Source organism: Paenibacillus sp. Soil787 (assembly GCF_001429545.1).
In the GTDB taxonomy this organism is placed as follows: Bacteria; Bacillota; Bacilli; order Paenibacillales; family NBRC-103111; genus Paenibacillus_E.
Window position 1 is genome coordinate 115343 of the sequence record NZ_LMSP01000034.1, and the last position, 57671, is coordinate 173013.

Consider the following 57671-nt stretch of genomic DNA (forward strand, 5'->3'; position numbering starts at 1 on the left):
GATGATAATAAAGGGCTCCGCAAGGAGGTGTCGAGCTTCGCTCTCGTTATGCCAAATGGTGAAGCGTTTTGGAGCGAGGCAAGATATGACAACTACATTTACGATCGCATGAAAGAAGAGTGGTATCAAAATTTTCTCATTTCTGGCAAGTTAAGCGGCTTTACCGAGCCCCATCAAATTTTCTTTAATGCTGTGACTCAGAGTAATACAATTAGCTACATCATCAACGTAAAGGATATCCAGCAATCCGGAAGCAGTATCGGGCAATTGATTCTGAATTTGGATTATAGCAGTTTTGAGTCTCTGTTGACGTTCGGAAGCACTGATTTCGATGGTTTTTTATGGGCAAATGACAGCAATCATATCATTTATGAGAAAAAACAGCAGCAAACTGATCCCGCTGCGAACGATACGCTTAAAAATGAGGTTTTATTGCAAAAAGAAGAAGGGATTCGAAAAATCAAAGGCGGTTACCTACTGGTCAACCGATTTGCAGGAAATAACTGGAGGCTAATCTCCTATACTTCACAACATACGTTAATCGAACGCGGGAAGATCGTCATTTATTTACTTGCCATCTTTTCACTTGCCAGTACCATATTGATCCTTGTCCTGATCATGCCAGCAATTTTTCGCATTACAAGACCCATCATGCGACTTTACCACGCGATGAATGCTGTTTCTAGCGGAAATTTGCAAACATCGGTTTCCATCCAAACCGGAGATGAGCTGGAAAAGCTCGGACAAGGGTTTAACCGGATGATCGACCAACTACGCGTTGATATGGAAGAATCGATCCGTTACGAGCAGGAGAAACGGGAGCTGGAACTGGAGCTTCTCCTCTCCCAGTTGAATCCGCACTTTGTATACAACACCTTGAACGCCGTCATTTACATGGCACAAAAACAAGGGAACGAAGACATCGTCCGTATGGTCGCTTCCTTTATCAGGATCCTGCAGGATGCGGTAAGAATGGGTGACGGTCAATCACTTATACCGCTTCGCGAAGAAATAAGCATATTACGTGATTACATTGCAATCCAAGCCTACCGCTACATCGACATATTTGACGTGATATGGGAGATTGACGATCATACGCAGGATAGTTTGATTCCACGAAATCTTATCCAGCCCTTTGTCGAAAACGCCATCTTCCATGGGATTTGCCCCAAAGACGAAAAGGGGACGATACGCATATCCGCAGCAGCCCGGAATGGTATACTTACGCTCATTATTGAAGACGATGGCGTCGGAATCGAAGCGGAACAGCTTACTGCCATATGGGACAAAGGAATCAACAAGGAAGGCCCGGGCATACGGCATATCGGGTTATCCAATACGAAAAAGAGATTAGAACACCTATTCGGCATACAATCCGTCTTGCAGATCGACAGCATTCCAGAAAAAGGGACAACCGTAAAAATAAGCATCCCAGAGCGGTACGGGTAACCGGTTTTTAGGTTATTAAAGCAAGTAAGCCCATTCAGACGGCTGAAGCCATGAATCCACCTTTAAAGAGTTTGGGTTCATATGAAATCACAAATGCATCCGGAGCCATTAGCGGTCCCTTTAAGGTACATAATACAAACATCAGTTTGGGTTACGAGTCCGATTTTTCGATTCTATTTTCCATAAATTAGGACTTTCGATTCCACGCCGGACTAACGCTATATTGGTGCTCATATCCTCGGTAAACCCATCTTTTGGACCGCGAATAACAGATTGGAACGAAGGCTCCTCTACGCCTCTTTGCATCCATTTGGAAGAACTTACGGAAATCCCTTGTTCCCAGCCTTCAGCAAGAATAACGGTATCTCCGCTGAACAAAGCCGACATAAATTCATCGATTTTACTTATCGTATTTGTGGCGCTAACGGTTAAAATCTTGTCTTTCATGTCCGTAAAAAAATCGGATAAAGTTCTTTGTTGAGCTTTGTTTACTTCTGCATCGGACATGATCGGACTCATGATGTTATCGTTAATCACTTCGGTATCGGTTAGACCATTTATATAAACAATAGTCATGGGCAAACCATTGGCTCCTTGAAACTTACGAATGTTAATATCCGAGCTGTTCCCCGTTAATGCTAGGACTTTATTGATATTTTGTTGAAGGTCGCCTGAAAGCGTTTCGGCCTGTTCGGTGTTTGCTTGAACGTCTTGTTGCGGGTCCTCCTTATTTTTTCGTATAACTAGTAAAATGTAATAACTACCATTATCGTCTTGCTTTTCAAGGTTATACATGTTGTGGATATCCATAATTCCTTTGACTCTGAGCTTTAAGTTGATATCCCTAAGATGCTAACGTGGGAATCGAAGTCATGCACATGATAAGGAAAGGACAGGTCGAATGTAATCATTCGTCTGTCCTTTCTGCAGTTGAATTAATCAATATCGGCCAGAATGATCGACGGATTTCCTGCCAACGTTCGGGCAATAGCAACACGCTGCTGCTGTCCGCCGGATAATTCCGAGGGAAAATGTTTCTTCCGATCCAGTAAATCCACCGATTCTAATGCCTGCAAAACGTATGGCTCTCTTTCCTTTTTGCTCAGTCCCCGATAAATCAAAGACAACTCCATATTCTCATAGGCACTTAATCTCGGCAGCAAGTTAAAGCTTTGAAAAACATTGCTTGACCATCCAGGTCATAGATACCTTTATCTACAACATCCAAACACCCGATGATGTTCATCAATGTGGATTTACCGGAACCAGATGGACCCATGATAGCAACGAACTCTCCATGATCAATATCTAAAGAGACGTCGTCTAATGCTTTTATCGTCTCCTCGCCCATCGTATAATACTTACTGGCATTTTCGATATGAATTAACGTCAAAACCTTCACCTCCATTACTTGCACTAAGTCCAAATAAATGAAGTATCCGATTCATACTTTACCGCTTTGCCTTATAAAACTCATGATAAAGCTTCATCAGCGCCCGCTTCTCGATCCTCGACACATAAGAGCGGCTGATGCCGAGTTCCTTCGCAATCTCCCGCTGCGTCCGCTCTTCCCCGCCAAGCTCCAGCCCGAACCGGCCAACGACGACTTCCTTCTCGCGATCGTCCAATATCTCCAGATTGCGATATATTTTGCTCTTCTCTATCTTGAGCTGAACTTTATCCACGACATCATCCGCTTCCGTCCCGAGGATGTCGATCAACGTAATTTCGTTCCCCTCTTTGTCCGTTCCGATGGGATCATGCAAGGACACATCCTTACGCGTTTTCTTCAACGAACGCAGATGCATCAGAATCTCGTTCTCAATACAGCGAGCCGCAAACGTCGCGAGCTTGGTCCCTTTATTCGGCGAGAACGACTCGATCGCCTTTATCAGGCCGATGGTCCCGATTGAGATCAAATCCTCGAGATCTTCCCCTGTATTGTCGAATTTTTTTACTATATGGGCAACTAACCTTAGATTATGCTCAATCAGTTTATTTCTGGAATGATCATTTCCTTCAGCCATGAGCCTAAGATGTTTTTCTTCTTCTTCCTCGGTAAGAGGTTGTGGAAACGCATTGTTTTTGACATAGGATACAAGCAAAGTTAACTGTTTGATTAATAAAGCAATTGCACTAAAAAATCCAGGCATTCCAGCCACCCCCTTCAGTGTAGCGGATCATAGCTGTTATGGAAGCCTCCGCTTATAGATTAGTATTAGTGTATGTGGGTGTGAGCCTAGAAGTGCCTGTACGCAAAAGTTTACCACTGCTTGCTCATTTGAATTCACTAACAAACTTAACTTAACTTAACTTAATCATTTATGAAACGGAAATCGAAGCTGGTTATCGCCAAGCCTCTAATATCATTTCGCTTGCCTTGCTGCAATATTCTTACCCTCACGGTATTCGGTAGGGGTTCGATTCGTAAGCGTTTTAAACACGCGATTGAAATGACGAATATTCGTAAAACCCGTAGAATCCGAGATCACTTGAATTTTCTCATCCGAGTAACGCAGCATCGTTTTCGCTTTTTCAATTCGCTTCTCCGTAAGAAAATCGATAAAAGACTGACCTTGCTTGCTTTTAAACAAGCTGCTTAAATAAGACGGACTTAGATAAACGATTTCCGCCATCATGTTTAGGGTGATCGATTCGGCATAGTGCTCTTCAACATATCGCACAACCAATTCAACTGGACTGGTTACAAACTTTTTCTTGCGATTCGCCATGCAAACACTTAAATCACCTAACAGCTTCTGGCAGCGTTCGATCAATTCTTTACTGGACGAAATGGAGTAAATATCCATCAACACCTGCTTCACGTCTGTTGCCTGCAGCCACTGTTTAACCACAGCCAAATTGACAGCCTGTTCGTAGAAATGCAGCAGCATTTTGCATATTTGCTGTTGAATGATTTCTGGGTCATGCCATTGCCCACAAAGCCTAGTTACGAATTGACTTGCTTGGTATTGTACATTAGCCAAATCGCCTTCTTGAACAAACTGATTAAGTAGGTTCCAATCGGAGGAATGCCATTCGAGCTTCTCCATTTTCATCTCAGCGATGGTCTCGCTAGAAAACAAGCGATCTCCGCCAATAACCAATCGGTACAATAAAGCTAATCCCGCTTCCTTGTAAGATTTGGAGATCGATTCCAAATCCTTGGCAGGACTGCCTAGTCCGAAGGTGATCGTAAAATTGGACTGCCCGCGAATTTCCTTGCGGATCCGATTCGTTAAATTCTCTATTTCAGAATACGAGGATTCCCCTTCCTTATGATTGATTAAAGCGACAACCTCATTATCATGTAAGATAAAGACATGCCCCAGTAAGGATTTGTCTATGCTCTCCTGAATAAATTGCTGTATATAGACAGTAAACAAAGTTGGGTTAAATCGGTAATATCTTTCATCCGTAACCGAATCTCGGTCAAGCTTTGCAACCAAACAGCTTGTATTGGGATGCGGAAATAGAATGCCTACATTCTCAAGCACTTCTGTCTCCGCATGATGAATGCTCCCTGTTAGTAGGCCAGCTAGAATATGGTGACGCATTTGATTCTGTACTTGTCTATCTTTTACATTTACTTTATTTTGCTGCTTTTCTAGCGCCCACTCTTCCTGCAGCTTGCTAAGCAAATCATATAACTCTTCTCTTTCGAACGGTTTCATTAAATAGTCTTTTGCCCCTAATCTTAGGGATTCACGAGCGTATTGGAAATCGTTATACCCGCTCATCACCACACAAGAAATGTGCGGATATCGTTCCTTCACAATATATTGCAGCTGGATACCGTCCATCCGTGGCATTTTAATATCTGTAATAATCAAATCAGGCTGCAGTTCCTCTATTTTTTCTAAGGCTTCCACGCCATCCATGGCTTCCTCAATAACGATCCATTCCGACTGCATCTCTGCGATCATGAGCCGAATGCCTTTACGAAAAATCGTTTCGTCATCTACGATTAGTATACTAGGCATCCCTTTTACCCCCTTCAGGATTATCTTCTATGAGCGGTAAAGTTAAAAATATGGTTGTTCCTTGTTTAAAGCTGCTCTCTATCTTAATGCCATAGTGATGGCCATAGCGCAAAGCAATTCTTCGATCTACATTCATTAAACCATGACCGCCAGTGCCCTCCTCAGATGAAGCAAAATCGAATTTTTTATCAAGCAAATTTTGCAATTGAACCGCGCTCATGCCTGCTCCATCGTCTTGAATGGTGATCAACATATTCGTATCCTGTTTCTTTCCTGTAAGGATAATGTTGCCATACCCATTCCCCTTATCAATGCCGTGCACAATACTATTCTCAACGATAGGCTGTAAAATAAAACGAATAACGCAGTAGGAGAGCAGCTCAGGATCAATATTTACGTGGAACTGAATTTTATCCTCAAATCGGATTTGCTGTATAGCCATATAGCCTTTCACATGCTCCAGCTCCAAACTAAGGGGCACTTGGCTTTTGTGACTATTGATGCTATAACGCAGCAGCTTGCTTAAGTTATTGGTCATTTTAACCACTTCTCGGTTACCTTGAATCTCTGCGTACATGCTAATCGAACCTAACGTATTATAAAGAAAATGCGGGTTAATTTGGCTCTGCAAAGCAGATATTTGCGCATTCTTCTCTCTAATTTCCGATTCATAAAGACGATATCCCAGGTCACTAAGCTTTGACACCATGATATTAAACGATTGGCTAAGCTGCCCAATCTCATCACGGCTGCTGATGGGAATCGATACATGCAAGTTTCCGACAACAACCTTTTTCATGAGATTGCGCAGTTCACTAATCGGATTCGTAATGCGCAGAGCCAAAATAGTGAAAATGATAACCGCAAGGAGCAAACAAACAGCTCCGATCAGAATGATATAGTTTCGAACATAAACGGTATCCTGAAGGAGTGTGGCAAGCGGCACCATTTCGATCATCGTCCAGCCCGTAAAAGGTGAAGTATAATAGGATAAAAGTTCCGTATCCTTGTTTTGCTTATAAACAACAGTTCCCGCACCTTTATACGGCAGCAGTTTATCGGAATCAATCCAGTATTCCATACTTTTATAGATCATTGAACCTTCGTTATCGACGATCATAATGTTCTTCTTATCGTTGGAGATCGCTTCAATTTTGTTACGAATCATATTCTTATCCACATCCAACACCAAATAGCCTAAAACCTTTCCCGTGTCTACGCTGCGGATTTTTCTGGCAAAGGAATACACCTGATTATTTGTATCTAAAGCATTTTTGTTGAAGGTACCGATATAAACGACTTTTCCTGTCTTGGATACTTTTTCATACCACGGTTCATCTTCTACATTTTTTAGTGAATAATTAGCTTGTTCCTCCAACATGGCTGTGTAAGTACCGCCAGAAACTCTATAAAGACTTACCCCAGATATATCCACTCTTCCATTAGCAAATACACGTTTCGTAAAATCCTCAATCGTCACCCTTTCATTAAACGAAAGATTCGCATCCGATCGACTGCCGGCTTCCAAATATTTCAATATTGGCTGCGATTGGTAAGGCAACAAAGTTAACAAATTGAGTTCATTCATATAGGTGTCAATATTAGCTGTTAATTCCTTCACGACGTCCATTTGATATTTGCCGGTGTTTTTTTGAATAGATGCTGAATAGCTCGTATAAGTCAAATAACTGGCAATCCCAAGCGGAACGGCAATAAGAATAAAGCTAATAACAATGAGCTTTGCGGCAATAGGCAAGTCTTTGATCCACTGCAGCCTATTGCGGAGCTGTATTCTGCTGAATCTGAAGATTGGTATTGATGATCTTTTGCGCATTATGCAGCACCTCTTGTGGTGTTGTCTGACCCACCATCATCTTTTCAAACTCACGCACAAGTTCATCATTAATCGTTCCCTGTCGCGGTTGATTCGGAAAATATTTCACATCATCCGCCGAGCTGGCATAATCCGGACGATATTTAAGTTGCTGAAACTCTTTCGATTCTACAGCTTTCTTAACAGCCGGGATATGACCGGCTTTCGCCCAGCTTGCCCCGTGGGCCGCTACCCAATTGGCAAATTTAATGGCTGCGATTTGCTTTTGCTTATCCGGCTTCTCATGATAGGGAAGAGAAAACGTATGGGAGTCTCCCCAAACCGCTGGATGATCGTAGATTTGAGGTATTTTGGTAACACCAAAATTCAAATCCGCCGCTTTTTCAAAAGTACCCGTTGCCCAAACACCCGTAATTAAAATGGCTGCATTTCCTTTAGCAAAGTTTTGAACCGTATCGTTAATATTAGGATGGATGAGCTTACTTGTGTATAGGGAATTTACAAATTTCAAGGATTGAAGCGCAGAAGGATTATCAATGGCTGCAGCTTTTCCATCGTCGGTATAGAATCGACCACCATCTAAGTTCATCTGATTGTAGAAAGAATACCATAACCAGAAGGAATCAATTCGCACATTGGGCTCAGCCAGAGGAGATACATGTTCCGGTACACACGCACGGATTTTTTCTAGAAATTGAATGAACCCCTCTTCGCCATTGGATAAGATCGGCTTTTCTTTGTCATCTAGAAGACCAGCTTGCTTTAGCCAGGTTTTGTTATAGTACATGACTTCTAGATGCGTATCTAGCGGAATTCCCAGATGCTTATCTTCATCAACCGTGCTTTTCAAAATCGTCGGATTAAAATCGTTCCAATCAACACCAGCCTCTAAAGCCAGATCATTCAAATCTGTCAGGAAGCCCGCTGGCGCATATTGCGAATATTTGGCTGAGTGTACAATCGCGATATCAGGCGCTTCTTCTGTCACTATGGCCGTGGAGAGCTTGGGATAATAATCACCGGAATTATTGTTAATCTGTTCTATTTTAACGTGATCTTTATTTTCATTATTATATTGTTGGATTAATTCGGCCATAAATTGTCCATCGCCACCGCTAAATGGAGACCAAAAGGTGATTCTCAGCTTACTAGAGTTGGCTTCTTCTGTATGGGTGTTCAGCTGCTGTGGACTGCAGCTTATAGTGAAAGAACTCATAAGGATAAGGATTAATGTAGTGCTTAATCTTGATCGTTGCTTACCGCTCACTTGAATCCCCCGATCAAAAATATAGTATCTCTTAATTATACAAAGTAGGGCGTGTGAATCCAATGACCTTTTTACTCCTGTAATCAAATTCTATTCACCGCTAGGCACTGCTATTGGAATCCCTTCCGCAATCGGAGTCCCAAAATTCGGCGATCCGTCTTGATTCCACTTAAATGGCTGCATACGTACGTTGCGATTCCAACCAGAGCCCTGCGATTTCGCGCCATGATACAGAATCCAATCCTCTTTACCATCTGGTGATTTCGCAAAAGAATTATGACCAGGTCCGTATACCTGATCTGTTTTCGAAAATACGGCTTTATCATGCTTTTTCCATGAGGCAGGATTCAACAAGTCACTATTCATCTGTGTGCTCAGCATCCCTAGACAATAGTCATCCGTCCAGCTTCCGCTTGCCGAATAAATAACAAATATTTGCTCCTGATGCATCAATACCTGCGGACCTTCATTAATGGTTGGCATCCCGACCAATTCCCAATCATAGGTGGGTCTTGAGATTTCTACGGGTTTTCCGCTAATCGTGTACGGACTACTCATCGGTGCAATGTACAAATGTTGGCTCACGTTCACCGTACCTTCCCAGCCCGACCAAATGAAATATAACGACCCATCCTCTTTTTGCAGCGTTGTTCCATCAATAGCCCATCTGCCAGAAGTGTCCATCATTCCCCTGTCTACATATTTCCTTAGAGGATCATCCGTCTCCGATTCCAGCACGAACATCCGATGGTTCTCATTCTGACCGTCATCTGCCGCATAGTAGATATACCATTTCCCCTTGAGAAAATGCAACTCAGGAGCCCAAATGTTTGACGTATTAGGTCCTGAAACAGGTGGAAACCAGACGTCTTTATATTCGGCATTTGAAAGCCCTGTTAATGTTTGCGACTTCCAAATTCGAATCGAATTTCCCGTTGTATGTGTATAATAATAGGTTCCATCCTTCGAAGTGACCCATGGATCGGCTCCGTTATCGAGGATAGGGTTCGTAAATGTTTTCGCTTCTTTTGATGGCGATACCGTGCTTTTGGTTTCCTTCACAGCTTCCTCTACAACCCCTTTCGAACATCCCGCCAATAGCAGAATACAACCTAATAATGTCATCAACATACGCATTTGAATAACCACCTTTGACAGCGTTCCTTTTTACTGTTTAACCCCTGTGGCAGTAATGGATTGAATGAATTGCTTTTGTCCAATTATAAATATAAGCAAAGTAGGGATCGTTGATAAGGTGGCTAAAGCCATTAATTTCCCATAGGACTGAACAAAACTTCCTGTTGCCATGACCGCAATACCCGCTGTGAGCGTTCGCATCTCCAAGTCTGTCACTGTAAAAAACGGCCATACATAGTCATTGAATACAGCCATAAATGTGAAAATAGCGAGCGTCGTAACAATCGAAACCGATGACGGAAGCATGACGGAGCAGAACACATGCCATTTATTTGCCCCATCTATTCTTGCGGCTTCAATAATTTCATTCGGGAAGGATTGGAAAAATTGAATCAGCAGAAACACACCAAGTGCCCCTCCAGAGTATGGCAAAATAAGTACATAATACGTATTGATCAAATTGTAATTACTGAAATTCAAATATTGAGGAAGGAATGAAATAATCCCCGGAACCATTAATGAGCCTACAAACAAAGTAAACAATGTTTTTTTGAACGGAATGTCCAACTTTGTTAACGCATACGCAGCTAAGGTATCTAGCAAGATAACTAGGATTGTCGCGGCAAAGCCTACAAAAAAAGAGTTGAAAATCCACCGAAAAATGGGAACCTCAACATCACCCCCCACAAAAATCGTATGGAAGTTATCCCATGTAAACTCTTGAGGCAATAAATGAAACACAGGTGACATGACTTCGATGTCTGTTTTAAAAGAATTCGAAAACATCCATAGCATCGGTAGTACAAAGATGACGCCAAGTAGAGAAGCCGATAACACATAAAATAATTTCAACGGTTTCAACGTCCTCTACTCCTTTCTATTCGTGACTTTAAATTGAATAATGGAAACAATCATGATGGTTAAGCCCATTAAGATGGCCATGGCAGAAGCAGAACCGATTTCTCTAGCCGTGTAGGCCGTTTGCAAAATACCCATCAATAAAACTTTCGTCTCATCCCCCGCATTGCTCATTAAATTAGGCTGAGCAAAGACATTATAGGAAGCAATGGTCGATGTAATCAATACGAAAATGATAACGGGTCTGATGGATGGAAGTGTGATGCTCTTCAGTCTGTCCCAGCCATTCGCTCCGTCTATTTTTGCTGCTTCATAAAGATCCTCCGGCACCCCATTTAGCGCATTTACAAAGATAATCATGTTGAACCCAATGGTCCACCAAAGCGTAGCTACAACCAAAGCGAACCATACAAAGGGTTTATCCAGCAGCCATGGAATCGGGTCAAACTCATGAATCCCAAGCTTGGCTAAAAGTAAATTGATAAATCCACCGGTAACATCAAACATTCTCTTCCAAATCACGGCCATAACAGTGGCCGATACGGCATAGGGAATAAAATAAATCGACCGAAACAGGGACCGAAGTTTTGCGGGAAGTGCATTTAGCAGCAAGGCAAAGCCTAAGCCCACGATTACTAAAAATGGAACCGAAAAGACAACAAACTTCAATGTCGCTTTCATTCCGATGAAGAAGAGGTCATTTTCCTGGGTACCATTGGTAAATATGCTTTTATAATTGTCGAATCCAACAAACGGATGCACAGGGTCAAGTAAGTTATATTGCTTCAAACTAATGATAAAGCCATAAATGATGGGTATAAGCGTAAAGGCTAAAAAAGCTAAAAAATACGGTAATATGAATAAGCTTGAAGTCAGCTTTGATTTCCAATTGGATGTTGTAGGCAACTGTTTCCCTCCTAATCTTTAAAATTGAAGACGGGTAAACGATACCCGCCTTCATTTATTTCATATGAATTACTTCTTCATCGCTTGTGTAGATTTGGCTGCTGCATCATCAAGGGCAGCTTTAGGATCCTTTTTACCTTGCAAAGCATTAGCTAACTCACTCCAAATACTGTCGGAAATTGGACCCCAATTTAATACTTTAGGAGCAAATTGAACATAATCAAATTCCTTAGCAACTTCAGTTTGTTGCTGCGTCATAGCTTTGAACGCGGCGCTGTCACGTACGACTTTGGAAGCAACCGCTTGACCGGACTCTGCCCAATCAATCGAATTGGCATTTACGAATTTCAAGAAATCACCGGCACCTGCAAGAACATTGGCATCTGTCGTTGATTTAGGAATGACGAAGTTGTGTGATCCGCCGAAAACAGCTTGTTTGACGGTTCCTAGTTGTGGAACGGGTGCAACACCATAGTTAATCTTGGCTTTATCGAAAGCATCCTTGGACCACGGACCATTGAAGTGCATGGCGCTCTTTCCTTGTTGGAACAAGTTAAAGTCGCCATCTTGCGCAACCGTAGGAGGCGATACTTTCATCGTCGTCAAGCTTCTCATAAACGTAACAGCTTCTACACCTGCTGGTGAGTTGTAAGCAATATTCCCTTTATCATCTAAAAAGCTTCCGCCATTTTGGAATAGGATCGTTGGGAACAAGAAATTTTGAATCCAGAAAGTCGGCATTGCCGCTCCCCATATACCCTTGGAAGGATCGGTTAACTTTTTAGCAGCATCCACGAATTCTTGACGATTGGTTGGAGGCGCTGTAATGCCGGCTGCTGCAAACAAATCTTTATTGTAATACATAATTAATGGATGAATGTCCAAAGGAATGCTGTACCATTTGCCATCTTTTGTTGAGTAATCTACGGTTGCTGGAGGGAAGTTACTTTTTTCTACACCAACGGATTTTGCGACTTCATCCAATGGCTGCAACAAATCTTTAGCTATATATGTAGGCGTTTGGTCAAGATGCATGATCGCTACATCCGGAACTCCTTTTTTCGTTGCAATTGCAGTATCAAGCAGCTTGTAGTAATCTCCATTAGGTTGAATCGTCATTTTCACGGTATATTTTTCTTGCGATTTATTATAATTGTCGACGATTTTCTTCATAAATGGACCATCATTCCCTGAGAATGGCGTCCAGAAGTTCACCGTAACTTTTTCTACGCTTTTTGCAGGTTCAGGTGCTTTCGTGGCTGCCGCTGAAGCTGCTGGTGTTGCCGCAGCCGGAGACGAAGTCGCCGTTTTCGTTGAAGAACAACCTGATAGCACCATTGTCAAGGATAGCCCGGCTAAACCAATCATTTGAAAACTTTTCATCTTCCCCATCTTTTTAATCTCCCTTCAATTTGAACACAGAGTAATGGACTTGTGTTTACCACAACCTAACTATAATGATTTTGCGAAAGCGTTACCATGACGATATTCAAGAACCATTGGACATATTTTCAGGTAAGCGGCTCTAGATACATGACTCCACCACAACTTCACAAACGAACTGTAGGGGAACAGTGGCATCTCCTGAATCCACCCGAGCAAATCTCCTACAACTTTAAGCAGTATCTTTTCGGTTTCCAACAAGTCAAACAAATAAACTTCACTGTCTGCTGACCAGCCTCGACCTGCAAAAAGTACATCTTATTTTAAAGGATTTGCCGTTTCAAGGGTGTTTACCTGTAAAACCTGCATCTCATTTGCTCGAAAAGCGCCAAAAGCGAATAAAGGGTTCGATTTAGATGTATCTTTTGCAGGTCATCCTCTATAATTTTACTTTTTGTATGTTTTATCATGTATAAAATGCAGGTTATCTACTGAGAAAAGGAGCTGTCCCTCAGGTCTTGATGACCTTCGGAGCAGCTCCTTTATTGATTTTCTTCCTCATGCAGACAGCGCGGCAATTACGGACCAATCGACACGCCCTGTATGGATTTCTCCAGCTCGGCAACATCGGTTATTCTTGTTGCAAGCCTCACTGTCTATATCATTATATTGATGGTTTCTAATGAATGGTTGACTCATTGCTTTTCAGCCCCTTATTTTTGATAAAAATAAAAACAAGTTGCAAAGCCCCATGATTAGAAACGACTTAAGCTTTCTTGGTTGATCACGACCGTAGGTCCTTCAATAGCTGCAAGATATGCACTACATATACCCTAGCAAAGGCTCAGCCAGCCGAACCTTATGCTCCAGATGAAACTTCTCCCTTAGCTTCGACTCCAAATAATCATCCACATAATGCATTAAAATCATCTTCGCTTGAATGGATTCCGGCAGCGTCAGCAGTTCTTCGAGTGACGTATGCGACGGCAGCTGATCATCCTGCATATGACATTCGTGGTAAATGGTTTTCACCTCTTCGGCGATACTCCGAATATAGCTTTCATCCAACCTGGTATCCCCGCTAAAGTAAAAGAACGGCTTGCACAGAAGACCGTAACTCAGCATGTCCGGCACATGTAAAGTAGGGACAAGTTCGAACTTCACACCAGATACTACAAACTCATTTTCCACACATTCGATTTCAAAATAGTCCTCAAACTCGCGCTTGCCCCTCGTCGTCAGCTCCAATCCATGGCGCAAGATTTGCCACAAATCGTCTTTTAAACCGGTAGGTACATACAGCTTGGGCTTCACTCTGCCCGGATACACCCGATGATACAAAGCGAGCTTCTGCAAGCCATTCACGTGATCCTCATGCAGATGAGTGATAAAAATATGCTCAATCTGATTGAGCTTTATTCCCAATTGATGCACCCCAAGATGATTAGACTCAGGGAAATCTATGCATAGATTCGTATCTGCAAAGGTAAGAAGAGCACTATTATGCCCTTGTTCGACACTGAAACCGTCCCCGCAACCCAAAAATGTTACTTTCATAAATACCTCCATTTTAGTGTGTGATTCTATGTATTTTTATACTATGATAGTTGATAGATATGGCCATTTTAGGAGGACAACATGAACAGACCACATAAACCAAAACCGAAAATCCACCTTCGCTCCTCGATCTTTATTCTGATGATTTCCTTAATAATTGTACTACTTACAGATAGCGTATTCTACTATTATACGAAGAGAATGCTAACAACTGAGCTTGAAACCAAGCTGCAGCTTATCGCCGATAACGTCGCCATCTCCATTAAACATTCCAAAACGGGTGAGAAATATGTTGAAAACCTAATCGGTCAAAATCTGCGTACAGCTTCCTTGGCGGCACAATACCGACTGGATCCCGACATAGAGAAAGTGAAGAATGAAGAGCTAACTGTTCTCAGTAAAGAGTTAATGATCGATCATATTACGCTAATGAAACGAAGCGGTGATGATATTATTGGCTACAAATCTTCCGAACCTAAGGAGATTAATATGAGCACCAAATCCTGGAGCAGAGACTGGTTCCAAGCATTCAATCAGCTTCTAGACACCAAAGAAACGAATGTAGAAAGCGGCCAAGCGCTGCCACATTATTGGTCGGGACCCATGAATACATCAATGACGAACCCTCAGTTTGTTGACAAATGGGGCTATTATTACGATGGGCGCACGAATTATATACTCGATCCCTATGTGCATGACACGTTCTTCCGAGACTATCAACGGGAAACGGGTGTGGATGCTGTTATTAATGAAATAATTCATGGCTATACCAACCATGGTGCCAAAGAAATTGCCGTCTTTAATACGCCCATTTTCCTTAAGCAGCAGGAACAGTATAAAAAAGAAGGCTACACCTGGTTCACAGATCGGGAGATACTGTTCGGGTCCTATACGATGAAAGATAATCGGGATCAAGAAATGGTTCAAGCCGTTATGGAATCGAAGCAAACCAAGCAGCTTCTCACCACGATCAACGGAAAAACCTATCTCAAAATGTTCATTCCGCTTCAACTGGATTCCCCTGTTGTTATCGGTCTGACAGCCGATTATGAAACCGTACAAAAATCAATTCAACAACAGCAAGTAAACCTGCTCATTCTGATCGGATCAACCGCACTCATCGCATTCATTCTAGTCATCCTGAGCATCCGCTTCATCAATCGGAATCGTGAAGCGACCGCGGAGAGCATCCAAGAAGTTTACGTTGATCATATCGGCTCATTGTTCCGTTCTATGAAAGAACAGCGCCATGATTTCAATAATCATGTAGCGACGATACATTCCCTCGTTCATTTGAAAGAATATACGGAATTAGATCGTTACACCACCGAGATTATCGGTGAAACAACCGCTTTGAATGACATTATTCAAATTAACGTACCCGCTTTATGCGCGATTGTACAATCTAAGGTCATACAGGCCGTTGAACGCAAAATTACATTCTTCCATGAAGTCAGTAATTTAAATCAGATCAACCTTGGAGCTGTTAAAGCGACAGATTTGGTTCGAATTATCAGCAATTTAATCGATAACGCGTTTGACGCCGTTATAGTTTCCAAAAAGGCAGAGGAGAAAGAAGTCCGTTTAATTGGCATTTTAGAAGGAAATTTACTTACATTTAAGGTCATCAATAACGGAGACCCTATCCCTAGCGGTCTTCTAGAAAGTATATTCGAGCCTGGCTTCTCTACGAAACAAGAGTCCAGACACCACGCCGGCTTAGGTTTGAGCATTGTCAAAAAACTAGTGGATAAGTATGACGGAACTGTTTATGTCAGCAGCTCAGATGCTGAAACCAGCTTTACGGTTTCCATTGTGGTATAACTAAAATTATACGAACGTTATCTAATTGACATCATTTAATGTTCGTATTATGATAGTAAAGGCGGTAAGTAATAGCCACATACATATAAATCGTTCGTATATCCTTGAGGATTGGCTTAAGGGTCTCTAGAGGGAGCCATAACTTCCTAGCTACGACGGGTACTTGCTTTCGCATACCTGTGTGGCTGGGTTTTTTTGTGTCCAAAATTGAATGATCCAGAGGAGATTACAATGAACACTTATGATTTTATCGTTGTTGGTGCAGGACCTGCCGGTATTTTTGCCTGTTATGAAATGACATTGCTTCATCCTAACGCTAAAGTATTGCTCGTAGACAAAGGCCATGATATTTACCATCGCAGTTGTCCGATCTTGGAAAGTAAAATCAAGCTGTGTCCTCCCCCAGCAGGCAAAAAGGATTTCTCCGGCTGTCTTCCTGCCTGTTCCATTACAGCTGGCTTCGGAGGCGCCGGCGCTTATAGCGATGGCAAATTCAACATCACGACCGAGTTCGGCGGCTGGATGACGGATTATTTAGCACCTACCAAAGTGATCGATCTGATTCGTTATGTCGATGGCATTAATCTACAGCATGGTGCAACCGAGAACATTACGGACCCCACGACCGAGGCTGTAAAAGTTATTGAACAGCGCTCCTACGCAGCTGGATTAAAGCTGCTTCGTGCTCAGGTTAGACATCTAGGAACCGAGCAAAACCTAATGATTTTGAAATCCATCTATGAATATTTGAAGACACGTATCGATATGCAGTTCAAAGCTGAAGTTGAAGATATCCTAACCTTTAAACGGGAGGACAAGCATGTCATCCAAGGCATTCGAATGAAGGATGGCACTGAAATTCATAGTAAACAAGTGATGTTAGCGCCAGGTAGAGACGGTTCTGCTTGGTTAACGCAAGTACTCAAAAAGCGCCGACTCAAAATGTACAACAATCAAGTCGATGTAGGCGTCCGCGTAGAAACCTCGGATGTCGTTATGCGCGAAATCAACGAGCATCTTTATGAAGGCAAGTTCATTTATAATACATCTGTGGGTACACGAGTACGTACATTCTGCAGCAATCCATCTGGGCATGTTGTCGTCGAGAATCACAGCGGCGTCATGGCAGCGAACGGCCACTCTTACAAGGATCCAGCCCTTGGTTCCAATAATACGAACTTCGCCCTGCTCGTTTCTCATAAATTCACTGAGCCTTTCGATAAGCCGAATGAATATGCGCGTGAAATATGTAAACATGCGAATGACTTATCCAGCGGCGGTGTTATTGTTCAGAAATTTGGGGACATCATGCGCGGACGCAGGTCAACGGCGGATCGAATTCGTGAAGGCTTCCTTGAGCCGACTTTATCCGAAGCTGTTCCTGGAGATCTAGGACTTGTTCTTCCTTACAATACAATGAAAAGTTTAATTGAAATGATCCATGCGCTTGAAAAGGTAACGCCAGGTATCGCTTCTGAGCATACTCTTTTCTATGGTGTTGAAGCGAAATTCTATTCCGCTCGTCCTAAACTTAGTGAAAGTTTCGAAACCGAGATACATGGCTTGTTCTGCGGCGGTGACGGGGCAGGAATTACAAGAGGCTTGGCCCAAGCTGGGGCTGCAGGTGTTTGGGTGGCACGCAACGTGGTCGTTTAATTATTTCCGGGGAAATACGATTTCTTTCGTCAATATCTGCTATTAGCTATTGGACCTAACTCACTAGAGTTAGGTTTTTTGGTAATTTTACGTTTAAAACTACTTTAAATCTCTTTTAAAATATGGTAAGATGAAAACGTTCTCAATGTAAGCGTTATCATTTTAAGAAGGGGGATTACAAAATGAATGTAGCGCTCGAAATCGAAACAAGGAACACCTATGAAGACTTCGCACTTGAGAAGGATATCATGTACTTCCGTGTCGGAGAACATGGGCTCGTCTCTTTCCATGGGAAAAACTTTCACATTAAAAAACGCATGACCACTGAGCAAATTCAAGAAATTACTGCCAATAGCTCCTTTTTCAAGGTCAACACGGATTGCTATGTGAACACAAGAAAAATTCTACAGATTCAGGATGGCAAAGTGTTTTTCGAAATCAAGGGTGCTGATTCCAAATTTGCATCGATTACGAAGCTTCGCCAATTCCGGCTGAAAGAAATCGTACAACAGCACAAAGCGGAAGCAGCTACAGCTGAATCGGCAAAATAATGGTACCCGCCCTTAAAGCACACTCACTGCGGCCACGAGGTTATACAGAAAAGGAGCTAACGAGAATTCTCGCTAGCTCCTTTTTGGTCGAATCCTATGAAATTTTTGCGAGTGTTTCTTGTTGATGCTCACGGATAAGAAAGCGTATGTAGTCGACTGTTGTATCTTTCACCTTTTTGGCTTCTTCCAAAGTCGCGAAACTGTACTCAGCATGATCAGTGCTTTCGTACTTCTTCAGCTCTTCATAGTTCATTCCAAGTGTGGAGAAGTTATAAACCAGTTCGTAGGGTGTCTTAATATCCACATTTTTCACGAAAATATCTTTGGAAAAGAATGAGCCTTGTTTCTCCACTTTAAAAATCACACGAAACGGCTTGTCTTTATCCGACACAAAGCACTTGATAACAACGTCGATTTCCATCGTTTTATAATCCACAGCGTTCGTAGGTTCCTGCTTTGGTGTATGCATCCATTTTTTCAAAAAGCCCAGCACAAGATTCCCTCCCCAATAACGACATGAATATAACTCATATTGTAGCGGATACACCAACAATTGACAATCCAAAAAATGGATATTTTTGCTATAAAAATAACATTTCCTCTCATTTATGAGGCAGTTCCTATTTCCTTAAGCGATTTATTAGCAGATTTCTTCCTATAATTCCAAATAATAATCAGACAAAGCACACCAGTTAACACACCGCAACAGACGAAAGCCCCATTTGCACCATATCGATCAGCAACAAAACCAGCAAAAATGCTTCCTATTGGCGTGGAGCCCGCAAATACAAGTGAATACACACTCATCACGCGCGCGCGATACTCCTCTTTGGCATGCATCTGAAGGGAAGAATTACTGTTCGTTGCAAATATGATGTTGAAAAATCCGGTAAGAGCCAGTAATCCACCGCAGACCCAAGCGGAAGAGCTTAGTCCATTTAAGACCAAACAAACCGCAACTACTAAACTAGCAACAATGCTTAATTTAAGCATAGGCCCTTGCTTACTGCGGAACGACATCGTAAGAGCCCCCACGAAAGAGCCCACACCTAGACATGACATTAACGTACCATACGTCGTCTCTCCCATGTACAGCACATTTTTAGTGAAAACCGGAATGAGTACATTAAAGTTAAATGCAAGCGTGCCGATCACCGTTACGAGAAGCACAGTCTGTGCTAGCAAAGGATCTCTTGCAATGTAGATAATTCCATCTTTAATTTCCTTCATTATGCCATCTCGTGAATTCTTCTTCCGAACATAAGGTGCTGCTTGAATATGAAACAATCCATACAGAACAGCCAGAAAGCTAACTCCATTGAGCAAGAAGCACCAACCAGCACCCAACCAAGCCATCATCACCGCACCAATTGCAGGGCCAACGATTCTTGCCATGTTAAATGTCGTTGAATTGAGAGCTATGGCATTCATGAGATCTTCTTTACCAACGATTTCTATATTAAACGACTGTCTCGTTGGCATATCCAGCGTGTTATTAAGCCCAAGCAGCAGCGCTAGCACAATGATATAGCTGTACTTTACCGTATCCGTCAAGACGAGTATAGCCAACGTAAAGGCTAGAATCATCGCGACCGTTTGCGTAACAAGCAGGATGTTCTTCTTTGGAAACTTATCCACAATAATGCCTGCAAACAAGGAAAATAAGAGGATTGGGAGGAACTGACATGCCGCAACAATACCAAGTTTAAGAGGCGATCCGGTGATTGTCAGAACGAGCCATGACTGCCCAATATTTTGCATCCATGTTCCAATGAGCGATACACACTGACCTAACCAAAGATACCGATAATTACGATGCGTTAAAGCATGGAAATGCTTATCGACAAACAGTGAACCTGCAAGCTTCATATTCATGGCTCCATCTGCTCCTCTGCGAAACGGGACGCATTATCCCCCATTTTCTCCAAAATAGTCAAAGCCAGTTGTTTCTCCTCATCCGTTAAACCATACGTTAGACGTTCCCGCCAATCCGTCAGCACCTTCCGTACATCACCCTTAATCAGCAGTGCCTTCTCAGTCAGATGAACTTCGTTGCATCTCTTATCTTTTTTACTAACCGTGCGAGTTATGTAGCCTTGCTCTTCTAACTTTTTAAGCGCTTTGGCAGTCGTACCTTTATCAATCTTCAAATAATCCGCCAACTCCTCCTGCGTGAGACCATCTTCTTTATACAGTGCGTTGATGAAAATATGCTGCCCTCTGCCGATGTCATATTTCTTCAAATGCTCACCAATATACATCTGCCCGTAACGATAAATAAGCGAGACCCACCTTGGTATCGAATTTCTATTTTCGATCATCATATGTCTCCTTTGTTGAGCAAAATTGTAGTGAATTTCCGAATCGTTGCACTTGCTACTGTTTTAGTATATGCCCGATTAGTTGCATATGCAACTAATTTTTGAGATGTTTTTTAATTACTAACACCTACAGAAATATAGCCTACTGTTACGGCTGCTTACTAAATTTGCTGCTATATCAGTGAGTTTTAGTTTGAGTGGGAAATTCTGGGCATTAAGCATGTTTTTCATCACTAACAAGACTAAAATACCTTTTTTCATGCATTTAACTTTGAAAAACATCGTCTCAGACCATCTTTTATATCAAAATACATCCAACTGCCATCAGTAAGGATGTTTTTCATGTTTTTCATCACTATGAGAGCATATTTGGTCTTCGACCTGACTTTAGCGATGTAAATCATCGTTAAAGTCAGGTAGAGAAGCACCCGCCGCTGAACTACCAAAAAAAGAGCGAACACCCAAGCAGCCTACGCTGGGTGGGTGTTCGCTCTTTATGTCCTAGAGAAACTTGATGCAAACCGGCCGCGACACCGCTGCGGTTTGCCCCGTTTCACGCAGCATTCCAGTTTCCGCATCAATGCGGAATACTGTAATGCTGTTCGAGTCCTGGTTCGCCGCGAGGAGGAACTCCCCCTGCGGCGATAGGGCAAAGTTCCGAGGCGTCCGCCCGAGCGTCGCCTGCCAACCCACGACCGACAGCGTGCCGCTTTGTCGGTCAACCCCATAAACCGCGACACTATCGTGTCCGCGGTTGGACGCATATACATAGCGGCCATCCCCAGAGAGATGGATGTCCGCGCATGTGCTCTCGCCGCTGAAGCCTTCCGGCAGCGTCGAAATGCTCTGGACCGCGGTCAGAACTCCCGCGTCTGCTTCATAGCCCAGCACGGTAACCGTGCTGTCCAGCTCATTAATCGCGTACACGTACCGGCTGTCCGCGCTATAAACCAAATGCCGCGGGCCTGCGCCCGGCTTCATCGCCGCATCTCCATGCGGCAGAAGCAAGCCGCTCTCCGCGTCAATGCGGCTAACCATCAGCCGATCAAGGCCCAGATCGGCTGAAATCGCATACCGATTGTTCGGTGCCGGAACAATCGAATGCGCATGCGGAGCCTCTTGGCGATCCGCACGCGGCCCTAATGGGCCTTCGTGCTTCACCAACTGCGCATGCTCACCAAGCCGCCCGTCCGATTCTACCGGATAAACGGTCACACTGCCGCTTGAGTAATTCGCTACATACACCGTTCGGTTAGTCTGGTCCAAGCTGATATAACAAGGAGCAGCTCCGTCCGTCGGTTGCTGATTCAGCTTCTCCAGCCTGCCTGTGCCGGCTTCTATCGCATAAGCTGCCACGGAGCCTCCAAAACGACCGTTGAATGTTTCTGTCTCGCTCACCGCATACAATATCGTCCGCGCATCATTCAGAGCAAGGAACGAAGCATTTGGCAAATCGGAGTACGACTCCACCAGCCTCATTTCTCCGCTCATTGGATTGAACGCATACAAAGAAATCCCATTTGCATTGCGCTCATCTGTATAGGAACCCACATAGACATAAATTTCTTTCTGTTCTCCTACTGACATTGGCAACCAGCCTCCACGATAGCGATTTCTGCTATAAATAATGTCACTTCTATTGGATTGATTCCTTGCTTATTCCCCTAATCATTTCCCTGCCTAATCTCATAATCCTGCTTTCTTTTTACCTTCCACGCACCTTACGCCAAACCGCAGTGACAACCATAGCAATCACAGCCCCGTACAGAGCAAGCTCCATATCATGGTGCGTATCCCAGGGATCACCCTGTGTTCCAAGGAACAACGTTCCAATCTCAGGAGCAACAAGCAGCGCAACCCACATTTCAATTAGCTCATAAAAAGCCCCCATCGCCAACACGATAACACAGGTAATCACATAAAGCCATTGACTGCTTAAGCGCGTCCATGCACTCATCGCTTCCCGAATCGGATAGGCGAGGAGCAATCCAAAGCTAAAATGTACCAAACGATCGTAATTATCACGTTGTGAGTGAAAAATTTGCCTCAACCAAACATCCACCCAATTCTCATTATACGAATAATGTGCCCCAATCGTATGCAGCACTAGGAACAAAGCAATCCATACATAAGACAGATTTGTAAATGTAAAAAACTTATATGTACTTACAAGCCCAATTAACGCTGCCCAGATCAGCAGATTTTCCAGAACCCAGTCATACCTGCTGTAAGGCTTCACCGCTAACCAAATCCATATCCCTACATACACCACGATCATCATCTGCAAAAACCGATTTTTAGTGAATGAAATGGTCTGCATGGCTTAGTCCCCCTTGTTCTTTCCTATAAACTCAGGTTACCTCGCCTTTATCTTTTCCAAAAGTACTAACTTCAACTAGTACCTTCTTAAGACGTATGGAACAAGTCATACTTCACTTCCGAGAGGTTATGAATCATTTGTTCCTCCGCAGCTATGTTTCCAGTTCTTTTATCAATCACTTTGCGCCAAATCTCATTTTCACGATAGTTTCGGCCCTCTTTTTCAAGAAAACGGTGGTTTTTCTCCTCGATATGATAAGCATGCGGTAAAAGCGCATCACAATGCACAGAGCCTTTCAAATGCTCATCAGTCAGCCACAACCGGAACTGGAAAGTATGTTGGGTAGGATTATAAATGCGCAGGTCTATATAATTGTAAAATACACTCGCTCCGCTCCCAAAAGGCAGAACCCGCTGATCATCCGGAAATGGATCAAAGCTATGGTGATGCCGCTCCACGACTTGAAGTGGGGTATGCAAAGCCATCCAAAACAGTAAATTGCCCAACTGGCATATCCCGCCTCCGACACCTCGCTTCACTCCGCCTTGCGATAACAGCAGGCCTTCAATGTAGCCTTTAGCCGACGTTGTTTTCCCAACTAACTTCCAGAAGGAAAAGGTTTCTCCCGGTCGAATCACAATACCATCCATACGTCCAACGCTGATCCGTAAATTTGTAATTTTGTTTTCTTGTAAAATGGGATCGGAAGAACCGAGCTTTCTTCGCAGTAAGGATTGGTGCTTTTTGCAAGTATAGGGAAGCGAATGGACAACTCGATGCCTAGCATAGGTAATCGATGGATTCAAATTCAGGAAATGCCGTTTCAGTCTCAACTGGGCAATTCGCAAGCGATAAAGCACGGGAAACAAGCTTAGTAACTTTTGCTTCATCCCATTCACCTTCCTTTTTCAACCAAAATAGGTTCATCCTTCAAGTAGATAGATCACTAATTAAGATGTTCCATCCATCGATTTGGTTCAATGACTGAAACGAGGAGAGACTTTGGTCTACGACCAAAGATCCCTATATTAGGTGCTAATTTTCCTAAGGACGAAGCTCATATAAGATCGGCGTTACCCCACTACCCTCATATACATGCAAAATATGGTTCTTATATTCCTGCATATCTGATAACGTCGCGATCAAAAAAGCGTTAGTGGCCGTTCCTTTCTCTGTCCTAGTCCTAGTCCTAGTTCCAGTCTCCGCCTTTGTCTCTTCCTCTATTTCTGTTTCAGTCCCCCCATCCCTCACCTGTTCCAAAGTAACATAAGCAAACCGTCCCCAAGGGGCAGCATCCAGTCCAACTTGCGGATCAATCCAGTACCGAATCTCAAGACCATGAAACCAAGCCATTTTCAAGACCTGCTCGGCAAAAGCCCCCGTTCCATAAAGATGAATGGCATCTACGCCATCCTCTTTCACCCTTTGGATCGTCTCAAACAGCATAACCTGGCTGCCAAACCCATCTTGAAGCCGCAAATAGAATGTATACAAATAATATGGAAATCGTCTGGTCACAAGGCCCTGCGGCCAATTCGCATTCAAGACCGACGGCCCATAGTTACACGTATTCAAAAAGGCTTCCGGCCCTTGCTCGAACCATTCTTCGGCCACGTCTTCACAAATCGGTGCAATGTACTCGGTACAGAAATTGTCCTGATGCGTCAAATCCCCCAACAATCGCGCTTCCTCGGGCGTTGGCATATCAAGAACACGGTGCAGCGGCTTGCTCCACTCCACAGGCTGTAAGGATGCTCGCTGCAATCGCCCCTCTTTCTGCCGCAGCAGATAAGCATAATAACCTTGGAACGCCAGAGCACCTTTTTGACATGCCCGTTTCATCGCGTACTCTTCATCCGTACGTTTCAGATCTGCCGTTATCGGTATGATTTGACCGAGCTCGCCTTCTGCATAACGCAGCGTCGAACCGAAATCGCCCATCATGAGCTCCTCCAAGAAAGCTGGCGTCCTTGCGATACGTTTCCCCTCTTCAGTTCCTCCGCTACCCGAGCGCAGCATACTTCGGATATCCATACCACGCATGCTCAGCTCATCCAGCCGATTAGCGCCAACAGCAAGCAAATGCGTCATCTGCGGCTTATATCCTGCTAAGCTTACGATTTTTTCTAGTGATTTCTGAATGGTTCCATGAAAGCCAATATCGACCGTTACCAGCCGTTCAGGCGAACCAAATTCTTGCTTCAAATAACTTACAAAAAGCTGCCGATGCCGCTGCACAGATGCCAAAATTTTAGTTTGTATGGGGCCACTTCGTAGAAAATCCCCAATTTGATCATAGATTGAGCTTCCATTTTCACCTATTATAAACTTGCAATTCTCAATTCTCTTCTCCAAAAACGCTTCAAAATGAACGCTTTCATCGCTCATATCGAGTACCTCGAACAGCTCCCCTAATTTCAAACCTTGAATACCCAGCAAAAGCGCTAGCTCATCATCACCAAAGCTCTCCAGTCCTGCCATGAAACTAGCTTGTCTGGAAACATAGATCGGTTTAATCTGGAGGTCAATACCTCGAATTCGCGCAGCATTTTCAAGCATCGGAGCTAACAAATAAGCTTCTCTCATTAAAGGATGTACAATCCGGATACCCTCATCCACGCATTGATCAATGACCCACTCACACAGGGCTTGCAAGAACGGTCCTACCACACTGGCACCCATCTTATAAAATACCCGGTTCAGCTCGCCCATTCCAACCGTCATATCCGAGGCTTCAGCTAACTTCCGCAAGGACTTCCATTCTGGCAGTACATGTCCATGTCTAACATATTCCCAGTGATGCAAGCTCTCGAAATGTTCAGGAACGACATTATAGTGTATGCTCCTTATCCCTTCTTTGGAGGCTCCTTCCACATCTGCGGCTATATTGTCGCCAATATGTACAATAGCGTGACTCGCGATCTGTGGGTAAATCTCCTTCAACCGAGCGAATAAATGCCCCGATGACTTCCCTTCATGCTCCTCCGAAGAAACAAGCAGCGTATCCATACTTGATAAATCTAGACCTGACGACGCAAGAATCCAGCGCAGCTGCTTTGAGGATAAATACATATCCGATAATAGGGCTACCGGAATCTGCAAGCTTTTACAAGCAGCTATCAATGACGCTACATGAGGGTTCACATAACAAACTTCCGCTTCAATCTCGACTTCTATCTGAGCCATCTTGTCCCTGTTACAGGTTCCATCCGGCATCTCAGCATAAATGAGTTCCAAAGTGACCTCGCCAAAGCCCGTTAAAGCAGCTTGCCGATCACTAGCATTGTTCTGAGCACGAAATCGCATCTCTTTGAAAGCAGCTGGCGTTATGGATGCTTTCAGGCAACCAATACGGTGTGCCTTTTCCGCAACACGAACAAAAACGTCAGAGGGATTTGCACATGTACGAAATAATAGCGTATCGAAAATATCCAGACTAAGCAGCCCAATGGCATCGATTTCGCCAACCAATGCGCCTAGATATCGATCCTTCTTCCATAAATGAAGATCAGAAAAGCTTATCATTGTATGCGGTACTTCCAGCATTAGCAACCTCCTTAGAGTTTTCGAAGAAAACTGGCATCGTAAGTATAGCCTTAAAGTTTTGAACTTATATTTGAGAAGTACACCGAAATTGAGGTAAGCTTACATTACCATAAATCGGAGGTGCGCTTTTTCATGTCTTATCAGCCATTAGTGTCCATCATTATCCCTACGTATAATCGACAAATTGAACTCGCTGAGCTCGCAGAATCATTATATCGCCAAACGTACAAAAACCTGCAAATCATCATCGTCAACGATTGCGGCCCCTCCGTCGATTTCATTCAGGAGTTATACCCCGAACTATCTATTCAGATCGTGAATATGCCGCAAAACTTGAAGCACGTTCATGCGCGCAACCGCGGATTGCAAGAGGTGAAAGGCGATTTCATCATGCTCTGTGACGACGACGATCTGCTGCTCCCGATCCATATCGAGCGTATGCTGCAAGAAATTGAAGGCTATGATCTCGTCTATCCAGACGTAGAAATTTTCGATTATGTATATGAAAATAACGCACGTTCCATCACTGATCGGTTCGTTTTTGCTTATGAGTTCAATGTGCCTGCGATGCGCAGGTTTTCGACCTTCTTCTCTTCCGGTTGTATTTTTCGTCCCGAAGTTATCAAAGCTTTGGGCGCTTTTGACACGGACGTATTTCATTATTGGGACTGGGATTTCTTCTTACGGGCAGCCGAACAATTCCGCGTGAAACGTGCGCCAATAGCCAGTGTACTCTATGCATTTTCGCAGCAAGGCAGCAGCAACATGTCGGGTCAATTAGACAATATGCGACCCTTTTTGGACATGCTCTCAGCCAAGCATCAACTAGGTGAATTGCCTACGAAAAATTTCTTCCTCCTGCTGGAAGAACCGGAAGTGAAAGCGCGCCAAGCTGTGACCGAGCTCATCTGGGACGGGAAACCGATTCGTTCTCGCCTATCCCAGTAAGCTTTTGGCATAAAAGCTTCGAAATTCGCTTGGCGTCATTCCTTCATGTTCTTGAAACCGCTGGTTGAAATAACTCGCGCTGGCATAACCTGATTCCTTGGCGATATCTTTGATCGGCAAATTTTCCTTTTCAATTAAACGCTGTTTAGCAAATTGAATACGGCAAAGTGTAATGAAAGAGAGCGGCGTCATCGACATCGCTTTACGAAACAATTTGCAGAAATAGTATGTGCTTACGCCTGTGAGCTCCGCCCACTCTTCCAAGATGAACGGTTCACAGGCTTTTTGCTGCATCGAGGGAAGTAAGGCGAGAATGCGATCCACAGATTCCATCCCGCGATTTCCCGTTAAAGGCGCCGCATAGCTCATGAATTCGCACAATATCTTATACGTCAGCGCCGAAAGATTCGTTGTTCGAAGAATGCTATTCGTCTCCGCCTCCAGTAGCAGCCCGTGAAGCGCTTCTTCGAGCTCATTCCATCGCTTTAACGTCCATAAAGTACGGAGAAATCCTCGTTCCAGCATAAACTCCTTTAACTGGTTTCCATAAAAATGAACCCAACGGACATCCCAAGGATCTTCCTTCGAACTGTAGTATCTTTGTTCTTGGTACGGAAAATATAGAAATGCATCCCCTTTTTGAATGGGATATTGTTCCCCCTCAATTTCGACGTACCCTTTACCTGAAACGATGAAATGCAAGCTAAAAGTCTCGCATAACCTTTCGGACCGATAGACGGAATGATTGGAGAAATCACGATACCATCCGACAGATTCTGGAAAAATGAAAAAAGAAGACTGCTGCAGCCTTGGCAGCATGGCCTGCCTTTGCATCCTTTACCCCTCCACTTCTAATGACAATATTCCGTTACTGGGTGCAATATATTATCATATTCATTTTAAATAACTCGTTTTATAATAACAATATACCGTTATCAATTATTTTACAAAAGGAGAAATGCTGTAATGACAAAGCTTCGTTGGGGAATTTTGGGTTGCGCCAATATTGCGATTAGGGCTTGTATTCCTGGTATCAAGCAGTCTCAAACTGGTATTGTAAGCGCTATTGCCAGCCGCAATTTGCAGAAGTCGCAGGAAACTGCAACTAAGCTAGATATTCCTAAGGCTTATGGCAGTTATGAAGAATTGATCGAGGATCCAGATATTGATGCTTTATACATACCGCTTCCGAACCATCTGCACAAAGAGTGGACGATTCGTGCTGCCCAGGCTGGTAAGCATGTACTTTGCGAGAAGCCAGCTTCTCTTACGGCAGATGATGTTCAAGAAATGGTCACGGCATGCGAACAAGCAGGGATGCTGTTTGCCGAAGCCTTCATGTATAGACACCACCCGCGGTACGAGCGGATCAAGGCCATTATGGACTCCGGTGAAATCGGTGATATTCGTGGAATTCATGGTGTTTTTACCTTCAGTAATCCGGGAGATAGCAAAAATGTTCGCTTCGTACGCGAATGGGGAGGCGGCGCGCTCTATGACGTAGGCTGTTATCCATTAAGTGCAGCTAGAATGCTGTTAGGCAGAGAACCTGAGGCTGTAACCACCCATGCTTTCTTCTCACCTGAGCATGATAACGTCGATATGATGATGTCCGGCTTAGTTGAATTTAGCGGCAATGTCGCGCTAACCTTTGACTGCGGGATGTGGGCGGCTTTCCGAAATAATATTGAAGTGCTAGGCACACTAGGACGCATTGAAATTCCTTCGGCTTTTATAACGCCAACTGAAGAATCTGGTCACTTTAAAGTATTTGTTGGAAATGAACAACGTGATGAAGAGGTTCCGTTCCTGAACCAATATTCCCTGCAAGCTGACGATATGGCTTATGCTGCTTGGGGTGAGAAAGCTCCCCGCTTCCCAGCGAGTGATGCTGTTAGCAATATGAAAGTGATTGATGCGTGTCTAAAGTCAGCTAGAGAGCGCTCTAGAATTATGATTAATCAATAATCATTCATAAAAAGAAAGCAGGGATGATGTCATATGAAGCACATTCAAATTAAAGGATTAGATAAACCCGTATCTAAACTGATCATGGGATCGGACTTTTTTAGACTGGACAATCGTCAAGAAGTCAGTGATATCCTTGGACATTATTTATCTATAGGCGGAAACACGATTGATACTGCCTTCATCTATTGCGGCGGCCAGAGCGAGCAAGCGATTGGGATTTGGCTGGATGAGATGGGTAATCGCGATGACATCAATATCTTCACCAAGGGCGCACATCATGATGCCAGCGGGTCAAGAGTGAATGCGGAAGCGATTCGCAGTGACCTGTTCACTAGTCTCGAGAGACTGCGCACTGACCATGTTGATCTTTATGCGCTTCATCGCGATGACCCGGCAACACCGGTCGGCGTTATCCTCGAAGCGCTGAATGAACATGTGGAAGCTGGAAGAATCCGCGCCTTTGGCGGGTCCAACTGGACACATGAACGTCTGCAAGAAGCAGCAGATTATGCCGAGCAGCATGGTCTAATTGGCTTCAGCTTCAGCAGCCCTAACCTTAGCCTCGCCAAAGCGAACGAGCCATTCTGGGCCGGCTGTGTCTCAACTGACGAGGGGGCGCTGCGTTGGCACGAAGCCAAGCAGTTTCCGCTGCTGTCCTGGTCTTCGCAGGCACGCGGATTTTTCACTGGACGGTTCACACCGGAGAACCGCGATAACGCCGACCTCGTCCGCGTCTTCTACAGCGACGAGAACTGGACGCGGCTGCGCCGCGCGCAGCAGCTGGCGCAGGAAAAAGGCGTCAGCGCGATCCAGATCGCGCTCGCCTATGTGCTGAGCCAGCCGTTCCCGGCATGCGCGCTCATTGGCCCGCGCAGCGAAGCCGAAATGCTCTCATGCCGTGACGGCGCGCAGCTTGTGCTGTCTCCGCAGGAGCTGGCATGGCTTGATTTGACCGCAGCAACGGTGTAGCAGCTGCTTACTTTTGCGGCACCGCTCGTGTGCCGCTTGAAGCCCTCCCCCCGGCCTATATTGGGCCGGGGGCTTTGTGTGCTTTGTAAATGCACCCACATAATGGATATCAGCCGCTCACTCCTCCAGACTTTCAAACTACCCACTATCCACTGCCACCTACCCACTGCAAGCTACTTTAAAGCTATAAAACATCGTCGCTAACGCAGCAAATTTCGCAATCACATTCACTTTAGCGATGTACTTCAACGTTAACGCAACCCATGACAACTAAACTACTCAAAATGATTCTCTGGGGACTCTTATTTGGCAGATTAAGCTTAAATTGGATGAAATCTAAGCAAATAAGAGCCTCCAGAGACTGCTATTTTTGCTTTTCCGGCACTTTCCACTCAAATAAGAGTCTCTTGGGACTCTTATTCAGGCAGATTAAGCTCAAATTGGATGAAATCTGAGCAAATAAGAGCTTCTAGAGACTGCTATTTTTGCTTTTCGGTAGCGCTCCACTCAAATAGGAGTCTCTGGGGACTCTTATTTGGCAGATCACTTTCCGCGGATCACGCTCCGCGCCTTCATACTTCGACACCATCCGATGGACGGCTTATCCATTGACATGATAAGATATAAGAAAGCGTTATCTACAGGAAGAATAAGGATCTGCTTTTAGGAGGTACAATGGGAAAGACAGACATTCGCCGCGATGCGATTATGCAAGCCATTAAAGATAAAGGCTCCATTGCCTTGACCGATATCGTCAAGCAGTTTGCCGTATCGGAAGCAACGGCTAGACGGGACCTTGAGATACTCGAACAAGAAAAGCGCTGCATCCGCACCTTTGGAGGCGCTGTGCTTGAAAGCTTGAAGGTCGAAGTCCCTTTTTTCAACAAAATGGACCTCTACACGGATGAGAAGAAAGAAATCGCCGACAAGGCGCTGCGCTATATTGAAGATGGCGATATCATCGGTTTAACCGGCGGTACGACGACGACTTTTATCGCTAAAAAGCTTAACCAATTCAAGAACCTTACCGTGATCACGAATGCGGTTAATATCGCCTATGAGCTTATCGGTACGTCGGGACTGCAACTTATCCTTACTGGCGGGGTGATTCGTACCCAAACCTTCGAGCTGTCAGGACCACTCGCCAATGCAACGTTAGAAAATCTCAGCATTCGCAAAACTTTCATGGGTGTGGACGGCGTTTCCTTATCTCGCGGCATGATGATTTATAATGAGCTGGAAGCCGAGACCAACCGACGCATGATGAAGCAGTCGATGGAGACTTACCTCGTTGCCGATCATTCCAAGTTCAGCCGGAGCTCCTTGTTTGTGATTGGGGAAGTCCAAGAAACCATCGGGATTATCAGTGATTCAGCAATAACACCGGAAATGATGCATGCTTTCAAGGAAGCTGGAGCCCCATTTCTATGAAACAATAAAAACGGAGCATCTCGGGTTCATTCCTCCCGTAATGCTCCGTTTTTTCATTAACAGCAGCGATTAATTTTACCGCTTTCATAACGTTCATGAAGGGAAAGCATGTAAAATTCCTTTTCCGTCATAGGTGTATCCTCTGGATGATGATCCTGCAGATGCTTCAAGTATTTATCATAATCCGGGATATTGAAAATAACCTTGATTGTCGTGTTAACCTTCTTTGTAAAACTTGCAATTGTTTTCATGGCATCAGGCTCCAAATGTGGATTGTACAAACGGTGCTTCATTTAACCTAGGTTTTTGTTTTTGAATGATGATCGTATACCATACCCGTAAAGAGATGATGATCATCAGAATGACTACGATACCGAAGAAAATGGTCAGGGCCGCATCGATATAGTTATTTGTCACAATCTGATGCATGACATCCATATTCTTAGCAGGCGCGATAACTTGACCTTTGTCAATTCCTGCTTGATATTTCTTCGCTGCCGCTATAAATCCTATGGCTGCATTATCGGAGAAAGCTTTTTGGAAACCTGCGGTTAATGTCGTCACGGAGAGGAACACAAAAGGAAGGATGCCTACCCAAGCGTACCGGGCTTTGCCCATTTTAATCATAATCGTTACCGCTACGGCTAAAGCAATGGCGGCTAGCATTTGATTCGCGATTCCGAATAGAGACCATAAGGAATTGATGCCTCCGAACGGATCAATGGCACCTTGATATAAGAAGTATCCCCAAGCCGAGCAAACAAGAAGAGAAGCAATGAAATTGTATTTGAATTCTTTCGTTTGGCCAAATGGCTTGTAGAAGTTACCGATTAGATCCTGCAGCATAAAACGGCCAACACGTGTACCGGCATCTACGGCTGTTAAGATAAAGACAGCTTCAAACAAAATAGCGAAATGGTACCAGAATGCTTTGGCTCCATTAAGAAACGTTGAGAAGATCTCTGCCATACCTACAGCAAGCGTTGGTGCCCCGCCAGTTCTCGAAAGGATCGTCTTTTCACCGATGGCTTTGGCCGTGCTTGTAATCTGATCAGGAGTCAGCGTGAAGCCCCAGGATGAGATTTTAGCAGCAACGGCCACAGGATCTGTTCCAATCGCAGCCGGTGAAGAGTTCATCGCGAAGTAAATGCCTGGTTCTAAGGAACAGGCTGCGATCAATGCCATGACGGCGACAAAAGATTCTGCGGCCATACCGGCATAACCGATAAATGGCGCATGACTTTCTCTGTCGATCATTTTCGGAGTAGTCCCCGATGAAATTAAGGAATGAAATCCGGAACATGCGCCGCAAGCAATCGTAATGAATAAGAATGGGAATAAATTCCCGGAAAATACAGGCCCGGTTCCATCAATAAACTTGGTCACAGCCGGCATTTTCAAATCCGGTAAAAGTATCATGATGCCGCCAGCAAGTAAGATGATAACGCCGATTTTCAAAAAGGAGCTCAAATAGTCACGCGGCGCAAGGAGTACCCAAACCGGCAAAATGGAAGCAATGAGGCCATAAACCACCATTAAAATAGCGATTTGCGGAGCAGTGAAGGTGAACATATGAGACAGTAACGGACTTTCCGCTACGAACTGTCCTGACCATAAAGCAATCATCAATAAGACGAAACCAATGATAGAACCCTCGATCACTTTACCAGGGCGAATATAACGCATATAAAAGCCCATGAATATGGCAATCGGCATAGTCATAGCGATCGTAAACATGCCCCAAGGTGATTCAGCTAATGCTTTTACTACGACGAGTCCGAGAACAGCGACGATGATAATTAAAATCGCTAACGTTGCAACGGATGCTAATGTACCGCTGAATCGGCCTACTTCGTCCTTGGCCATTTGCCCGAGCGACTTTCCGTCCCGGCGCATGGATCCAACAAGAGTCACAAAGTCTTGCACGCAGCCGGCAAGTACAGCCCCGATAATAATCCAGAGAATGCTCGGTAAATATCCCATTTGTGCGGCTAATATCGGACCAACAAGCGGTCCTGCTCCAGCGATGGCTGCGAAGTGATGGCCAAAGAGAACATATTTATTGGTCGGGACATAGTCTTTGGAATCGTTATGAACATGAGCAGGAGTTGCCCGTTTGTCATTTAACTCATATATTTTCTTAGCAATGAACCGGCTATAGAAGCGGTAGCCAAAAGCATACGTACAAATCGCGGCAATAATTAACCAAGCTGCCGAAATGTTCTCGCCACTCGAAAGCGCAAGCATAGCGAAGCCTGCTGCACCTAACGCTGCAATCGCACCCCAGATCACATACGAAGTAAATTTGTTTTTCATATCTATCACTCCCAGTAAGTGTTTACATTCTCGATTGAACACAAAAATGAGCCCATACATCCATTAGCGCCACTGGTCATTCCCTTGTTTCCCCTCCATTTGACTCATAATTGTTAGCGCTTGCAAGAAGTATAGCTTGTTTGGTTTCCGAGCGAAATATCTGGAGCGCATCATGCCATATTTGGGCCTTAAGATGTTAAATTTCGAGTTTCAAACGCAGCAGCTTCACATAATTCCGACTAACGGGTATGCTGCTCCTCATCGCGTCATCCATGACCAGATTGTAAGCTCCGTTGACCCAGGTCTTCATCTCGATAATGGATGCCAGGTTGACTAGATAGCTTTTGTGACAGCGAAAAAATCCAAATGGCTCCAATTTTTGTTCCAGCTCTAATAATATATAGGATACGTTATAAGCTTTATCACGAAGATGAACCTGTACATGCTTGATTTCTTTACTGATATACATGATGTCCTTCGGTGACACATAAGTAATGCCTTCATCCAATTCAAGGGCTAGTTTCACACTTGTCATTCCGGAGGAAGGATGGGCAATAGCGACCGATCCGTTCTGGATTCGAATTTTACGCAGTTCTTGAAAGACGATTGCTAAATCTTCTTCGTCATAGGGTTTAAGCATATAATGAAAAGCGCGCAGCTTAAATGCATGGATGGCATATTGATCGTACGCAGTGGAGAATACAATCTTCACCTGTGGATTGATCTCACGGGCGATTTCCGCCACTTGAAGCCCGTTTAAATCCGGCATGTCCATATCGAGAAATAAGACATCCGGATCTTGTTCTTTTACCTTCTTAATCGCATCCATACCGCCGGTCGCCGGGGTCACCTTGTCCACATCTTCGAACTGTTCCAAGAGATAAATTAATTCTTCCCTTGCCGGCGCTTCATCATCAGCAATCACGATATTCCAGCCCACCGACCATCACCTCACCCAGAATCTAATTTTTGTACCTTCCCCTGGCTTGCTCTCAATTTCTAGCGGATGCTCTCTTCCGTAATGGTAGTTTAGACGCTGCTCGATATTCCGTAAAGCCATACCAGCATGTTCCCCATGACTGTTAAGCTTTACGGTTTCTAGACCAACTCCATTGTCCTCGACGGTAATCCGCGCATGCAGCTTTCCGTCATCCAGCTCCTCCTTCACCGTAAGCTTGATCACACCGATTCCTTTCTTATTTTTGATGCCATGAACAATGGCGTTCTCGACAAGAGGCTGAATCGTAAATGGAGGGATCTGGTGATCCAGTAAGCTTTCATCAATTTCAGCAAAAAAATCCATTTGATCCCCAAGACGTGATTTAATCAAACTGAGATAAGACATAACCAATTCGTATTCATCACGTATGGTGATCATGCGTTGATTATTATGGCTCATGTTTTTGCGTAAAAATTTAGACAGATGCATCACCATCTGACGAGCCTCTTCCGGTTTTGTGCGAATAAACGATTTGACAGTGTTCAGCACATTAAAGAGGAAATGGGGATTCATCTGTGCCTGCAGCGAACGAATCTCTGCATCGGCCAGCAGCTGTGCCTGCCTCTCGGATTCGACAAAAGCATACTGCTGTGAAAGCAGACCGGCAAGGGAAGAGAGCATCCGTCTACGAGACGGATTATCATTCTGCTCTCGTTCGAAATATAAGCGAAATTGCCCGATCGGAGGGTGATTCGGAATATAAATGAACAAGTCGGTCCAATGCTTCGTCTTTCTCCCCTCCGCTATCCATGCCGAGCCATTCTTGCTGAAAAAGGCACCAACGGCCTTCATCTCCTTATTCAAAACCTTCGCGATTTCACGTACCGCCTTATCGAATTCCAGCCGCCAAAGCGGCATCGTCATATCCGCAATTTGCAACGCTTTGTGCGCATGCTCCGCGCCTATGCGTTCCTCTTCGCGCTCCATCGTGTTGTACAGCACGAAATAAAGCGCCACACCGATGCTGTTAGCAAGAGTCTGCGGCAAACCTATGAGCGAAACCAGATCTACAGCATCTCCCCAGGGCTTAGCGAGGGCAAGAATAAGGACCATTTGCAGAGCTTCAGCCATGAAACCAACAAGAAAGGCGAGTTGAACGGATGCGACCTTGCGGAAGCGTTTCTTGAGCGCATTTCGGCAGAGTCCAGCCAAGACACCTTGCAGAATGGGCGCAATCATACAAGCTACGGCTACGAATCCACCTAAGCTGTAGCGATGCAGGCCGGCCGCGATACCAACGATGAGCCCGCTTTTCACACCGCCAAGCAAGCCGGCAATGACGACTCCAACCGTTCGAGCATTGGCAATGGCTGCTGTTGGGGCAACTTCGCCGATCCAGGGTGCGGGTCGATACGTGTACTCGGAAACCGTCACTCCCGAGTAAGTAGCCAGAATCGCATAAGCCGTGAAAAAGAAAAGAAATCGCCATTGATAGGTCCTCGTACCTTGATAGCTCATAATACTGCGCATCCAACGACTGCGAGAAAAGGCGAATGCGAGCGCTATCAAGAAGCCAACCCGTTCAATCATATCGACGAACAACTGAAGCATCGTTCACACACCTTTTAACATTCTTTTATAATTATCCTAGCAGAAATCGGGTGACGTTGCAGTAAAAAGACCCGAGAGAGGTCACTTTTTCAAAGTGTCCTTTTTTCGGGTCTTTGCTCGATTTGTAGAAAACATGGTCTCTATTCAGAGCCCTCCCGAAAATCGGGAGGGTTTATGCCTCACTCACTACTCGCCTGCGGCACCACAGTTTGCTTATATTTCAAAGAAGGCAGCATAATGAAGACCCCAACTAGAAATAAAGCTGCACAAGTGATATAAATCGTTTCAAGCGAGAAGGCCGCTTTGATACTTCCAGCCAAACTCATTGTGATGACCATGGCACCCATGAACAAAGGATTCAGAATGCCATTCACGCGACCCACGAACGATTCCTCCGTGTTGCCAAGAATCATGGTATTGATACCAATTTGAATCGCAGGCATGACGAGACCGGACAGAAATTGCATCAAAAGTGCGACCCATAGCAGATGTGTCATGCCAATGACTGCAAACGCAACGACACTTACGGACATCCCGAGTATAAGCAGCGCTTGCGATGACATTTTTTTGGAAAAGCCCATCGTCACGCCTCCGCCGATAATCATCGCGACACCATTCGTGGCCATAAACCATTGCAGGTTCTCTTTAGGCAAGCCTAGATTTTCCGTAACAAGGAAGATACCAAGCGGACTGATTAGACCAATAGCAAGGCCGGCAACGGCAAAGCAGCCTCCCAAAGTGACAAGCATTTTATTCTTCAGCACATACCGGAAGCCTTCGCCCATCTCAGCAAAAATATGTGTGGATGGTCCTGCGGATCCTTTTTCAGCTTTACGGTCAGATGGTAGAAACGTTAGCACAAGAGCTGAAAGCAAGAAGCAAACTCCCATGATCGCTATAGCAACTTCGATTCCAAAGGTATAATACACGAAAGTCCCCATAATTGGTCCCAAAATCATGAAGATTGCCATCATTGATTGAAACAGCGACATCCCCATTTGCATTTGGGATTCATGCACATGAACCTTGAACAGCTTCATCCCGGACGGTTGAGAGAATTGGGATAGGATGGACGACACTAATGTAGCAAAAAAGATCGCCTTCCATGAACCATAATACAGGGTAATCATAATGATAAATACCGAGGCAGCGCTGAGTATATCGCACCAGACCATCGTGAGCTTAGGTCTCCATCGATCCGCAAAAGCACCGCCAATGAAAGAAAAAATAAATATGGGCGCAAACTCGGCAACGGAAATCAAGGAAACCGAGTAAGGATCGTTATTCGTCATGTCGGTTACATAGAGGAGAATCGCGAAGTTACGAATCCAAATCCCGATTTGGAGAAAAATACCCGACAACATAATGGACTGCACGAAACGATTGGCAAAAAAGGAACGCATCGTTGGCGCAGAATTAGATACGGCTTGTGACATAGAAAAAAAACACCCCTTCGATAATAGATTGGTCCATAAAACGTCAACTTCATTCCGACGTAACCGGAACCAAGAATGTTTCATAAACCTCATCTAATGTAACGAAAAAGGTGCCTAACGTCTAGTGAAATTTGTCATATGACTGGTAATAAATTGAAATGACTCAGCGTCCATCCCTCGACATGAGCAGGGCTGCGCCTACAGCTCCTGCGGAGGATCCAAGAGCGGATGTTACGAATCGGACCGGGCTTAGAATCGAAGGCAAACAGCGATCCTTGATGATCTCACGCATCGGTCCTAGAAGCGGCTCGCCGATATGCGAAGCGCCGCCGCCAAGAATGACCACCTGCGGATTGAGCAGGTGGAGGATGCTCACGAGCCCGACGCCGAGGGCTCGTCCCGCTTCGCGCAGGATGCCGATGGCGTCGGCATCCCCTTCCGCGGCTGCGGCCGCGACCAACCGCGCATCGACGCGGTCAGGGTCGCCTCCCGCGAGCCTCGTAAGGGCGCCGGCTGCGTCGCCGTCGCCTTCCGCAACGCGGCGCACGTGCTCGGCGCCGCGGCGGCCAATGGCAGTGCCTGACGCGTAGAGCTCCAGGCACCCCACATTTCCGCAGAGGCAGCGCGGCCCATTTCCATCAATGGAAATGTGGCCGAGCTCCCCTGCGTTATGGTTGACTCCGGCGATCAAGCGGCCGCCGGAGATAATGCCCCCGCCGATCCCCGTGGAGATCGTCACGAAGATACAGTCCGGCGCGCCCTCGCCCGCGCCGGCCAGCCATTCGCCAGCCGCTGCGGCGGTGGCGTCGTTCTCGAGCCGGACCTCGCATGCGAAGCGGTCCGATAACACGGCGGCGACGGCAACGTTGCGCCAGCCGAGATTCGTGGCGAAGGTGACGACACCGTTCGCCGTATCGAGCGTGCCCGCGGTGGCGACGCCAATACCGCGGAGAGCGCTGCGGCTGCCGGGCACAGCCGCGAGAATTCCCTCGATCAGGTTACCCAGACGATCGAGCACAGCTACTTCCCCCTGCTGCGCAAGGGTAGGGATCTCTTCCCGTGCGATGATGCTGCCATCGTACGCAACCAGCGCGGCCAACATCTTCGTGCCTCCCAGATCCACCCCAACAAAGTACTCCCGAACGAAAACATCTTGTTCTTCCCCGATGTTTTTCGCTACTTTTTCTTGCTTCATGCTGTTATCCTTTACAAAAACATCCTGCTTGTCTTGCTCCAGTGTCATCTCTTTTTTCCCCTCTCCCCATCAATCCAGCCTCCAACCAATCGGATACGCCTCCGACAATGTCACAGGCAGTCTTCCAACCGCTTTCTCTTTCCCTAGCAGCACATTCGCGAGAGAAACCATCGCAAGCGGCCGTTTTTATAACAAGCATAATAAGTCTTTATCTCAGGAAATTCAAGTAAATCATAAGGATTTCTCCCGGCAGCCACGACAACATACAGCTCTTTCCTTCGAACTAATTCTTTAAACAACCTGCTTTGTCCTGCTGAGAATGTTGCATTATATGTGACAATGACAATTTGTTTGTTACCCTTACAAGCTGGATCGTATAGACATCCTACTATTTGGTGTGGGTTTCTTCCTTATTCGAAGCCTCTTGCTGCTTCTGTATGTCCGCCATTAAGGAGGTAGGATCTGTTCTGCCGCCTATTAATTCTTGCATACCGCGCTCCAATTTTTCCCTGACTTTCGTTTGAATGCGTGAGTCGAATGCGGGGAAAGCACCTTTACTGGTTGCAAACACATTCAGAATTTCTGTAATCAGTGGATTCACATTGCTCGTATCCTGCAGCTTCATGGCAGGTGGCATTCCTTCTTCGACGAGCTGTCTTTTTTGCATGGAATCGTTATACATTTGCTTGATAAACTCCTTGATGGCCACCAGCTGATTTGGCGTCACTTTTTTAGAGAATCCATAGGCATTGGACCATCCTCCGTTGATATAACCATCTCCTGGCCCCCCCATAGCTGGAAAACTCATAAAGCCTACATCCTTTACGATGGATGACTTCTCAGGGTCAAGCAGCGGCGTATTCGCCCAACTGCCATCGAACATGAAAGCCGCTTCACCGATGCTAAATTTATTTTGCTGCTCGGCATAAGCCAGCGCTAAGCTGCCTTCTTGAAGATACCCCTTTTGAATAAACGTATGATATTTTTCAAAAGCATCAACAACATCCGGATCCGTCCATCGTTTACTTCCATCCAAAAAGCCTTGAACAGAATCTGGCCCTGCCGTACGTACCCACATGGTATTGCTCATCATGTTAATGACCCATGAATCTTTAGCCGCCATTGCGAATGGCGTTATTTTCTGGGCCTTTAGCTTCGCGGCAGCTGTGAGCAGTTCCTCCCACGTTCGAGGTGGTTTTATTTGATGATCCGCCAAAATCCTTTTGTTATAGTACAAGCCCTCGACGTACCCTGCCATTGGAATTCCATAAATTTTACCGTTAACCGTAAACTCTTCGAAGCTATAAAACTTATTGATTAATCCAAGCTCATTAAGGATAGGCGTAAGATCAAGCAGTCTATTCGCTTTGACATAATCCTTCGTATCCGTTCCGCCGAACAAGTCGAATATTTCCGGCGGATTCCCAGCGGCCATCTCCGCTCTCAGCTTTTCGAAGCGATTAACCTTATCCTCCACCCCATCTAACGTAATGGACAAGCCTGGCACCTTTGACTCCGTAGCTTTTACGACATCCTGCAGCATCGCGAAGCGCTTCTTCTGCGTATCTTTCACTTGCGTATGACGAATCGTCAGCAGAATCGGCTCTCCTTTTACCCCTGTTGGGCTGGGAGTCTCGCCCGCATGAAGGTTTTGTTCCTTGTTCGAAGTTAAGCTGTTGCAAACAAACACAATGAACGTCATAGCCACTACCGCCGCTACCGAAATCAACGTTCCTTTTCTCATCTTTATTGATCTCCTTTTTGCTTCCTCTACTTCTCTTCTTTGCGCTTTTCGCGAAACTCCGACGGAATCTCGCCAGTAAACTTTTGAAATACTTTGGTAAAATATCGCCGTTCGATGTATCCTACTGCTTTTCCGATGTCCGTAATACTTTTATCACTATGGAGCAGCATCGACTTCGCCAATTCCATCCGATGTTTCGTGACATATTCAACGAAGGTTTCTCCAAAATGCTGCTTAAATAATAAACTAAAATAGCTGGAGCTAATCCCTAGGGAGCTCGCTATATCCTCGATCCCAAAATCATTCGTATAGTGCGTTCTTATGTATTCCTTCGCCGCTGTCATGAGCAGCTCGCTGTTTTTCTTCTTATTCGTCCCTTCCAGCCCAAGTGCTGCAAGCTGTACCATAACCTGAAGCAATTGTTGAATGCTCTCGCTCTTATCCAGTTGACACCAGATCTGTTCTTCCTCTTGAAAATCAAGGGAATTCATTTCTCGCAATTCGCGAAGCAAATGAAGAATGAGGAAATGCAGCATCTGATAGGCCCTGGCAAAAGAGCTGTCAGACAGACCTTCAAGCAGTAATTTTAAGCGCTTTAAAGCATCCTCCGTTTTGAGACGGTTTAACTGTTTAAGACCTGTTACAATTTCCTCCACCAAATGCCATAAAGAGCTGTTCGCATCAGATGACTCTTTGGAATCTTTATACAACAGTAGGGATTCCTGCTTCCCCAGATTAAGCTGCATGAATCGCTGAAGCTTTCGATAAGCCTCAGAGAGCCCACGTAGTCCAACCGCGACAGGGAAGATGCCGACACTAATGCCTAATTTAACTGATTGTGAAACGTTATGCTGCAGTTGAGCTGCAATTTCATTTAACTTCACCAACGCCACACTTTCATCGGTTTCATTCCATTGGATGATTACACACCACTCGCCTTCGCGGATCTGGAGTACTGTGAACTTCAATTTCTCATCCATTAGCGAATCTTGCAATACATTTCGTACCGCGAAATTCCATAGCTTCCGCTCCTGCTCCGTCCAAGGCAGTGATTTCTGTGAGTAATCATCCACATCAATCATCGCAAATAAGTAGGTCAACGTTTCAAGGTCCATATCATCAATCGGAAGCAGCGTATTCGGCGTAATTTCCGTATAATTCATCAAAACGTCCTGCAGGATTTTCTCATAGGCCAAATTTTTCATTATGCCCCACTTTTGCTGCTCCTCTTGCTCACTAAGCTTCTTGACCTTGATTTCATTCGCCAATTTGCTTATCGAATTCTCTAACTCTTCATAGTTAATAGGCTTCAATATGTAATCGCTCACGCCAACTCGCATCAACGAGCGTACATATTCGAAATCCTGATAACCCGTCACCATAAGCACCGTACAATCCTCATTGATATCACGCAGCTTCTGAACGAACGTAATCCCATCCATTAGCGGCATACGAATATCACTCATAACTAAATCCGGCACATGCTGACTGCTAAGTTCCAGTGCCTCCACTCCGTTTTTGGCCGTTCCAACGATATCAATCCCCAGTTCATCCCAAGGAATAACCGCCTGCAAATTACGCAAAATGTTAGGCTCATCATCTGCCAATATCGCTTTTAGCCTCATAAGCCTTCCCCCTTATTTTTTGGGATCACGATCTTCATCGTCGTACCTTGACCTTCTTGACTGCAGATGAACATGCCATAATGTGTGCCATATTGGATACGTATTCGGTCAGCTACATTGCTGACACCAAGTCCTCTTCGTTCTTCATTCACGCCCAATATTTCGTGAAATGGCGTCTCTAGCTCTGTTTTATAATGGAATTTAGCTAATTTCTCCGCATTTATACCGATGCCGTTATCCTTCACATAAAGAGCAATCCGTTCCCCCTCATCCACAACCTTTACGGAGATCATGCCCATATAATCAATGGGTTCAAAACCATGCTGCAAACTATTCTCTACCAATGGTTGAAGAGTAAGCTTGAGAATGCAATAATCCAAAAGCTCAGGTGGAGCTTGAATGTCATATTGAAATTGATCTTCAAATCGGAATTCTTGAATTTCGAGGTAGCTTTTCAGATGCTCAAGCTCTTGTTTTAGTGAAATCTCTTCTCTGTTTTCCATCCCAATCCGTAATAGATTCCCAAGTCGATACACCATTTGGCTGACTTTCTTCCCTTGGTTTTGGATCGCCAGCACATTGATGGATTCCAGTGTATTAAAAAGAAAATGCGGCTTGATCTGGGCTTGCAGCAGCATAAGCTCGGCCTTATTTTTACGGTCCTGCTGACGTTTGACTTCTTCCAAAAGATCCTCCACACGCACAACCAAGCTGTTGAACCCTCTAGCGAGAGCGGACGTTTCATCCTTACCGCTTTCCTCCATGCGGGTCGTCAAATCGCCGCGCTCAACCTTTTTCATCGAAGAAAGCATACGCAGAATCAACTGAATAATTTTCCTTACGAAAACTAGATTGTACACGAGTGCAAAAAATAAACAGACGAACGTAATCCCCGCGACCAGCTTCATAATCGTCTCAATTTCCCCGGCCACATACTTCCATGAGGTAATCGACACGACGCTCCAATCCTGAACACCCATCTGATTAATATTTAAATGGTAGAGTGAAACTAAGCTTTTTTCATTCTGAAAATTCGCCTTGAAACTGTTATTGTTTAGCTGCAGATCCAATTTGCCAGGCAGCAGCTGCAGCACATTGGCACCTTCTAAATTTTGCTTATTATCATAAAAAATAAGACCGCTTTTATTGACGAGCAAATAACGCTTCGAGCTTTCCTCATTCGTATTGAATGATTTGAATATTTGATCAAGCTCATTGAATTTGAACTTCAGCAGCATGAACCCCAGGTTGTCCATCGTCCAGAAATCTTTGACCATTCTCGCTTGATAGAATTCCCCGCGGCCCGTCCCGAATTCCTTATACTCGGAAGGTCCAATCCAGAGTGGACTTCCGTTCAATTCCTGAATGTGCTGGAATGCGGTACTTTGCGTGAGCGCTGTCCACGGCAAAGCGCTTCCACCCCCGCGCCCCGCATTAAACGATTTGCCGTTATTATTATAAATCGCTACGGATTGTACAGGTGAATAGGTCAATATGGAACCTCGCAGCAAGGTATCAAAGGTATTCAAGTCATAAGACGAGAGCGTTTCTTCATTCGGCTTCACTTCATCGATCGTTCGGTAGATCCCCTGAATGCTCTCTTTTACCATCCAAAAGTCCGAAAAGTAATTAGCTTCCTTGAACATGTAATAAATATTACGGGAAATCGCCTGCAGCGTGACCTCGGTCAAATCGCCGTATTTCTTCTCGATTAGCTGCTGAGATACCGTATAAACAGCGGAGCCCAGTACGAACAATGGGATAATAATGAACATTAAAAAACCGATAAACACTTTTTTGTTCAAATTCATCGACGATGGCAGACTCCTTCCAAACAAAATGAGGCACCATCCTAGAATTGGCGCCTTTCACTGCTTACTTTTGATTATAAATGACCCGCATTTTATGATCCTAGGGATAGGTTTGGGTGCTGTAGGGATAAAGTCTTCTACTCCATCAGTTGATGAATCTCAGGTTCTACGATGACCTCAACATTCCCTTTTAAAGCTTTACTGATCATGCAAGCCTGCTCAGCTCGATAGGTCGCTTTGCTTATTTTATCCGAAAGCTCTTGAGAAGTATGAGTTGGGATACCGATTCGCGGCCGGTGAATGATTTTATCCACCTTCATTGCCGGACTGCTATGGACGTATATCTCTGAGTTCAGCTCGATCGATTCAATTCCAAGCCGCTTCAGCAGCATACTGAGGGTGATTAAATAGCAGGTCGCTGCCGCGCCAAGCAGCAACTCCTCCGGATTCGTGCCGACTCCAGGACCATCTAATTGGCTTGGAACAGAGATCGCTGTGTCTAAGTTACCGGCTTGGATGTGACCTGCGCCGTCCAAGCCTCCGGACCATACCGCTTTTAGTTCAAAACGATGCTCGCTCATAGATTTCTCCCCCTCAATTCCATCTATTCTTTTTGTCCAAGTTTATTGTTGTTAGAGAACTTTGCGCTTGTGAGGTCTTCGGTTGAGCCTCGTCCCCGCTGCTGCTTATATGTAGACCAATAACCCCTAAAATGATGAGAACAATAGAAAGCACCTTCAGTGTGGAAACCGATTCATTGAACCACCAGATACCGATAATCGTGATGAGTGCTGTCCCTACTCCAGACCAGATAGCGTAAGCCAAGCTGACATCGAGCTGCTTCAGAGCCAGCGTCAGTAAGGTGAAGCACAAAATATAGCAAACTCCCATAACAACAGACGGACCTAATCTTGTAAAACCTAAAGACATTTTCATGGCCGTCGTTCCCACTGTTTCAAATAGTATGGCCAGCAGGAGGAATGTCCAATTCATATTCCAAATCATAGCAACCATCCTTTACGAATTAACTATTCCTTTTTATTGTAATGGAATGCGCTTTGTTTCACCAGTAACAAGGATAAACGACTCCGTCGTCCTTCAGGGACGAGCGCGTTTGTCAAGACTGATGGCACGAAGTGTAAGAAAACTTATACTTTCTGCGCTGAAAATTAAAAATTTCCATTCATCAGTAGTGCCGCAACGCGGCATGGAAGTCTTATCTGCGCAAAAAATCGTTCCCATCCTGGTATCAGGACGGGAACGATTTGGGTTTGTTGCAATAGAAAAAGGCCATCCTTATCCCTAAAAATAGATAAAAACAGCCTTATGCTTGCTATTATTGATATCTATGAAATTGCATAAATCATGTGTTGGAATCAAAACAATGAAAGCCCTACCTCTCTTCCATCCTTGCGGCTCCAATGACCGCGCCAGTACGAATTGCTTAACAAACACCTGCTGCCGAAACACTTGACGTTGCCTCGGGTTTACCATAAATGAGCTGATTTTTACTACACATTGGGAGAAAAACAAACAAGGAGAGGGGGTTACTTTCTTCTCGCTAATCGTTCGTGTGGGGTAAATGAGGTTTGGTTTTAAGTGTTTATATGGTTCATTTCAATCAATTCATAAATTATATACGGAAATGATCATAATGTCAACATATAAATATACTTATTTTTCAACACTTTCTTCTTAGCAATCAGTACTCGACTTTCCCAAACCTTATGGCTTTATTTAGTCTATTCGACATAGTATAAGTCTGACCTCACCAATCAAAACGTAAAAGCCTAACAACCATTTATAACATAAATGCCTAACATCAACATTCAATATTTTCAAACCAAACCTACATCAAAAACGTAAAAGCCAAACCTCACCAATCAAAAGCAGAGTTACCAGCTATCGGTCAACGTAAATTCTAAAGTTAGGGCTGCTACTATCTCTTTAAAGGTTCTTATGATATTATCTGTTTAAGATAGTAGACATTGAGCACATAGAACAATTGGGTACAAAAGACACATACTTTTGCACATAAACACTACAACACGGCTGTGAAGCACACGCCGCTTATCTAGTTCAGCACTTGCTGATCTCGAGAAGCGGCTTATTTATTTCTTTGGGAGGTCTTGTAAATGAACGATCTTATGTCCGCTGCACATGAAAATTACCTATCTCAGCATCTAGCTATCAGAACAGGTGAACGATTACGAAGGCTGAAAGAAGGCCATGGCCATGCTGAAAAAGCATTTCTTCATCAAGTTTGGTGGCAAGCATTCAGTAACTTTAACGACCTGCACCCCGAATATGAAGTGAAAGACTTTCGTGATGGCACCCGATTTCTCGATTTCGCTTTTCTACGTCATTCCCTTAAGCTAGCCATTGAAATTGATGGTTACGGCGCGCACTCTTCCCAAATAAGCCGGAGTCAATTTGCCGACCAATGCAATCGCCAAAACCACCTCATTATTGATGGATGGAAAATTCTACGCTTCTCATACGATGACGTCAAAGATCGCCCCCGCATGTGTGAACAAACCCTGCAGCAGTTTATGGGTCGTTACCTTGGCGGAACGTTGCCACAAAACTTTAGCATGAGCTACATAGAAAAAGAAGTGTTTCGGTATGCCCTTACACTAAGTAGATCACTTACACCTCAAGATGTGTGCGACGTTCTTCATGTAGAAAAACAAAAGGCACGACACATTTTGAAAGACATGCTAAAAAAAGACTTGATCCAAATCGCAGGAAAAGGAACAGAGAGAATCCGAACTTACCGTCTTACGCCCGCGGTGCTTCAAAATTCACATACTTTTAATTAATGTGACAATTTAAGCATGTTTTTCATCTCTATGGAGTCACTTTCTCGCAATCCCCTCACTTTAGCGATGAATTTCATCGTCTCAGCAGACGTTAGGCCGATTCTGGACGAATCCAACTACTTTAAGCATGTTTTTCATCGCTATGGAGTTACTTTCTCGCATTCCCCTCACTTTAGCGATGAAATTCATCGTCTCAGCAGACATTAGGCTGATTCTGGACGAATCCACCTACTTTAAGCATGTTTTTCATCATTATGAAGTCACTTTCTCGCATTCCTTTCACTTTAGCGATGAATTTCATCGTCTCAGCAGACATTAGGCCGATTCTGGACGAATCCACCTACTTTAAGCATGTTTTTCATCACTATGAAGTCACTTTCTCGCATTCCCCTCACTTTAGCGATGAAATTCATCGTCTCAGCAGACTTTTCGAAGGGTCTAGTCGAAATCTGCTACTTTAAGCATGTTTTTCATCACTATGAAGTCACTTTCTCGCACTCCCCTTACTTTAGCGATGAAATTCATCGTCTCAGCAGACATTAGGCCGATTCTGGAAGAATCCACCTACTTTAAGCATGTTTTTCATCTCTATGGAGTTACTTTTTCGCAATCCACTCACTTTAGTGATGAAATTCATCGTCTCAGCAGACATTAGGCCGATTCTGGAAGAATCCACCTACTTTAAGCATGTTTTTCATCTCTATGGAGTTACTTTCTTGCATTCCCTTCACTTTAGCGATGAATTTCATCGTCTCAGCAGACATTTCGGAGGATCTAGTCGAAATCTCCTACTTTAAGCATGTTTTCATCACTATGAAGTCACTTTCTCGCACTCCTCTTACTTTAGCGATGAAATTCATCGTCTCAGCAACTCATCCAGAGGATTTGGCCGTATCCAACTACTTTAAGCATGTTTTTCATCTCTATGGAGTTACTTTCTCGCACTCCCCTTACTTTAGCGATGAAATTCATCGTCTCAGCAACTCATCCAGCAGATTTGGACGAATCCACCTACTTTAAGCATGTTTTTCATCTCTATGGAGTTACTTTCTCGCAWTCCCCTYACTTTAGCGATGAAATTCATCGTCTCAGCAACTCATCCAGCAGATTTGGACGAATCCACCTACTTTAAGCATGTTTTTCATCACTATGAAGTCACTTTCTMGCATTCCCCTCACTTTAGCGATGAAATTCATCGTCTCAGCAACTCATCCAGAGGATTTGGCCGAATCCAACTACTTTAAGCATGTTTTTCATCACTATGAAGTCACTTTCTCGCACTCCCTTCACTTTAGCGATAAATTTCATCACCTCTGCAGACATTACGGAGGTTCCGGACGGATCCCCCGATTTTAAGCATGTTTATCTCACTATCAAGTCGCATCCACGCGCTCCCAACACTTCGCGATGAATACAATTGTTTCCGCGGCAGCCCAAACAAAAAACCGCGGGCAAACCGCCCGCGGCCATCTCTCTACACCGTAAATTTCTGCAAAGAAATTTGTAATTCCTCAGCCAATCCTGCCAAGGATTTGGCGGAATTCTCAATTTCCTCGGTCGTCGACATTTGCTGCTGACTGGCAGCCGATGTCTCTTGACTGACGGAAATCCCTGTTTCCGAAACAGCACTCACGATCCCCATCACTTGTTCTATGCGTAAATTAGCATCAACAAGCTGGTGAATATTCAGGTTCACATTTTCCACTTTCGCATTCACTTTCTCAACGGATGATTCAATGTGGACGAAGGATTCTTGTGCCTTCCCCGAAATCGATAAGCCAACTTCCACTTTACCTGCTCCCGCATGCATGGAGCTTACAGCGTGATTGATCTGTCTTTGAATCGTGGAGACAAGCTCCGTAATGTTGCGTGCAGATGAAGAGGATTGCTCAGCAAGCTTTCGCACTTCTCCAGCTACAACAGCGAATCCGCGACCCGCTTCTCCAGCACGAGCTGCCTCAATAGCAGCATTCAAAGAGAGAAGATTCGTTTGTGTGGAAATTTCGTTGATGACATTGACAATCTCACCAATTTTGTAAGCATTTTTACCTAATGCTTCAATCACATCGTTGACTTCGCGAACAGCATCAGAGATTTCCGTCATTTGACCGGCAATCGAGACCACGGATTGTTTGCCGTTTTGTGCCGCTTGGGTTGCTTGTTCGGCGAGTTCGGCAACCTCTTGGGCTGACTCATCAATGAGCTTCGTACTTGTCAGCATTTGCTGAACTGCCTCGTTCGCTTGATTCACGCCGGCAAACTGCTTATCGAAATCTTCGGATAGCTTCTGGCTGGATGTCGCTACCTGCTTCGCAGCCAGGGAGCTTTGCTCCGAACTCGCCAGAAGTTCTTCGGAACTCGCTGAGAGTGTCAGAGCATTGTCAGCGATCTGTTTAACTAAGCTGCGCAGACTTTCGGTCATGACATTAAAGGAGCCTGTCAATTTACCGACCTCATCCCCGTAAGGGTAGTCACCTTTTACAGAAAGATCACCTCTAGCCGCTTTCTCCATATGCTCCTGCAACCTGCGAATTGGCGTCGTAATAATCATATTTAAAGCTAGTGCATTTGCTGTCATTACGATGATTGCGATAACAATGGTAAGGATAATGACCCAATGTGATGTTGCAGAATCTGCTGTGCTCGAACGTTGAAATTGTTCTGCAGCGAACTCTTTGAGCAGAACCAATTTGTCCAATACTTCAATCGTTTTATCACCTTGAGGTGAAACCTCATTGTTATATACTTGGTAGGCTACTTGATTATTTTGGGTCGCATGTTCTATCGTACTGACGATAACCTCACGGTACTTCAGATTCAGTTCCTCAAAGCTTTTAAAAGCGTCAGTTTCCTCTTGATTTAAAGAAATTCCAGCTATTTTAGTGACCAGCTCTTTATTCTTGGCACTATTTTCATCTAATTTAACTTTTAATTTGACCTTGTATTTCACATCGGTCGAAAGCATCATCTCTAGCAGATTGGCTTCGGTTTCATTAAAATTTGACTTCAATTGATTAATCCATTTGACAGATAGCAGACTTTCCTCGTACATTCTAGTAGAATTACTAGACATCTTATCCATGTAAAAATAGCCCGTAATACCTACAATTAGTAGGAACAAAATAGCAATAGCGTTCATAAGCAGCAGTTTAAATCGTAGTTTAAGATTTCGAAGGATGGACAGGTTTACTCTCCTATTTCTTACGTTCTTCAAATTACTCGCTTGCAATTTCGTTTTGAATTTCAAAGTCTCCCGTTCTCCTCCCGAGTGATAAATCTTGTGCCTGCTCTTACTTGTCCACGATGTGATAAAACCTTACATCAAGGTTTACTAATTAACCTACGGTTTATTCTACAAAACAGTGTTATCGATGTAAAGACAAAATAAGGTAAATAGATACTTAAATCACAGAAATCTTGCATACAATTTATGCCATTTCCAGGATAGATCGGAGCTAAATGAAATGAAGTTGATCGGAATTATCGTGAATCCTCTTTCGGGGGATGGTAAAGGAGCAAATATTTGGAGAGAAATAGAGACTTATCTTCAGGTAAATCATATCTCTTATCTGGCAAAAGTAACTACAAAGGCAGGAGAAGCCACTGAGCACGCAATCACACTTGTTCAAGAGCACAGTGTCGATAGTCTGTTTGTTATCGGTGGGGATGGAACGATTCATGAGGCTGCCGGAGGGTTATCGCAACTGCAACATACTGGATTAAACTGTCCACTTGCGGTCATTCCAGCTGGAACAGGCAACGATTTTGCCAAGGCTTATGGCATTCCTACTCATACTATACAAGCACTAAAAGCCGCACTATCGGAGACTAAGAAAGTTCAAATTGATCTTCTGCGTGCAAGGAACGGAATGATTGCTGTGAATAGCATTGGTGCAGGTTTCGATGGGATGGTGGCCAAATTGACAAACGAGGCTAGTTACAAAAAATTTCTCAATCGCATTGGACTCGGAAAGCTGTCCTACTTTATCTCGATCTTAAGAGTTTTCGCCACTTATCAACCCTGCACAGCATGGCTAGAAGTTGACGGCACGGTTCATGAATTGCCTGACATGTGGCTTGCAGCTGTCGCCAATATCCCCTTTTACGGAGGATCTATTCAAATATGCCCTGCTGCCTCTCCTCACGACGGCTTAGCTGATGTTGTCGTGATTCAAAGCAGAGGGCGATTCCGATTGCTGCCTATTCTTTTCACCGTTTATCAAGGCAAGCATATTCATCATCCCGCGGTTTCTTTCTATAAAGGGACGTCGATTTCACTTCGTACACAAATTCCTTTACTCATCCAAGCAGACGGGGAATTCGCCGGATCAACACCGCTCCAAATCGAGATTGTACCTTCTGCCTTAACCGTTATCGGGTCATCTGTAAATGAAGGTAAACTTACACGGCTATTTTCAAGCGCTGACGCTGTATAATCAGGTATCCTACGAAGCCAGCCAGTATAACAGCGATTCCCATGATCGAGATATCAGGTGATAAACCATCCTTGGATATTTGTGTGTATATGCCTACACCTGCGAGCATCATGGAATTTTCGAGGAAATTTTGAACAGCAATCGTTTTGCCAGCCCCAACCATTACCTGTCCTTTATCTTGAAGCACGGTATTCATCGGTACGATAAATACGCCGCCGCTGAAGCCTACGAGAAGCAGAAGTCCTATGGTTACATATAAGTTTGTAATAAGCGGGAACAGCAATATGCTAATAATCATGACAATCCCAAATACATAGGAATTATAATATTTGCGTGCCGGAATCAATTTAGGCGTCATTAGTGCGCCAACCATAATCCCTATGCCCGTGACGGCAACGAGCATCGAAATCTGATCGACAGACTGTATGCCTAAATGTGCCGGCACCCATGCGATAATCGCAAGTCGGACGACGGAAGAAGTCATCCAGAATGAACCCGTACCTACCAGAGAAAAGCGAGTCGTGCGATCTTTTAACAAGAGCTTCATATCCGTTAGGAATGCCCTGGCCTCTTTGACGTAGCGTATACTTGAATTGCCTGAAATTCTAGGGATTTGCAGCGTTAAAAGTAATGAAATCAAATATAGCGCGAAGCAAGCAACAATAGACCCGGAAAGCGAGATTTTCGCCAAGACTCCGCCACACACAGAACCGACGAGAATAGCCATTATCGTATAACCCTCAATTCGTGCATTGGCGCTCAGCAGTTCGCTTTCCGAATGCGTAAGAGAAGGAAGAATGCCATATTTGGCTGGTGAATACACCGCGGCTCCTAACCCGACAATTCCGTAGCTGACAGCAGGATCAAGATGTAGGAACAGCGCTATAATTCCAATGGCTTTGATGGCGTTTCCGATGAGAAGGACCTGCGATTTCGCATTTTTATCTGCAAAGGCCCCAACGAACGGTGCGAAAATGACGAAGGCAATAAGAAAGCAAGCCTGCACAACGCCAATATAGTAATCAGGGAATGCATGTTGTTTAATGATGGCTAGGGTAATGAAGAGAATCATATTATCGGCAAAAGCGGAAAGAAATTGCGTTACATACAGTGTCTGGAGTGGATTCATTTTCATAACATTTCGCTCCCTTTAGGTTTCATGATCATCCTTCAGCGCCGATCGCTTGATTGTCACATAGTCTACTTTCCCGCTTCCTAGAAGAGGAAGTTTTTCCACATAACGAAGCTCCGAAGGCATGTAGAAGGAGGGATGGCCCTGCTGTTTCATAGACTCTCTGATTTGTTGAAGCTGTACATCGGGGATATTGTGATAGACAACAATCCGCTCCCCTTTTCGCATATCAGGCACACTAACCGCTGCGCATATCGCCTGAGGCGGCAAGCTTGCAATCACAAGTTCCTCCACCATCGGCAGTGACACCTTCTCCCCTCCAATTTTGGCAAAAGACTGCAGCCTTGCTTGAATCGAGATATACCCTTGATCATCTATATGAACAACATCTCCGCAGCTATACCACTCTGGGCATGGGACGAAGCCTTGACCATGAATGAGATACCCTTTCATCACATTCGGCCCCTTCACCAACAAGTTACCGCCAAGCTCAATTCCTTCCACCTTTTCCAAACGGTAATCCATACCTGGCAGCACTTTCCCCACTGTACCCTTCTTTGCATACATCGGTGTATTAAGCGAAATGACCGGAGCTGTCTCCGTTGTGCCATACCCCTCCAGAATCCGAATCCCAAATTTATCCGACCAGGTTTGACGGACTTCCTCCTTCAACTTCTCAGCACCAGCCACCACATATTTGAGTGAATGGGCAAAATCATATGCATGTGCGGTTCTCGCATAAGCCGATAGAAAAGTTGAAGTCCCAAACAGAATCGTAATATTACGATCGTAGACTAGCTCCGGAATGACTTTATAGTGTAAGGGATTAGGGTAAAGCACCACTTTCATACCGGAAAGTATAGGCAGCATCGTTCCTGCCGTCAATCCAAAGGAATGAAACATCGGCATCGCGCCAAGCACAATATCCGATTCATTAAAGGCAATTACAGCCTTGGCCTGCTGAATATTTGCAAACACATTACGGTGTGTCAGGACGACCCCCTTCGGTTTACTTTCACTGCCTGATGTAAAAAGAACAACCTCGTTCTTTCCGGAGCCAACGGGTCCATTGACTTTCCGTATATATTGGAAAATACCGGTACATTTATGTTTAAAAGTGATACTTTGTTTAACATCTTCGAGATAAACAATCTTGAAAGCACCGCTAGCGGTATGGATAAAATCGGCAAGTCCCGCTTTGTCGATGAACGCTTTAGACGTAATAATCGTCTTCACAGCAGCTGTTTCGCAAGCATCCAACATCGTCTGCTTACCGGCCGAATAATTCAATACCGCCGGTGTTACTCCTAATCGGAATAATGTAAACAAGGTGACTACATGTGCAGCAGCATTAGGCAATAACACGGCAGCACGGCTCTCTTCCTTAAGAAGCTTTTTTAAAAGCCCTGCCATCGTATACGTTGTGAGCAGTAATTTGCGGTATGTTATAGCGGAATCACTTATGATATCTTCACAAATTACCGTAGAATTACCATGAAGTTTAGCAGCTACTAGCATCTCATTGAATAAATTAAGCTCAGGCTTCATTCGGCTTTCCAGCAAATGATTCTGCATACGGCTGCGAATGATATCCGTTGCCCGCTCCTTCTGAATTCGCCTCGAGACAAGTTCACTCATGGGCACTTGAAAAGCTTCGCCAAACGTGATGCTCACGGCCGGAAACCAGAACTGCTTCAATTTGCCGCGAAGGTAAGATAGCTTCGAATGCTCCAGTCCATTAATCGCAACCGGCAACATACGAGCCTGAGATCTCAGGGCAATGTAGCCAATCCCGCCATATACCTTCATCATGCCCCCGGTTGTTGTGATTCGTCCTTCTGGAAAAACAACAAGAGGCGTTCCGCTTTGAACAGTTCTGAGCATCGTCCGTACCGAGTAGGGATTCAACGGATCTACCGCGATATTCGTCCGAAAAAGGAGCAACCAAGCAAACCGCTTTGCAATCTTAGTGTTTACAACAAATGCTACTTCCTTTGGCAGTATCAGAGCTAATAGCACAGCATCCAGTAAAGAGACGTGATTAGGAATAAGCACCGTTTTCTCCGATAAATCGAGTCGCTCCATTCCCCTAACTTTAACCTTAAAGCTTGTCATCAAAACTGGTCGCAATAGGGGAAGTAACAGCTTTAACAGAGCAACAAACAACCATTTGATCATTGGGACTCCTCCTAAGAGCTTTGCTTTAGCAAAGCTATCTTCGTAAGCATCAGCTGAGCTTTGCTTTAGCAAAGCTGTCTTCGTAAGCATCGGCTGAGCTTTGCTTTAGCAAAGCTGTCTTCGTAAGTCAGCTGAGCTTTGCTTTGGGCTAAACTGGATTCGTACGCATAAGCTTTTGGGCTTCTCTTAATACCTGATCATAATTCCATTGTATGCTTCTGCACGGAATCTGATAGTACTAACTTTGCGTAGTACCCGCTCTTGGAGGATTTATTTTCTATGACGCTAACGTCTTGATGATGAGGCGTTATTTGCTTATTTTCATGTAAACTTCCCTTCTTCGAAGGAACGAAGGTTTATTTTAGATCAATTTGTTTGTTTTGCGGAACGTCAGTTCGCTATTTGTTAATATATAGCCGTTTTCCGGCTCGAAGAGGAACGACGATTCGCTATTTCCCCTTTTTCGAATGATTTAACAGGATTTACGAAAAATAGCGAACCGACGTTCCGCAAGTTGGTCATTTTCGCCAAAAACCTCAAAATAGCGGCCTCTCGTTCCTCCAATTGTGGCAAATATGCTCTTCTCAGCGCTCCCCCACCAACTTTACCGCTATTTCCGCTTCCTTTAAGCGCAGAGAGGTCGGAAATCGACTTCTCCAATGACCGTCCGTACTGTTTAAGCGCAAGCGGTCGCAAATCGACTTTTCAACTAACCGTCCTTTTCTATTGTAAGATATTACTTGTTCATCTTCCTATCCCCCAGTTCATTGAACAAAACTTATCTACGGATCTGCATCCCGCATAATTTCCAATTTCAACAAAAAAAAAGACCGATGCATCCAACTGCATAAGTCTCTCTCTAAAAACATCTCAATTGCCAATAGGAACGTCACTGGTAATCGCCAAAGTATTTCCCTCTGTATCCCGGAAAAAAGCCATCCAAATATCAAAGCTGCCCATATTAGCTACCACATGCGGCTCACTAATAAAGGACACACCTCGTTCTACAAAAGCCTCATAGACCTGCTTAATATCCTCCACCTTATAATAAATAACAGAGCCAGGATGATTAAAATCAGGTTTTTCAGGTAAGCTTAGCATCAATCGAATGCCATTGCATTCAAAAAAAGCCATTTGAGAAGCTTGAAACAAAAACTTCATGCCTAATGTGTCGCGGTAAAAAGCAACGGCTCTAGAAATATCAGCTGCATTTACTGAAATTTGCCCAATTTGAGTTAAGCTGTTTTCGCTCATACGATTCCCCTTCCAAACTATGATACCCATATTCTACCATACTACTGGTTCAATAGCTCCTTAAGCCTAGCTGGGTAATCGGTAATTATTCCGGAAACACCATAAGCAATCATCCTATGATAATCGGCCAAGTCATTCACCGTATAAGGATAAACAGCAAGCCCAGAGGCTACTGCCGCTGCAACATCTTCTTGTTCTATGCAGTGATGATGAGGATTGAGCGAAAACACATCTACACCCGTTTGCCTAGCATAAGCCGTATGATCAATGAGGTTTGCAGCGTACAACAACCCTACCTTCACCCCAGGCTCAGCTTGCTTAATGCGGCGAATCACTTTGTGATCGAAAGAAGAAATGACCACATCTTCCATCCTGCTGCTTTCACGCAAAAATGATAGAAGTGCCTTCTCCATTCGCCCTTCATAAGCATGCTTCACTTCCACATTGATGAAGAATCCTCGCGGCAATATATCGAATACTTCACGCAGAAGCGGTAGCCGTTCCCCCCTGAACGCCTCTGAAAACCAAGAGCCAGCATCCAACGACTTCAATTCACTCCAACTGTGATCGCAAATAAGTCCGGAACCATTCGTCGTTCGATCGAGCGCAGCATCATGACAGACGACAATCTCTCCATCTTTCGTTATATGTACATCTAGTTCGATGCCTTCTGCCCCTTGTTTCATAGCTAACGCAAAAGAAGCTAGCGTATTCTCCGGCGCTTCCCCAGCCGCTCCGCGATGTCCAATTATAATCGGTTTATGTTTGTTCATTGTTTGACACTCCCAACGTATAAGCTTCTACTATGCTCAAATTATAGATGAAATGACTCGCTCTTGCCCAGTATTCATTCGTAAAGGTTACGTAAAGATATGGGGGAAATATACAAATTATTAACTTCTATTTAACATGGGTCAAATAAAGCTTCGTTAAGCTAATAACATAGTACTAGTCTAATAACGTTCGTGAAGGAGCACCACATGAATACGATGGATAGAGATTTACCACTTGCAACAACCAAGCCAAAAGAAAAAGTGCAGCAACCTCCCCGTACGCTTATCAATCAGAAATTGGCGGAAACGCTGCTTGGTTATGTTTTCTTATTCCCTTCGCTCTTGCTGTTTGCGATTTTCCTATTTTATCCCCTGTTTCAAACCTTTTATCTGAGCTTTCACGAGACTGATCCGCGAGGAAGAGTGGCTTCTTACGTTGGTTTCGATAACTTCATTGCTATCTTCACTTCCGAGCGATTCTATAAAA

General features: G+C 44.4%; 46 protein-coding genes, 1 pseudogene and 1 riboswitch (2 of these 48 running past the window's edge). Of the genes and pseudogenes, 12 read left to right on the forward strand and 35 right to left on the reverse strand.

Features of this window, described 5'->3' with window-relative positions; translation table 11 throughout:
- Positions 1-1449: the 3' portion of a sensor histidine kinase gene (locus ASG93_RS24240; protein WP_056836097.1), read on the forward strand. Its footprint begins 300 nt before the window's first position; only the last 1449 of its 1749 coding nucleotides appear in the window; its start codon lies beyond the left edge, outside the window; it ends in the stop codon at positions 1447-1449.
- 141 nt (positions 1450-1590) lie between these two features.
- Here the strand turns inward: ASG93_RS24240 and ASG93_RS24245 are convergent, their stop codons facing one another.
- The 11 genes and pseudogenes from ASG93_RS24245 to ASG93_RS24300 all read right to left on the reverse strand — a co-directional run bounded on the left by ASG93_RS24245 (position 1591) and on the right by ASG93_RS24300 (position 14374).
- Entirely contained in the window at positions 1591-2244 is a 654-nt protein-coding gene (locus tag ASG93_RS24245) for a spore germination protein (RefSeq protein ID WP_056836099.1), read from the reverse strand.
- A 149-nt stretch (positions 2245-2393) separates the two neighbouring features.
- Positions 2394-2857: pseudogene (locus ASG93_RS34455) on the reverse strand (ABC transporter ATP-binding protein); the annotation flags it as partial.
- Between the two features lie 43 nt (positions 2858-2900).
- On the reverse strand, positions 2901-3602 hold the full coding sequence (sigK, locus tag ASG93_RS24260; protein ID WP_056836105.1) for an RNA polymerase sporulation sigma factor SigK: 702 nt from the start codon (positions 3600-3602) through the stop codon (positions 2901-2903).
- A gap of 213 nt (positions 3603-3815) precedes the next feature.
- Positions 3816-5432, reverse strand: a complete 1617-nt coding sequence (locus ASG93_RS24265) for a response regulator (RefSeq protein ID WP_056836107.1) — start codon at positions 5430-5432, stop codon at positions 3816-3818.
- On the reverse strand, positions 5425-7266 hold the full coding sequence (locus ASG93_RS24270) for a sensor histidine kinase (protein WP_056836108.1): 1842 nt from the start codon (positions 7264-7266) through the stop codon (positions 5425-5427). The genes ASG93_RS24265 and ASG93_RS24270 overlap by 8 nt, the downstream gene beginning before the upstream one ends.
- Entirely contained in the window at positions 7208-8533 is a 1326-nt protein-coding gene (locus tag ASG93_RS24275; RefSeq protein ID WP_156411027.1) for an ABC transporter substrate-binding protein, read from the reverse strand. Before ASG93_RS24275 ends, ASG93_RS24270 begins: the two co-directional genes overlap by 59 nt.
- Positions 8534-8623: 90 nt before the next feature.
- A complete protein-coding gene (locus tag ASG93_RS24280) occupies positions 8624-9670 on the reverse strand; it encodes a family 43 glycosylhydrolase (RefSeq protein WP_200984523.1) in 1047 nt (348 codons plus the stop codon).
- A 30-nt stretch (positions 9671-9700) separates the two neighbouring features.
- A complete protein-coding gene (locus tag ASG93_RS24285) occupies positions 9701-10531 on the reverse strand; it encodes a carbohydrate ABC transporter permease (RefSeq protein WP_056836111.1) in 831 nt (276 codons plus the stop codon).
- A 6-nt stretch (positions 10532-10537) separates the two neighbouring features.
- Positions 10538-11434 (reverse strand): carbohydrate ABC transporter permease, encoded by an 897-nt coding sequence (locus ASG93_RS24290; RefSeq protein WP_056836113.1) that lies wholly within the window; start codon positions 11432-11434, stop codon positions 10538-10540.
- Positions 11435-11503: 69 nt separating this feature from the next.
- Complete coding sequence (locus ASG93_RS24295) at positions 11504-12826, reverse strand: ABC transporter substrate-binding protein (protein WP_056836114.1); 1323 nt, start codon at positions 12824-12826, stop codon at positions 11504-11506.
- A gap of 813 nt (positions 12827-13639) precedes the next feature.
- Positions 13640-14374, reverse strand: a complete 735-nt coding sequence (locus ASG93_RS24300; protein WP_056836116.1) for an MBL fold metallo-hydrolase — start codon at positions 14372-14374, stop codon at positions 13640-13642.
- A gap of 81 nt (positions 14375-14455) precedes the next feature.
- On the opposite strand from ASG93_RS24300, the gene ASG93_RS24305 reads away from it, so the two are divergent.
- From ASG93_RS24305 to ASG93_RS24315, 3 genes are all read left to right on the forward strand, one after another.
- Positions 14456-16198 carry a sensor histidine kinase gene (locus ASG93_RS24305; RefSeq protein ID WP_056836118.1) on the forward strand — a complete coding sequence of 581 codons (1743 nt, stop codon included), beginning with the start codon at positions 14456-14458 and terminating at the stop codon, positions 16196-16198.
- A 74-nt stretch (positions 16199-16272) separates the two neighbouring features.
- Positions 16273-16371: riboswitch (purine riboswitch) on the forward strand.
- Between the two features lie 58 nt (positions 16372-16429).
- Positions 16430-17854 carry an NAD(P)/FAD-dependent oxidoreductase gene (locus ASG93_RS24310; RefSeq protein WP_056836120.1) on the forward strand — a complete coding sequence of 475 codons (1425 nt, stop codon included), beginning with the start codon at positions 16430-16432 and terminating at the stop codon, positions 17852-17854.
- A gap of 182 nt (positions 17855-18036) precedes the next feature.
- The gene (locus ASG93_RS24315; protein WP_056836122.1) at positions 18037-18405 is read left to right on the forward strand and encodes a LytTR family transcriptional regulator DNA-binding domain-containing protein; all 369 of its coding nucleotides are present in this window, start codon (positions 18037-18039) and stop codon (positions 18403-18405) included.
- A gap of 94 nt (positions 18406-18499) precedes the next feature.
- Here ASG93_RS24315 and ASG93_RS24320 read toward each other — a convergent pair whose 3' ends face one another.
- From ASG93_RS24320 to ASG93_RS24350, 7 genes are all read right to left on the reverse strand, one after another.
- On the reverse strand, positions 18500-18898 hold the full coding sequence (locus ASG93_RS24320; protein WP_056836124.1) for a hypothetical protein: 399 nt from the start codon (positions 18896-18898) through the stop codon (positions 18500-18502).
- A 113-nt stretch (positions 18899-19011) separates the two neighbouring features.
- The gene (locus tag ASG93_RS24325; protein ID WP_056836126.1) at positions 19012-20280 is read right to left on the reverse strand and encodes an MFS transporter; all 1269 of its coding nucleotides are present in this window, start codon (positions 20278-20280) and stop codon (positions 19012-19014) included.
- Positions 20277-20729, reverse strand: a complete 453-nt coding sequence (locus tag ASG93_RS24330) for a MarR family winged helix-turn-helix transcriptional regulator (RefSeq protein WP_063891957.1) — start codon at positions 20727-20729, stop codon at positions 20277-20279. Before ASG93_RS24330 ends, ASG93_RS24325 begins: the two co-directional genes overlap by 4 nt.
- 498 nt (positions 20730-21227) lie before the next feature.
- Positions 21228-22313, reverse strand: coding sequence for a lactonase family protein (locus tag ASG93_RS24335; protein ID WP_056836130.1), 1086 nt, complete (start codon positions 22311-22313; stop codon positions 21228-21230).
- Between the two features lie 118 nt (positions 22314-22431).
- Positions 22432-23046, reverse strand: a complete 615-nt coding sequence (locus tag ASG93_RS24340) for a DUF2238 domain-containing protein (protein WP_056836132.1) — start codon at positions 23044-23046, stop codon at positions 22432-22434.
- An 86-nt stretch (positions 23047-23132) separates the two neighbouring features.
- Complete coding sequence (locus tag ASG93_RS24345) at positions 23133-23936, reverse strand: VanW family protein (protein ID WP_056836134.1); 804 nt, start codon at positions 23934-23936, stop codon at positions 23133-23135.
- A 154-nt stretch (positions 23937-24090) separates the two neighbouring features.
- Positions 24091-26592 carry an HAD family hydrolase gene (locus ASG93_RS24350; RefSeq protein ID WP_056836136.1) on the reverse strand — a complete coding sequence of 834 codons (2502 nt, stop codon included), beginning with the start codon at positions 26590-26592 and terminating at the stop codon, positions 24091-24093.
- A 132-nt stretch (positions 26593-26724) separates the two neighbouring features.
- Here ASG93_RS24350 and ASG93_RS24355 point away from each other — a divergent pair, with 132 nt between their 5' ends.
- A complete protein-coding gene (locus ASG93_RS24355; protein WP_056836138.1) occupies positions 26725-27540 on the forward strand; it encodes a glycosyltransferase family 2 protein in 816 nt (271 codons plus the stop codon).
- Here ASG93_RS24355 and ASG93_RS24360 read toward each other — a convergent pair.
- Entirely contained in the window at positions 27529-28374 is an 846-nt protein-coding gene (locus ASG93_RS24360; protein ID WP_056836140.1) for an AraC family transcriptional regulator, read from the reverse strand. The two genes, ASG93_RS24355 and ASG93_RS24360, sit on opposite strands and share 12 nt — an antisense overlap.
- A 132-nt stretch (positions 28375-28506) precedes the next feature.
- Here ASG93_RS24360 and ASG93_RS24365 point away from each other — a divergent pair, with 132 nt between their 5' ends.
- The 3 genes from ASG93_RS24365 (at position 28507) to ASG93_RS24375 (ending at position 31911) form a co-directional block, all read left to right on the forward strand.
- Positions 28507-29508 (forward strand): Gfo/Idh/MocA family protein, encoded by a 1002-nt coding sequence (locus tag ASG93_RS24365; RefSeq protein WP_056836142.1) that lies wholly within the window; start codon positions 28507-28509, stop codon positions 29506-29508.
- Positions 29509-29541: 33 nt separating this feature from the next.
- Positions 29542-30480, forward strand: coding sequence for an aldo/keto reductase (locus ASG93_RS24370; RefSeq protein ID WP_056836144.1), 939 nt, complete (start codon positions 29542-29544; stop codon positions 30478-30480).
- A gap of 675 nt (positions 30481-31155) precedes the next feature.
- Positions 31156-31911, forward strand: coding sequence for a DeoR/GlpR family DNA-binding transcription regulator (locus tag ASG93_RS24375; RefSeq protein WP_056836146.1), 756 nt, complete (start codon positions 31156-31158; stop codon positions 31909-31911).
- Positions 31912-31967: 56 nt separating this feature from the next.
- On the opposite strand, the gene ASG93_RS24380 is transcribed toward ASG93_RS24375, so the two are convergent.
- From ASG93_RS24380 to ASG93_RS24430, 11 genes are all read right to left on the reverse strand, one after another.
- Positions 31968-32162 carry a YbdD/YjiX family protein gene (locus ASG93_RS24380; RefSeq protein ID WP_056836148.1) on the reverse strand — a complete coding sequence of 65 codons (195 nt, stop codon included), beginning with the start codon at positions 32160-32162 and terminating at the stop codon, positions 31968-31970.
- A 4-nt stretch (positions 32163-32166) separates the two neighbouring features.
- The gene (locus ASG93_RS24385) at positions 32167-34227 is read right to left on the reverse strand and encodes a carbon starvation CstA family protein (RefSeq protein WP_056836149.1); all 2061 of its coding nucleotides are present in this window, start codon (positions 34225-34227) and stop codon (positions 32167-32169) included.
- Between the two features lie 196 nt (positions 34228-34423).
- Positions 34424-35167 (reverse strand): LytR/AlgR family response regulator transcription factor, encoded by a 744-nt coding sequence (locus ASG93_RS24390; protein ID WP_056836151.1) that lies wholly within the window; start codon positions 35165-35167, stop codon positions 34424-34426.
- A gap of 6 nt (positions 35168-35173) precedes the next feature.
- On the reverse strand, positions 35174-36778 hold the full coding sequence (locus tag ASG93_RS24395; RefSeq protein ID WP_056836153.1) for a LytS/YhcK type 5TM receptor domain-containing protein: 1605 nt from the start codon (positions 36776-36778) through the stop codon (positions 35174-35176).
- Positions 36779-36957: 179 nt separating this feature from the next.
- Positions 36958-38214, reverse strand: a complete 1257-nt coding sequence (locus tag ASG93_RS24400) for an MFS transporter (RefSeq protein WP_056836155.1) — start codon at positions 38212-38214, stop codon at positions 36958-36960.
- 163 nt (positions 38215-38377) lie between these two features.
- Positions 38378-39457: an ROK family protein gene (locus ASG93_RS24405; protein WP_082615068.1), complete on the reverse strand. Its 1080-nt coding sequence runs from the start codon at positions 39455-39457 to the stop codon at positions 38378-38380.
- Between the two features lie 340 nt (positions 39458-39797).
- On the reverse strand, positions 39798-41153 hold the full coding sequence (locus ASG93_RS24410) for an extracellular solute-binding protein (RefSeq protein ID WP_056836157.1): 1356 nt from the start codon (positions 41151-41153) through the stop codon (positions 39798-39800).
- A 26-nt stretch (positions 41154-41179) separates the two neighbouring features.
- Positions 41180-42778 (reverse strand): response regulator, encoded by a 1599-nt coding sequence (locus ASG93_RS24415; RefSeq protein WP_056836159.1) that lies wholly within the window; start codon positions 42776-42778, stop codon positions 41180-41182.
- Positions 42775-44589, reverse strand: a complete 1815-nt coding sequence (locus tag ASG93_RS24420) for a sensor histidine kinase (RefSeq protein WP_056836161.1) — start codon at positions 44587-44589, stop codon at positions 42775-42777. The genes ASG93_RS24415 and ASG93_RS24420 overlap by 4 nt, the downstream gene beginning before the upstream one ends.
- Positions 44590-44726: 137 nt before the next feature.
- The gene (locus tag ASG93_RS24425) at positions 44727-45170 is read right to left on the reverse strand and encodes an OsmC family protein (RefSeq protein ID WP_056836163.1); all 444 of its coding nucleotides are present in this window, start codon (positions 45168-45170) and stop codon (positions 44727-44729) included.
- A 13-nt stretch (positions 45171-45183) separates the two neighbouring features.
- Positions 45184-45582 carry a DMT family transporter gene (locus tag ASG93_RS24430; protein ID WP_056836635.1) on the reverse strand — a complete coding sequence of 133 codons (399 nt, stop codon included), beginning with the start codon at positions 45580-45582 and terminating at the stop codon, positions 45184-45186.
- Between the two features lie 121 nt (positions 45583-45703).
- Here ASG93_RS24430 and ASG93_RS35405 point away from each other — a divergent pair, with 121 nt between their 5' ends.
- Together ASG93_RS35405 and ASG93_RS24435 are read left to right on the forward strand one after the other, a co-directional pair.
- Positions 45704-45895, forward strand: a complete 192-nt coding sequence (locus ASG93_RS35405; RefSeq protein ID WP_156411028.1) for a hypothetical protein — start codon at positions 45704-45706, stop codon at positions 45893-45895.
- An 829-nt stretch (positions 45896-46724) separates the two neighbouring features.
- A complete protein-coding gene (locus ASG93_RS24435) occupies positions 46725-47411 on the forward strand; it encodes a DUF559 domain-containing protein (RefSeq protein ID WP_156411029.1) in 687 nt (228 codons plus the stop codon).
- 1474 nt (positions 47412-48885) lie between these two features.
- Here ASG93_RS24435 and ASG93_RS24440 read toward each other — a convergent pair.
- Complete coding sequence (locus ASG93_RS24440; protein ID WP_056836166.1) at positions 48886-50658, reverse strand: methyl-accepting chemotaxis protein; 1773 nt, start codon at positions 50656-50658, stop codon at positions 48886-48888.
- A 217-nt stretch (positions 50659-50875) separates the two neighbouring features.
- On the opposite strand from ASG93_RS24440, the gene ASG93_RS24445 reads away from it, so the two are divergent.
- A complete protein-coding gene (locus ASG93_RS24445) occupies positions 50876-51847 on the forward strand; it encodes a diacylglycerol/lipid kinase family protein (RefSeq protein WP_056836168.1) in 972 nt (323 codons plus the stop codon).
- Here ASG93_RS24445 and lplT read toward each other — a convergent pair.
- From lplT to ASG93_RS24470, 4 genes are all read right to left on the reverse strand, one after another.
- Positions 51813-52982, reverse strand: a complete 1170-nt coding sequence (gene lplT, locus ASG93_RS24450; protein ID WP_056836170.1) for a lysophospholipid transporter LplT — start codon at positions 52980-52982, stop codon at positions 51813-51815. The genes ASG93_RS24445 and lplT overlap by 35 nt on opposite strands.
- Before the next feature lie 15 nt (positions 52983-52997).
- Positions 52998-55157, reverse strand: a complete 2160-nt coding sequence (locus ASG93_RS24455) for an AMP-binding protein (protein ID WP_056836172.1) — start codon at positions 55155-55157, stop codon at positions 52998-53000.
- Between the two features lie 870 nt (positions 55158-56027).
- Complete coding sequence (locus ASG93_RS24465; protein ID WP_056836175.1) at positions 56028-56411, reverse strand: VOC family protein; 384 nt, start codon at positions 56409-56411, stop codon at positions 56028-56030.
- A gap of 41 nt (positions 56412-56452) precedes the next feature.
- On the reverse strand, positions 56453-57184 hold the full coding sequence (locus ASG93_RS24470) for a glycerophosphodiester phosphodiesterase (protein ID WP_056836177.1): 732 nt from the start codon (positions 57182-57184) through the stop codon (positions 56453-56455).
- Between the two features lie 207 nt (positions 57185-57391).
- On the opposite strand from ASG93_RS24470, the gene ASG93_RS24475 reads away from it, so the two are divergent.
- Positions 57392-57671: the beginning of a carbohydrate ABC transporter permease gene (locus ASG93_RS24475; RefSeq protein ID WP_082615069.1), read on the forward strand. 677 nt of this gene lie beyond the right edge of the window; 280 of the gene's 957 nt are visible here — the first part of the coding sequence; the start codon lies at positions 57392-57394; its stop codon lies beyond the right edge, outside the window.

What these genes read in the sequence shown, in the direction of transcription:
- ASG93_RS24245 (WP_056836099.1), bottom strand. Translation starts at nt 2,244, where the DNA reads ATGTATAACCTTGAAAAGCAAGACGATAATGGTAGTTATTACATTTTA.
- sigK (WP_056836105.1), bottom strand. Translation starts at nt 3,602, where the DNA reads ATGCCTGGATTTTTTAGTGCAATTGCTTTATTAATCAAACAGTTAACT.
- ASG93_RS24265 (WP_056836107.1), bottom strand. Translation starts at nt 5,432, where the DNA reads ATGCCTAGTATACTAATCGTAGATGACGAAACGATTTTTCGTAAAGGC.
- ASG93_RS24270 (WP_056836108.1), bottom strand. Translation starts at nt 7,266, where the DNA reads ATGCGCAAAAGATCATCAATACCAATCTTCAGATTCAGCAGAATACAG.
- ASG93_RS24280 (WP_200984523.1), bottom strand. Translation starts at nt 9,670, where the DNA reads ATGCGTATGTTGATGACATTATTAGGTTGTATTCTGCTATTGGCGGGA.
- ASG93_RS24295 (WP_056836114.1), bottom strand. Translation starts at nt 12,826, where the DNA reads ATGGGGAAGATGAAAAGTTTTCAAATGATTGGTTTAGCCGGGCTATCC.
- ASG93_RS24300 (WP_056836116.1), bottom strand. Translation starts at nt 14,374, where the DNA reads ATGAAAGTAACATTTTTGGGTTGCGGGGACGGTTTCAGTGTCGAACAA.
- ASG93_RS24305 (WP_056836118.1), top strand. Translation starts at nt 14,456, where the DNA reads ATGAACAGACCACATAAACCAAAACCGAAAATCCACCTTCGCTCCTCG.
- ASG93_RS24310 (WP_056836120.1), top strand. Translation starts at nt 16,430, where the DNA reads ATGAACACTTATGATTTTATCGTTGTTGGTGCAGGACCTGCCGGTATT.
- ASG93_RS24315 (WP_056836122.1), top strand. Translation starts at nt 18,037, where the DNA reads ATGAATGTAGCGCTCGAAATCGAAACAAGGAACACCTATGAAGACTTC.
- ASG93_RS24325 (WP_056836126.1), bottom strand. Translation starts at nt 20,280, where the DNA reads ATGAATATGAAGCTTGCAGGTTCACTGTTTGTCGATAAGCATTTCCAT.
- ASG93_RS24330 (WP_063891957.1), bottom strand. Translation starts at nt 20,729, where the DNA reads ATGATGATCGAAAATAGAAATTCGATACCAAGGTGGGTCTCGCTTATT.
- ASG93_RS24335 (WP_056836130.1), bottom strand. Translation starts at nt 22,313, where the DNA reads ATGTCAGTAGGAGAACAGAAAGAAATTTATGTCTATGTGGGTTCCTAT.
- ASG93_RS24340 (WP_056836132.1), bottom strand. Translation starts at nt 23,046, where the DNA reads ATGCAGACCATTTCATTCACTAAAAATCGGTTTTTGCAGATGATGATC.
- ASG93_RS24345 (WP_056836134.1), bottom strand. Translation starts at nt 23,936, where the DNA reads ATGAAGCAAAAGTTACTAAGCTTGTTTCCCGTGCTTTATCGCTTGCGA.
- ASG93_RS24350 (WP_056836136.1), bottom strand. Translation starts at nt 26,592, where the DNA reads ATGCTGGAAGTACCGCATACAATGATAAGCTTTTCTGATCTTCATTTA.
- ASG93_RS24355 (WP_056836138.1), top strand. Translation starts at nt 26,725, where the DNA reads ATGTCTTATCAGCCATTAGTGTCCATCATTATCCCTACGTATAATCGA.
- ASG93_RS24360 (WP_056836140.1), bottom strand. Translation starts at nt 28,374, where the DNA reads ATGCAAAGGCAGGCCATGCTGCCAAGGCTGCAGCAGTCTTCTTTTTTC.
- ASG93_RS24365 (WP_056836142.1), top strand. Translation starts at nt 28,507, where the DNA reads ATGACAAAGCTTCGTTGGGGAATTTTGGGTTGCGCCAATATTGCGATT.
- ASG93_RS24370 (WP_056836144.1), top strand. Translation starts at nt 29,542, where the DNA reads ATGAAGCACATTCAAATTAAAGGATTAGATAAACCCGTATCTAAACTG.
- ASG93_RS24375 (WP_056836146.1), top strand. Translation starts at nt 31,156, where the DNA reads ATGGGAAAGACAGACATTCGCCGCGATGCGATTATGCAAGCCATTAAA.
- ASG93_RS24380 (WP_056836148.1), bottom strand. Translation starts at nt 32,162, where the DNA reads ATGAAAACAATTGCAAGTTTTACAAAGAAGGTTAACACGACAATCAAG.
- ASG93_RS24385 (WP_056836149.1), bottom strand. Translation starts at nt 34,227, where the DNA reads ATGAAAAACAAATTTACTTCGTATGTGATCTGGGGTGCGATTGCAGCG.
- ASG93_RS24395 (WP_056836153.1), bottom strand. Translation starts at nt 36,778, where the DNA reads ATGCTTCAGTTGTTCGTCGATATGATTGAACGGGTTGGCTTCTTGATA.
- ASG93_RS24400 (WP_056836155.1), bottom strand. Translation starts at nt 38,214, where the DNA reads ATGTCACAAGCCGTATCTAATTCTGCGCCAACGATGCGTTCCTTTTTT.
- ASG93_RS24405 (WP_082615068.1), bottom strand. Translation starts at nt 39,457, where the DNA reads ATGACACTGGAGCAAGACAAGCAGGATGTTTTTGTAAAGGATAACAGC.
- ASG93_RS24410 (WP_056836157.1), bottom strand. Translation starts at nt 41,153, where the DNA reads ATGAGAAAAGGAACGTTGATTTCGGTAGCGGCGGTAGTGGCTATGACG.
- ASG93_RS24415 (WP_056836159.1), bottom strand. Translation starts at nt 42,778, where the DNA reads ATGAGGCTAAAAGCGATATTGGCAGATGATGAGCCTAACATTTTGCGT.
- ASG93_RS24420 (WP_056836161.1), bottom strand. Translation starts at nt 44,589, where the DNA reads ATGAATTTGAACAAAAAAGTGTTTATCGGTTTTTTAATGTTCATTATT.
- ASG93_RS24425 (WP_056836163.1), bottom strand. Translation starts at nt 45,170, where the DNA reads ATGAGCGAGCATCGTTTTGAACTAAAAGCGGTATGGTCCGGAGGCTTG.
- ASG93_RS24430 (WP_056836635.1), bottom strand. Translation starts at nt 45,582, where the DNA reads ATGAATTGGACATTCCTCCTGCTGGCCATACTATTTGAAACAGTGGGA.
- ASG93_RS24435 (WP_156411029.1), top strand. Translation starts at nt 46,725, where the DNA reads ATGAACGATCTTATGTCCGCTGCACATGAAAATTACCTATCTCAGCAT.
- ASG93_RS24445 (WP_056836168.1), top strand. Translation starts at nt 50,876, where the DNA reads ATGAAGTTGATCGGAATTATCGTGAATCCTCTTTCGGGGGATGGTAAA.
- lplT (WP_056836170.1), bottom strand. Translation starts at nt 52,982, where the DNA reads ATGAAAATGAATCCACTCCAGACACTGTATGTAACGCAATTTCTTTCC.
- ASG93_RS24455 (WP_056836172.1), bottom strand. Translation starts at nt 55,157, where the DNA reads ATGATCAAATGGTTGTTTGTTGCTCTGTTAAAGCTGTTACTTCCCCTA.
- ASG93_RS24465 (WP_056836175.1), bottom strand. Translation starts at nt 56,411, where the DNA reads ATGAGCGAAAACAGCTTAACTCAAATTGGGCAAATTTCAGTAAATGCA.
- ASG93_RS24470 (WP_056836177.1), bottom strand. Translation starts at nt 57,184, where the DNA reads ATGAACAAACATAAACCGATTATAATTGGACATCGCGGAGCGGCTGGG.